The sequence below is a fragment of the Paenibacillus terrae genome (assembly GCF_005217525.1).
GTDB lineage: Bacteria > Bacillota > Bacilli > Paenibacillales > Paenibacillaceae > Paenibacillus > Paenibacillus terrae_C.
The window spans coordinates 577,907-635,577 of record NZ_PNXQ01000016.1; the positions used below are offsets into that span (position 1 = coordinate 577,907).

At 46.0% G+C, this 57,671-nt stretch carries 55 protein-coding genes and 3 pseudogenes (1 of these 58 cut by a window edge); 12 read left to right on the forward strand and 46 right to left on the reverse strand.

The features are described 5' to 3' along the window. Positions 1-396: 396 nt before the first annotated feature. The 10 genes and pseudogenes from C1I60_RS20195 to C1I60_RS20235 all read right to left on the reverse strand — a co-directional run bounded on the left by C1I60_RS20195 (position 397) and on the right by C1I60_RS20235 (position 5,283). Positions 397-792, reverse strand: coding sequence for a LytTR family transcriptional regulator DNA-binding domain-containing protein (locus C1I60_RS20195; RefSeq protein WP_137063323.1), 396 nt, complete (start codon positions 790-792; stop codon positions 397-399). 16 nt (positions 793-808) lie between these two features. Further along, positions 809-955 carry a cyclic lactone autoinducer peptide gene (locus tag C1I60_RS20200; RefSeq protein ID WP_137063324.1) on the reverse strand — a complete coding sequence of 49 codons (147 nt, stop codon included), beginning with the start codon at positions 953-955 and terminating at the stop codon, positions 809-811. Next, positions 952-1,488, reverse strand: a complete 537-nt coding sequence (locus C1I60_RS20205; RefSeq protein WP_137063325.1) for an accessory gene regulator B family protein — start codon at positions 1,486-1,488, stop codon at positions 952-954. Before C1I60_RS20205 ends, C1I60_RS20200 begins: the two co-directional genes overlap by 4 nt. After that, positions 1,466-2,098: a hypothetical protein gene (locus tag C1I60_RS20210; RefSeq protein WP_170970856.1), complete on the reverse strand. Its 633-nt coding sequence runs from the start codon at positions 2,096-2,098 to the stop codon at positions 1,466-1,468. Before C1I60_RS20210 ends, C1I60_RS20205 begins: the two co-directional genes overlap by 23 nt. Positions 2,099-2,266: 168 nt before the next feature. Then, positions 2,267-2,392 (reverse strand): annotated as a pseudogene (locus tag C1I60_RS25910) (group-specific protein); the annotation flags it as partial. 274 nt (positions 2,393-2,666) lie between these two features. Then, positions 2,667-3,113 carry an OsmC family protein gene (locus C1I60_RS20220; RefSeq protein WP_137063327.1) on the reverse strand — a complete coding sequence of 149 codons (447 nt, stop codon included), beginning with the start codon at positions 3,111-3,113 and terminating at the stop codon, positions 2,667-2,669. Positions 3,114-3,506: 393 nt separating this feature from the next. Then, complete coding sequence (locus C1I60_RS24585; protein ID WP_170970857.1) at positions 3,507-3,653, reverse strand: hypothetical protein; 147 nt, start codon at positions 3,651-3,653, stop codon at positions 3,507-3,509. Next, positions 3,626-4,174 carry an accessory gene regulator ArgB-like protein gene (locus C1I60_RS20225; RefSeq protein ID WP_137063328.1) on the reverse strand — a complete coding sequence of 183 codons (549 nt, stop codon included), beginning with the start codon at positions 4,172-4,174 and terminating at the stop codon, positions 3,626-3,628. Before C1I60_RS20225 ends, C1I60_RS24585 begins: the two co-directional genes overlap by 28 nt. Continuing rightward, positions 4,125-4,838 (reverse strand): hypothetical protein, encoded by a 714-nt coding sequence (locus C1I60_RS20230; RefSeq protein WP_137063329.1) that lies wholly within the window; start codon positions 4,836-4,838, stop codon positions 4,125-4,127. The genes C1I60_RS20225 and C1I60_RS20230 overlap by 50 nt, the downstream gene beginning before the upstream one ends. A gap of 94 nt (positions 4,839-4,932) precedes the next feature. Then, a complete protein-coding gene (locus C1I60_RS20235) occupies positions 4,933-5,283 on the reverse strand; it encodes a YolD-like family protein (protein ID WP_137063330.1) in 351 nt (116 codons plus the stop codon). Positions 5,284-5,441: 158 nt separating this feature from the next. Here C1I60_RS20235 and C1I60_RS20240 point away from each other — a divergent pair, with 158 nt between their 5' ends. Next, the gene (locus C1I60_RS20240) at positions 5,442-6,194 is read left to right on the forward strand and encodes a hypothetical protein (protein ID WP_137063331.1); all 753 of its coding nucleotides are present in this window, start codon (positions 5,442-5,444) and stop codon (positions 6,192-6,194) included. An 83-nt stretch (positions 6,195-6,277) separates the two neighbouring features. On the opposite strand, the gene C1I60_RS25915 is transcribed toward C1I60_RS20240, so the two are convergent. After that, complete coding sequence (locus C1I60_RS25915; protein WP_137063332.1) at positions 6,278-7,117, reverse strand: NucA/NucB deoxyribonuclease domain-containing protein; 840 nt, start codon at positions 7,115-7,117, stop codon at positions 6,278-6,280. A gap of 232 nt (positions 7,118-7,349) precedes the next feature. Here C1I60_RS25915 and C1I60_RS20250 point away from each other — a divergent pair, with 232 nt between their 5' ends. Then, positions 7,350-8,162: a hypothetical protein gene (locus C1I60_RS20250; RefSeq protein WP_137063333.1), complete on the forward strand. Its 813-nt coding sequence runs from the start codon at positions 7,350-7,352 to the stop codon at positions 8,160-8,162. A 149-nt stretch (positions 8,163-8,311) separates the two neighbouring features. Here the strand turns inward: C1I60_RS20250 and C1I60_RS24985 are convergent, their stop codons facing one another. Next, a complete protein-coding gene (locus C1I60_RS24985) occupies positions 8,312-8,554 on the reverse strand; it encodes a DUF2500 domain-containing protein (RefSeq protein WP_252361806.1) in 243 nt (80 codons plus the stop codon). A gap of 320 nt (positions 8,555-8,874) precedes the next feature. Between C1I60_RS24985 and abc-f the strand changes: the two are divergent. Next, positions 8,875-10,361 (forward strand): annotated as a pseudogene (gene abc-f, locus C1I60_RS20260) (ribosomal protection-like ABC-F family protein). Between the two features lie 776 nt (positions 10,362-11,137). After that, positions 11,138-11,323, forward strand: a complete 186-nt coding sequence (locus tag C1I60_RS20265) for a hypothetical protein (RefSeq protein WP_212734494.1) — start codon at positions 11,138-11,140, stop codon at positions 11,321-11,323. Between the two features lie 69 nt (positions 11,324-11,392). On the opposite strand, the gene glnA is transcribed toward C1I60_RS20265, so the two are convergent. The 16 genes from glnA to C1I60_RS20345 all read right to left on the reverse strand — a co-directional run bounded on the left by glnA (position 11,393) and on the right by C1I60_RS20345 (position 31,562). After that, on the reverse strand, positions 11,393-12,721 hold the full coding sequence (glnA, locus tag C1I60_RS20270; RefSeq protein WP_137063334.1) for a type I glutamate--ammonia ligase: 1,329 nt from the start codon (positions 12,719-12,721) through the stop codon (positions 11,393-11,395). Positions 12,722-12,837: 116 nt separating this feature from the next. Next, complete coding sequence (locus tag C1I60_RS20275; protein ID WP_007430683.1) at positions 12,838-13,251, reverse strand: MerR family transcriptional regulator; 414 nt, start codon at positions 13,249-13,251, stop codon at positions 12,838-12,840. Positions 13,252-13,334: 83 nt separating this feature from the next. Further along, complete coding sequence (locus tag C1I60_RS20280; RefSeq protein WP_137063335.1) at positions 13,335-14,588, reverse strand: methionine gamma-lyase family protein; 1,254 nt, start codon at positions 14,586-14,588, stop codon at positions 13,335-13,337. 113 nt (positions 14,589-14,701) lie between these two features. Beyond that, complete coding sequence (gene hflX / locus C1I60_RS20285; protein WP_137063336.1) at positions 14,702-15,988, reverse strand: GTPase HflX; 1,287 nt, start codon at positions 15,986-15,988, stop codon at positions 14,702-14,704. Between the two features lie 114 nt (positions 15,989-16,102). After that, complete coding sequence (locus C1I60_RS20290; protein WP_137063337.1) at positions 16,103-17,086, reverse strand: AAA family ATPase; 984 nt, start codon at positions 17,084-17,086, stop codon at positions 16,103-16,105. A 150-nt stretch (positions 17,087-17,236) separates the two neighbouring features. After that, positions 17,237-17,932 carry a YdcF family protein gene (locus C1I60_RS20295; protein ID WP_170970858.1) on the reverse strand — a complete coding sequence of 232 codons (696 nt, stop codon included), beginning with the start codon at positions 17,930-17,932 and terminating at the stop codon, positions 17,237-17,239. Further along, positions 17,929-18,486 (reverse strand): ribonuclease FAU-1 family protein, encoded by a 558-nt coding sequence (locus C1I60_RS20300; protein ID WP_137063338.1) that lies wholly within the window; start codon positions 18,484-18,486, stop codon positions 17,929-17,931. The genes C1I60_RS20295 and C1I60_RS20300 overlap by 4 nt, the downstream gene beginning before the upstream one ends. Before the next feature lie 166 nt (positions 18,487-18,652). Then, positions 18,653-21,313 carry a penicillin-binding protein 1A gene (locus C1I60_RS20305; protein ID WP_137063339.1) on the reverse strand — a complete coding sequence of 887 codons (2,661 nt, stop codon included), beginning with the start codon at positions 21,311-21,313 and terminating at the stop codon, positions 18,653-18,655. A gap of 187 nt (positions 21,314-21,500) precedes the next feature. Further along, entirely contained in the window at positions 21,501-21,746 is a 246-nt protein-coding gene (hfq, locus tag C1I60_RS20310) for an RNA chaperone Hfq (RefSeq protein WP_137063340.1), read from the reverse strand. Between the two features lie 20 nt (positions 21,747-21,766). Continuing rightward, positions 21,767-22,747: a tRNA (adenosine(37)-N6)-dimethylallyltransferase MiaA gene (miaA, locus tag C1I60_RS20315; RefSeq protein WP_137063341.1), complete on the reverse strand. Its 981-nt coding sequence runs from the start codon at positions 22,745-22,747 to the stop codon at positions 21,767-21,769. Beyond that, positions 22,731-23,582, reverse strand: coding sequence for a class I SAM-dependent methyltransferase (locus C1I60_RS20320; RefSeq protein ID WP_137063342.1), 852 nt, complete (start codon positions 23,580-23,582; stop codon positions 22,731-22,733). The genes miaA and C1I60_RS20320 overlap by 17 nt, the downstream gene beginning before the upstream one ends. A 12-nt stretch (positions 23,583-23,594) precedes the next feature. Next, positions 23,595-25,709, reverse strand: a complete 2,115-nt coding sequence (gene mutL / locus C1I60_RS20325) for a DNA mismatch repair endonuclease MutL (protein WP_137063343.1) — start codon at positions 25,707-25,709, stop codon at positions 23,595-23,597. Positions 25,710-25,769: 60 nt separating this feature from the next. Next, entirely contained in the window at positions 25,770-28,514 is a 2,745-nt protein-coding gene (gene mutS, locus C1I60_RS20330; protein WP_137063344.1) for a DNA mismatch repair protein MutS, read from the reverse strand. Positions 28,515-28,623: 109 nt separating this feature from the next. Next, complete coding sequence (locus tag C1I60_RS20335; RefSeq protein WP_137063345.1) at positions 28,624-29,856, reverse strand: putative amidoligase domain-containing protein; 1,233 nt, start codon at positions 29,854-29,856, stop codon at positions 28,624-28,626. A gap of 125 nt (positions 29,857-29,981) precedes the next feature. Then, positions 29,982-30,539: an outer spore coat protein CotE gene (locus tag C1I60_RS20340; protein ID WP_137063346.1), complete on the reverse strand. Its 558-nt coding sequence runs from the start codon at positions 30,537-30,539 to the stop codon at positions 29,982-29,984. 126 nt (positions 30,540-30,665) lie between these two features. Further along, on the reverse strand, positions 30,666-31,562 hold the full coding sequence (locus tag C1I60_RS20345) for a LysR family transcriptional regulator (protein WP_137063347.1): 897 nt from the start codon (positions 31,560-31,562) through the stop codon (positions 30,666-30,668). 115 nt (positions 31,563-31,677) lie between these two features. On the opposite strand from C1I60_RS20345, the gene C1I60_RS20350 reads away from it, so the two are divergent. Further along, positions 31,678-32,988: an amino acid permease gene (locus C1I60_RS20350; protein WP_137063348.1), complete on the forward strand. Its 1,311-nt coding sequence runs from the start codon at positions 31,678-31,680 to the stop codon at positions 32,986-32,988. A gap of 29 nt (positions 32,989-33,017) precedes the next feature. Here C1I60_RS20350 and C1I60_RS20355 read toward each other — a convergent pair whose 3' ends face one another. The 5 genes from C1I60_RS20355 to C1I60_RS20375 form a co-directional block, all read right to left on the reverse strand. Further along, on the reverse strand, positions 33,018-33,974 hold the full coding sequence (locus tag C1I60_RS20355; RefSeq protein ID WP_137063349.1) for an aromatic acid exporter family protein: 957 nt from the start codon (positions 33,972-33,974) through the stop codon (positions 33,018-33,020). A gap of 134 nt (positions 33,975-34,108) precedes the next feature. Then, positions 34,109-34,942 carry an ABC transporter permease gene (locus C1I60_RS20360; protein ID WP_137063867.1) on the reverse strand — a complete coding sequence of 278 codons (834 nt, stop codon included), beginning with the start codon at positions 34,940-34,942 and terminating at the stop codon, positions 34,109-34,111. Positions 34,943-34,950: 8 nt separating this feature from the next. Then, the gene (locus C1I60_RS20365) at positions 34,951-35,763 is read right to left on the reverse strand and encodes an ABC transporter ATP-binding protein (protein WP_137063350.1); all 813 of its coding nucleotides are present in this window, start codon (positions 35,761-35,763) and stop codon (positions 34,951-34,953) included. Continuing rightward, a complete protein-coding gene (locus C1I60_RS20370; RefSeq protein WP_137063351.1) occupies positions 35,760-36,848 on the reverse strand; it encodes an ABC transporter substrate-binding protein in 1,089 nt (362 codons plus the stop codon). The genes C1I60_RS20365 and C1I60_RS20370 overlap by 4 nt, the downstream gene beginning before the upstream one ends. Before the next feature lie 268 nt (positions 36,849-37,116). Further along, on the reverse strand, positions 37,117-38,634 hold the full coding sequence (locus C1I60_RS20375; protein ID WP_137063352.1) for a carboxypeptidase M32: 1,518 nt from the start codon (positions 38,632-38,634) through the stop codon (positions 37,117-37,119). 255 nt (positions 38,635-38,889) lie between these two features. On the opposite strand from C1I60_RS20375, the gene C1I60_RS20380 reads away from it, so the two are divergent. The 7 genes from C1I60_RS20380 (at position 38,890) to C1I60_RS26370 (ending at position 42,972) form a co-directional block, all read left to right on the forward strand. Further along, entirely contained in the window at positions 38,890-39,453 is a 564-nt protein-coding gene (locus tag C1I60_RS20380; protein WP_044647778.1) for a beta-class carbonic anhydrase, read from the forward strand. Positions 39,454-39,702: 249 nt separating this feature from the next. Next, entirely contained in the window at positions 39,703-40,269 is a 567-nt protein-coding gene (locus C1I60_RS20385; protein ID WP_044647777.1) for a PadR family transcriptional regulator, read from the forward strand. A gap of 156 nt (positions 40,270-40,425) precedes the next feature. Then, the gene (locus C1I60_RS20390; protein ID WP_137063353.1) at positions 40,426-40,881 is read left to right on the forward strand and encodes a hypothetical protein; all 456 of its coding nucleotides are present in this window, start codon (positions 40,426-40,428) and stop codon (positions 40,879-40,881) included. 3 nt (positions 40,882-40,884) lie between these two features. Then, positions 40,885-41,163 (forward strand): YxcD family protein, encoded by a 279-nt coding sequence (locus C1I60_RS20395; RefSeq protein WP_044647775.1) that lies wholly within the window; start codon positions 40,885-40,887, stop codon positions 41,161-41,163. Positions 41,164-41,437: 274 nt separating this feature from the next. Beyond that, on the forward strand, positions 41,438-42,067 hold the full coding sequence (locus C1I60_RS20400; RefSeq protein WP_170970859.1) for a TetR/AcrR family transcriptional regulator: 630 nt from the start codon (positions 41,438-41,440) through the stop codon (positions 42,065-42,067). A 45-nt stretch (positions 42,068-42,112) separates the two neighbouring features. Next, complete coding sequence (locus tag C1I60_RS20405; RefSeq protein ID WP_353505570.1) at positions 42,113-42,712, forward strand: MBL fold metallo-hydrolase; 600 nt, start codon at positions 42,113-42,115, stop codon at positions 42,710-42,712. 32 nt (positions 42,713-42,744) lie between these two features. Then, positions 42,745-42,972, forward strand: a complete 228-nt coding sequence (locus C1I60_RS26370) for a hypothetical protein (RefSeq protein ID WP_353505571.1) — start codon at positions 42,745-42,747, stop codon at positions 42,970-42,972. A 156-nt stretch (positions 42,973-43,128) separates the two neighbouring features. Here the strand turns inward: C1I60_RS26370 and C1I60_RS20410 are convergent, their stop codons facing one another. The 13 genes and pseudogenes from C1I60_RS20410 to C1I60_RS20470 all read right to left on the reverse strand — a co-directional run. Continuing rightward, entirely contained in the window at positions 43,129-43,983 is an 855-nt protein-coding gene (locus C1I60_RS20410) for an STM4011 family radical SAM protein (RefSeq protein WP_137063355.1), read from the reverse strand. After that, positions 43,980-45,404: an STM4012 family radical SAM protein gene (locus tag C1I60_RS20415; protein ID WP_137063356.1), complete on the reverse strand. Its 1,425-nt coding sequence runs from the start codon at positions 45,402-45,404 to the stop codon at positions 43,980-43,982. The genes C1I60_RS20410 and C1I60_RS20415 overlap by 4 nt, the downstream gene beginning before the upstream one ends. Positions 45,405-45,473: 69 nt before the next feature. Continuing rightward, the gene (locus C1I60_RS20420) at positions 45,474-46,256 is read right to left on the reverse strand and encodes an STM4013/SEN3800 family hydrolase (protein WP_137063357.1); all 783 of its coding nucleotides are present in this window, start codon (positions 46,254-46,256) and stop codon (positions 45,474-45,476) included. Then, positions 46,253-47,590: an STM4014 family protein gene (locus C1I60_RS20425; protein WP_137063358.1), complete on the reverse strand. Its 1,338-nt coding sequence runs from the start codon at positions 47,588-47,590 to the stop codon at positions 46,253-46,255. Before C1I60_RS20425 ends, C1I60_RS20420 begins: the two co-directional genes overlap by 4 nt. 19 nt (positions 47,591-47,609) lie before the next feature. Then, positions 47,610-48,452, reverse strand: a complete 843-nt coding sequence (locus C1I60_RS20430; RefSeq protein ID WP_137063359.1) for an STM4015 family protein — start codon at positions 48,450-48,452, stop codon at positions 47,610-47,612. Between the two features lie 249 nt (positions 48,453-48,701). Further along, the gene (locus C1I60_RS20435; RefSeq protein WP_137063360.1) at positions 48,702-50,168 is read right to left on the reverse strand and encodes an efflux RND transporter periplasmic adaptor subunit; all 1,467 of its coding nucleotides are present in this window, start codon (positions 50,166-50,168) and stop codon (positions 48,702-48,704) included. 65 nt (positions 50,169-50,233) lie between these two features. Next, complete coding sequence (locus tag C1I60_RS20440) at positions 50,234-51,754, reverse strand: DHA2 family efflux MFS transporter permease subunit (protein WP_137063361.1); 1,521 nt, start codon at positions 51,752-51,754, stop codon at positions 50,234-50,236. 15 nt (positions 51,755-51,769) lie between these two features. Continuing rightward, a complete protein-coding gene (locus C1I60_RS20445) occupies positions 51,770-52,423 on the reverse strand; it encodes an HlyD family secretion protein (RefSeq protein WP_137063362.1) in 654 nt (217 codons plus the stop codon). A 359-nt stretch (positions 52,424-52,782) separates the two neighbouring features. After that, on the reverse strand, positions 52,783-53,601 hold the full coding sequence (locus C1I60_RS20450) for a hypothetical protein (protein ID WP_137063363.1): 819 nt from the start codon (positions 53,599-53,601) through the stop codon (positions 52,783-52,785). A gap of 20 nt (positions 53,602-53,621) precedes the next feature. Continuing rightward, positions 53,622-54,080, reverse strand: coding sequence for a flavodoxin (locus C1I60_RS20455; RefSeq protein ID WP_137063364.1), 459 nt, complete (start codon positions 54,078-54,080; stop codon positions 53,622-53,624). A gap of 210 nt (positions 54,081-54,290) precedes the next feature. After that, positions 54,291-55,772, reverse strand: a complete 1,482-nt coding sequence (gene araA, locus C1I60_RS20460; protein WP_137063365.1) for an L-arabinose isomerase — start codon at positions 55,770-55,772, stop codon at positions 54,291-54,293. Positions 55,773-56,153: 381 nt separating this feature from the next. Next, entirely contained in the window at positions 56,154-57,419 is a 1,266-nt protein-coding gene (locus C1I60_RS20465) for an MFS transporter (RefSeq protein ID WP_137063366.1), read from the reverse strand. Positions 57,420-57,431: 12 nt separating this feature from the next. Beyond that, positions 57,432-57,671 (reverse strand): annotated as a pseudogene (locus C1I60_RS20470) (amino acid adenylation domain-containing protein) (its annotated part continues 11,997 nt past the right edge of the window); the annotation flags it as partial.

Genomic DNA, 57,671 nt, shown 5'->3' on the forward strand with positions numbered 1-57,671 from the left:
TCATAATACCCTCAGTAGCTTTAATCAAGAGTACATATAGATCAAAATGGTTTAGTTTGTTTATATGTAGTATACATTTCGTTGGCTTAATCATTTATGAAATGGATTCAATAAAAATTGATTTTTATGGTTATTATTCCCTATGAACTATTGTGTCTTTATCTTGACTGTATGATCATTATCCTAAATACTTTTAACGAAATGCTTTTCCTAGTGGAGATGCCTACTTCCCTACCTTTTGAAACAGAAAAGATAGACCCGAATGGAATATGTGCAAAGATCTTGCTAACCACAGCGCATTATTTCTCACTTCCGTAAAAACGAGCGAATGAGTGCTGAATGTCTCTTATGTTTTAACAATATAAGACGAGTATTTTTGACAAAAAAAAAGAGCCGCTATCTAGTAGCAACTCCAGTGAAGATTATGTTCGAATTAATGAAACCCATTTCCTCTATAACCTCTCCAAATCGGTGATAAGAGATTGGACACCTCTTCGACGTTTTTGTTATCTCACATTCAAAGTAAGCGTCTTTGAAAATGCCATTAACAATTTTCACCTTCTCCACATTCAGAGTATTGCTTCTGTCCACATTCAAGAAACGGAACCCATTATTATTTAGGAAGCTTTCCCAATGCTTTAAGGTGCCGATCATGTAATATGTTTTTTCGAATGTGTGAACTAGAATCTGATCCCTCTTATGTCCTTTAGATATGAAAAGAACCTTGTCCACGGGTATGTTTTCACCCTTGTTAATACCTCCAGGAACAGCTGATACGGTTAGGTTTAGCATTTCACATATCTCCACTTTATTTCAACAGTTCTTCAGGTGGTTCGGGACTGTGAATCCAAGACAAACTCGCTGTACTCACTGATGCAACTGCAAGTGAAGTCAGTAATATGGCGGCATTGTAGTACATGCCAATTTTAAATTTACTAAATATAGGACTTTTCATTTTTCGCACCTCCCTCCTATTAATGTTAAGCTCTGAACAAAAAAACTAGCAGCTACCACCGAAATAGCCAGCCACAAATTAAGTGTTATTATGAAGACTCCGAAAATCTTCAACAATGGGTAGTGCCGTTTAGGTATACGAGTCTTCCCGTCTATTCTAGACGGGGCGTAAACTAAGACAAGTATTATACTTAATACCGACGTAATAACTATCCAATTATAGTTTAAATTCACAAAGGACAAGGCAGTAAGTAAAGCTGTAGATACAACAATACATACTATATTGCTCCTTAAATGTATTCCTCCTACAACTTGACGCAGTATAGAAAAAGATATCATCGCCAGTATGGTTTCCTCCACCTTACCCGTAATAAATGAAAGACCGATAGTTAACACAATAATTGAAACTGTATTAATCACAACGGCTATTCCATGTTTTAAAACCGCAATAGAAGCTGGATGATCCGGTACAACTGTTTTGATATGAGTTGCAATATCAAGAGCGATAGTATCAAGATTTTTTATAATAATCACGCTCCGTCTTTAGCGCATAGTACAAGAACATTCCAGATGCCAAAGCTATAAACAAAATACTCAGAGGAAAATTATTGACGTAGAACATAAATGTACTAGCGGCTAGTACCCCAATTATTAAAATAACAACAAGTACATGTTCCCACCTAAAACGCAAGCTTTCATAATCTGCTGTAAAGCCTATTTTGAATTTATATAGCAACCATGATATAGCTAATACCCATGCACTGGTTACCGCTTGAGCTAACGATCCCTCTGGAGAGGTCTCCATGTCTGATGTCAATGTACCAAAGATCATTACTATAATTATTGCTTGGAACAGCGTATACAAAAACGTACCTGTAATGGATATAATAGCTGACCAAATAATAGGCATCCTTACAACAGTAGTTATCAATAATGTGAATAATATAATGTTTATAGTCGGAGCAAAAAAAGACAACGACGTTTCTTCTCTTAACATCAGACTTTGCAAATTCATGATCAGGCCGATAAACAATGCAGGCCAGACAAAATCTAAAGCTCGGATTCTGAAAATAGTAAGCATTAAAACAAACGCCGCAAATGTTTCAACATTAGAAAATAGCAAGAACCGTATAGGCTCCCACATAACACATATCCCCTTCACTCCATTGTAACCAATACTATAATTCTATATTTGCTATAACAGTATAGCAATACAATTACCTGTTTATTTGGAATATTTTATGTATTATGTTAGGTAAATATTTTTCACTCGTTTCCTTACAATGTGTGTATTGCTCTAAGAGCTAGATTTTCAAAAAACTCTTGTTTCACGAACTGGAAAATACCACTTTCCTCCCATTTTTCGTTTGATAAGTCGCGGATCATGGAAAAATGCATCGAGAATTGCATTCCAACTCATACAAGTCCTCTTCTTTAATTATTTAGGATGATACAAACAATCAAAAAGATCATAAAATACAATCAACTAAAATGATTTGTCTTTTCCCTTTAACAGCAACTAAGTAACATCATAATTATCATAACCTTTATTTTTTCTTATAGCTATCCCGATGTTCTTGCTTACGGGCCACATTGGGTTAGACCCTTGAACCAGTGATCATAAAATATCAAATGCGTAACAAAAAAGGGCTGCAAAGTTGTTTTCATGCAAACCTGCAGCCCTCTCTGTAATCTGTTAAGGGGTCAGCGTCTCAATTTTCAATAACGACGCGATTCAGCTTGAGATTTACCGGGTTGGCAATCGTGTCGCCCACAGGACATTTGCTCTCCAGAAATTGCACGAATTGTTCGACCTTCTCGGCAGACGAATTAGTCTTGATGTAGAACGTGTATCGTATATCGGAGTAACCGGAGCGGACATCGGATCTGTTAAAAAATCCGTCGAGATCCAGGTCACCTTCAATATCTACCCTAAAGTCTTCAAGCTCTACATTGAATTTGGAGGCATATACCCGGGCCACAATGGATTGACATGCGCCCAGGGAAGCAAGCAAAGCTTCAACAGGATTCATTCCCGTGTCAGTACCGCCAAGGTTTTTAGGCTCGTCGATGACCAGTTCAAATTGTCTAACATTGGTAACGACTTTAACTCCATCCTTTAAATGGGCAGTTGCTTTGAATGTTTGAACATTTGGCATACATTTACCCTCCTTTTTCTGTACAATCCAAGTGTAGTTGGGTCTACTCGTTTAATTATAAAAACAGCGGCAGTCAAAGAATAAAAGCCTCTCCTATACTGGAGAAGCTTTTCTGTATCTATATTACATTTGTATTTGATCCATTCACATTCCACATTTGGTGAAATGTCAGATATTGATCACGTTCCCATTGATGCACTTGGGTCCGATACAAAACCACTGTTTTCACGGTCATCTTTTTAAAATATCCTTTTGCATGGATGGTGGCACATTTATAATGTGTATGTTGTCAACGAGACAAATTGGAAGCGTTTATAATTTTCTTTATCATTCCCCTAATGCGCTGTCTCTCAACAATTTGGTAGCAGGAATTTGCTTTCCATCTCCCATATATTAATTCGTTTCTTTACTCTTCTGATCTTTTTTCTTCAGCTCTTCTGGTATTGGTTTAGCACCAAATACTGTTTTTTCATTTTTAGTAGATTCGCCAGCGTATTTCCCCAGTTTTACATTTAAAGCTCTCGCCAATCTCTTATCCATTTTCGTTCCCCTCCTCTCCATATAGGAATTATACTGAAAGCTTGTACCGCTAAAGATAAACATATTATCGTTGATTGTGTGAAAAAATTCAACATGCAAATGGAAATGCATATGATTTTAAAATACTTATGGTTTGCAGACTTTTCAATATAGATAAAATGATTAGGAGCATAAACGAAAAACACTAATAATGAGCAAACGCTAATAATTAAAAATGTCGATATTCCCATAGAGAAAAAAGGTATAGTAACACATACTGCTGTTGTGAAAAATAAACAGAATGTAAGACTAGAGAAGTGTGCACCTCCTGAAAATTTTCTTATTAACATAAGACTGCCAAGCGCTAATAACGACCCAAAGAAATGACCTGTTAACCAGCCTGTAAGTGAGACAAAAAATATAGTCGAAAATTCAGTAAGCCTTATCCCGAGTGCATATTCCATCACTTCTATACTTGTAGGTCCATCAGGATCAGCTTTTTTTATCTCTGTTGCGATGTGCCTGGATAACGCTTCTAGCATCCTCGTAATCCCCCCGCTCTGAAAAAAAATAGGACAATCCGAAAGTAAACAATGAAATGGAAAGTAATCCTATTGTGCTAGAGTTATAAAGCATATATAAAGTAATAAAGATAGTAATCGTTGATATTAGCGAACCTAAAATTAACATCTTATTTAGGGATGAGAAATAATTTTCACCTCTTAAAAAATCGTGTGGAGGCTGAATTATAAACGAGAACCCAAAGTTATATTTCCCCATAACAAAAGAAATCAAGTATGCAATAATGATAGAAGATAACTGAATAAAGTAAATAGAAAACCCAAAAAAATAATTGATAGCACCCGGCTGTGCTACTCCGAAGAAATTCGCAAATAGATATACAAATAGCTGTAGGTTAATGTAGGCTGTTAGACCAGAACCTGCAGAAAAAGCCGCAAGATGTGTTTTGATCCCTAAACCGAATCTAAAAAAGATAACCATAAACAAATACTGAAACGGCAAATCTAATTTAGGAACACCTATAACTACCCTCATAAGAAAAGAAAACAAAGCTATGCCAATTGCGTAGAAAAGTATTTTTCTACGATATTCCCAAACGGGAAGCATATAAAGCTTTAAGACCAAAGTCACAACGGCCAAAGCATCGAATACCCCAAGTAAAATATACAAAAAAGCAGATAACACAGATACACCATCCTCCTATTTAGCCTGCTGTAATTGTATATTTTACTGGGATTAGTAGCAATGCAATAACCTATTAAACTGGTAATTTTTGTCCTCATGTAAGATAATTATTTTTACTGGTCGAAACAATATCCTCCAACTTCACCCAACTAAAATCATCCTCGTCTTTGGACAGCTTTACTTCCCTCCTGCTGGTGCTAATGGATGTTACTACACCAGTCATCACCGTGTCGTCGAACGGGCTAAATACTACCCGTGAGACGGTCGCGCGTGAGTTGTAGGAATCTATTAGTGCCTGCTCAATTAATTGGACCTCTTGATCGTCGAGTTCTGGCTTGCCCCGGTGCTGACGATCCTTCATAAGCTTTAAGTAAGCTTCTTTATGTTCTGGTATGATGATCCGCGCACTCTCGAATATTCCATTGCCTTCAAGTTTCTTTCCCATGTATGTCGCCTCCTGATGTTTATGTAGAAATTATATAGCGAACATTTGTTCTGTATCAAGTGCAATACGAATACAATGTCTGATAAAATACTTAATACTTCGGTGTACAATCCTCTTTTACACATTTCAATATCTCACTCAGAAGGAGTTTGATATCATTGTTCCCATTATCAAATGGCATTGAGTTGAACTTTAAAGATGATTGGAAAGAGGCTTTAATTGCTGAAATGGAGGCAAGCGGTTACGTAATAGACCCAAATAAATCCGTTCAAGATATTAGTAGCATATATTTCAATTGGAAACGTAGGATAGTCGCTCCTAAGAAAAGAAAAGTTCATATTTCAAAAGAAATGAAATTTAATCCCAAATACAGAAAGTCATTTAGAAAAATAATCAAACACATTGAAATGGGCGCTGATATAACCCCCTTTTTAAGCAAAACCACAACTAGAACTGAATACAACGATCTACTGCTGAATGATTGGAAAATACATCATCTTCATTTAGGTAAAAAACATGAGGATAATGGGATTTTTATAGAAAGAACAAAAGATGTCCTATTTATTCGATTCGAAGAAAAAGATGCTTACTTCATACAAGTGCTCGACCACAAATCCTTTTCGGCACAGGAAATGGTCAGAATCATTGATAAGAATTGGCCTAAGTTGATTGAAACTTATCAAATGCCAGTGGATTCAACTTCTTCATCTATCATTTCCGACGAAGAAAAGCATCAATTTCGGAAAAATGGCATAAATTCTGCTGTTTCGGTGGGAAATGAAACAACTTATATGCCGATTGGTCTTGGTATAACAGGTGCGAAAACAAGCACTGAAGCTGAAATTACTTCTGATAAGTATTTGAACAGTTTATCTTTAATTACTATAAAAACGTCCAATTTATTGTTCTGAGGGTTTTATTGTCTACTTCTATTGCATGCTATTCCAAAACAACAAATCCCCGCCGACCAATTAAGGTTAGCGAGGATTTCATTTCATTTTGAGTATTCACTTACTTCAAACGTTAGGGTACGATCATATAGCATATAACCTTTACGGCTGCTGAATGGACCTTTATTGTTATCGTGCTTATTGATGGCATATGAAGCTGATCCGGAATCAGCCTGTTTGCCTTCATACCAGGCAATGAAGTCATTGACCTCTTTCATGCTCAAATCGAATTCTTTCTCCAATCCTGTTGTCATGGTGACTACCAGAATCTCACGGTTGCCTATTGGTTGCTCAGGGTCAGTCTGACCGCCTCCACCTTGTGGAGTTGCAGATGCTTCATTAGAGTATTCAGAATCCGAACCATTGGCCTTGGCACTTACAACAAAGTAGTACTTCGTTCCGTTGGTTAGGCTGGGAATAACAAAGTTTCCATAGGCATCCTTTGTAGCTGTTACAGTTTCAGTATATTTACCTGACTCCGTTCCATCAGCATATTTATCTAACTGATGACTTACCCATGAACCTGCTCCCCAGTTATCACTAGGGGCTATGTATCGGATATCAGCACCTGCGCCACCTTCAGCACACATTGTCATTGGCCACTCGTCGCGGTTGTATCCTTTTTTAGTTGGATAGCCCTTAAGCGATTCCTTGCGATTTTCCTCAGCCCCATCTTTATCAATTGTACATACCGCAGAATGTCCGGCTTCAATGGCATCCCTAATGTGTGCTCCAGTTTCAGGGTAACGTGAGCGTGGAAACTCCAACGTATACCCAGTTGCTGCTTGTACACTTCTTGAAACAGGTTCTGCATAAACACCTTGTACGAAAAAGATAGCTGCCAGTAAGAATACGATGAATCCTTTTGCGATTCCTTTTATCATCTGGCACCTCCATAGTATTTAAATCTTCTCTATACTAATGGAGAGTCATGTCGAAGTATCGCATAGCTTGTCGCAAAAAAAGACCTTTCAATTATAGCGAACTAGAGAGAGTGAGAAAATTAAAATCCATTATTAAGCTTTATTTTGAATTTATAGTCATAAATGTTTAGACAAGGGATTCTTTTTTGTATATTATTATTGTTGAATTTATAACCAATGAGGAGTGCTAAATATGAAAAAGGTATTGGTCAAAATTTTGCTTTCACTAAGCATAGGTCTTGCAGCTCTATCAACTTCAAATGCTCACGCCGCAGGTTTAGAATCAATAAATCTTGTGCCAAAAATGACAAGTAATACAGCACCTAGTGGTGAGGCTTTTGCAAGTTCAAGTATTGGTGGACAAGCATATATGCTTTTTGATCAAGTTAATACTAGTTATGATTATGATTGGGCAACCACTGCTCAACTTCCAGCCTATGTCGGATATGACTTTAAGGAGAACGCGGTAGTTACAAAATATACTTTAAGTCCTACTGATTCAGATACATATGTAAACGGCATACCTAAAACTTGGACTTTTCAAGGTTGGGATGGGACTCAATGGATAGATTTAGATAAACAGCAAGATCAAATAAACTGGAAAAGAGGAGAAAATAGAGAGTTTGCTATCATAAATAGCAAAAGCTATTCAAAATATCGTTTATATATAACAGCGGATAATGGCAGAACTGGTGGGTATACTTGTATTGGTGAACTGCAGTTATTCGGTTATAAAGAACCAATTACTCCGGATATACCCGAAATGGGGAATCGTGCAATACTTACAGTGACCATGATTACTGGTCTTGAAAAAGAATTCGATCTCTCAATGGATGAAGTATTAGCATTTATCAACTGGTATGATGCTAAGGATGCTGGTTCTGGGCCATCCAAGTATGCCATTGATAAGCACAATAACAACAAAGGACCATTCAGTAATCGCAAGGACTATGTAATATTCAATAAAATTCTTACTTTTGAAGTAAGCGAGTATTCAACTAAATAAACAACAAAGGACTCCACGCTGGTTACATAGCAACGGAGTCCTTTATCATGTCTACTCTAAATTCAAACTGATCCCTCATGAAATACTTTCCGTTAATCTTGATCGACTCAAGCGAAAATTTTTCTACTGGACCACGTAATCCTCAAACGTCACCCGTATAACACCATATTCTGACTCGGATACTTTTTTTCTTCTCGACTTCCGTCTTGAAATTCACATGTAAAATAATAATACCGAGCTGAACTATCTTCTAACCAATTCATTCTTTTATCAACCACTTTTGCAACTCGTTCAATTTTTGGTTGTTTTAAATTTCTCGCATGTTCTCGGTTTGAGGATATTATAATAGGCACAAAAACAACTAATAGTAAACCGATAACTGCATGTAACATTTGAGGCTTCAGCCTAAACGGGACTACGCAGGTTGTAGTTAAATTACCATTGTGATAAACTGAATGTAATTTGATGATGGGAGTTGAACGGATATATGTAGAACTTTCTTGCTTCGAGATCACGAAAAGAACGGACTCAGCGATCGGCTGTGGTCGTTTTATTTCATCTCTGCAAGAAAGCTCTGCGTTTCGTTTGCGCTCCCTCTCCGGACAGTCATACGGCCCCTTGAAATTGGGCCGTATTTCCTCGTATGGATTAGAGCCGCAAGATAGCACCTTTCTTGCGGCTCTTTTTATTTCCAAACGAAAGGATGATTGCCATGCCCGCCATTCAGGTGACCAATCTTACTTTTGCCTATCCAGGCAGCTATGACCCCATATTCGAAAATGTTCATTTTCAAATTGATACAGACTGGAAGTTGGGCTTTACGGGGCGAAACGGTCGGGGGAAAACGACGTTCTTAAACCTGCTTCAGGGGAAATACGAATACAGCGGTACGATTTCCACACCAGTCGCCTTTGATTATTTTCCGTTTCCCGTCGAACACCCGGAGTATTTGACCTTAGACGTCGTCGAAGAGATCGTGCCAAACTATGAGAACTGGAAGTTGATGCGTGAACTGAACTTGCTTAAGGTTTCAGAAGACGTGTTGTACCGGCCATTCGAATCGCTGTCCCAAGGAGAACAGACGAAGGTATTGGTGGCCGTGCTATTCATCCAAGACAATCGATTTCTGCTCATCGACGAGCCGACCAATCATCTCGACTTGCACGCACGCAAGCTTGTCGCCGATTATCTGAATACGAAGCGCGGTTTTATTCTTGTTTCACACGACCGGGCTTTTCTCGACCGCTGTGTGGATCATATTCTATCGATCAACAAAACGAATATCGAAATCCAAAAAGGCAACTTCTCCAGCTGGTGGACGAACAAAACTCGCCAGGACACGTTCGAAATGGCACAAAACGAAAAGCTGTACAAAGACATACAACGTTTATCTACTTCTGCTAAACGTACTAGCGGCTGGTCTTTCGAGACCGAAAAATCGAAAAACGGCACACGAAATCCGGTTCCAAGCTTGACAAGGGTTACGTCGGGCATAAGGCAGCAAAAATGATGAAACGCTCGAAATCCATCGAACAGCGGCAACACGCCGCTTTAGAGGAAAAATCGAAACTGCTCCGAAATATCGAACAGTCAGAAAGCCTTGCAATCTCTCAGCTCGTGTATCCCAAATCGGAATTGGCGATGCTGGATCACGTCACGATTTACTATGGGGAAAGAGCGGTTTGCAAGAACGTTTGTCTGACGATCGAACCAGGAGATCGGATTGCAATTTCAGGTCCAAATGGATCAGGTAAGTCTAGCTTGCTCCGTCTACTCAACGATGAGGCGCTACACTATACAGGAACGTTTCAGCGGGAGCCGCAGCTTCGCGTTTCCTATGTATCCCAGAATACTTCTTATCTGCGAGGAACGCTTTCCGATTATGCAGCAGAGCACAGAATTGACGAAAGCTTATTTAAGGCAGTGTTGCGTAAGCTAGATTTCGCCCGCATCCAGTTTGAGAAGGATATATCGGCGTTTAGCGGCGGTCAGAAGAAGAAGGTTCTGATCGCGAGAAGCCTATGTGAGGAGGCTCATCTGCATATTTGGGACGAACCACTCAACTTTGTCGACGTGATTTCCCGGATGCAAATTGAGGAGCTGCTGCTTGAGTACACGCCGACCATTGTATTCGTGGAGCATGATCGGGAATTTCATGACCGTGTCGCCACGAAAACGGTTGAACTCGGTGGGGATTAGAATTTTACAAAGTGACTTGGAGTAAGACATGATTTCAACGGCAGAAAACTTTGCACAACTCTTTTATGAAAAGGGAAGAGATTGAACTAAAGGGACATGATAGTTCAATAGAACAACGGCAGTCTAGGATTTTATTTTCTCGGCCTTGACTGCCGTTGTTTCTATTATTGAGTGCAGTCTAATACTATTTCACGAATTCTAAGGGATTTATAATTCTTCTATAGCAGTTTTTGTTTCCATAAAATCATTCTATCTTTATAAAAGAGTAAAAAATCTCTCCGAACGTAGAGAGGTTTTTCTATATCTCTATTTTATTTACGTATAATGCTGTGACACTACGGATTTTATTTAAGTGAAGCTATAGCCCTATTATTTCTTCTAATTCAGTCTTCAATCCTCTTTATCTTTGCCTTGAAGGAATTATCTCGTAACTTGCAGTATCATTCTTATTTGAATAAATGGATGTTAGTAATGTAACATCTCCCTGTCTCAGGAAAGCATGAAAATTCCGGTAAGCATCTTCCCTATTCATACCTACATCAATAGAGAAATACAAGAAATTTTCATTTATATTATCGCATCTTGCATCACTGACCAAAGGTATGTCCATCTTTTGTGAGTCCTTATATGCTCTTCTTATGATTTGATATGAAATATACTAACGGTGGGCTTTTTTTCATTTCCAGCAAATTGTTTTCATAAACTTTGATTATCCGGCTAGATTCCTCTTGAAACATATCACTACGATCACTCTCTAACCCTTTGGTTATAGCTAATTGAATTTGTTCGTCCGTGAAATCGTAGTACAGCTTGGTCACGGCAGCGTTCAAATTACATCCGATGTGTATGCGCACATCTCTAAAAAGTTGGAAAAACGCAGTATGGATAAATATGAGCAATACACAGCTTCTATTCTCGGTTCAGAGTTGGGGGATAAAAAAGGGACACCACAGAAGAAATAACGATTTCCTCCAAGGCGTCCCCCAAACTAAAAATCCCTCAACGCTTAGAGCGCCAAGGGATTCCACATTTTAGTAAAGCGTCAGATATTGATCACGTTCCCATTGATGCACCTGGGTCCGATACATATCCCATTCAATTTCCTTAAGTTCGTAGAAGTAAGCCAGCGCATGGTCACCCAGAGCGTCAGAGATAACTTCGCTCCGAATAAGCTCGGACAAAGCTTCTTTCAAGTCTGCAGGCAGGCTTGGAATCCCTTCTTCAATCCGCTCTTCCTCAGACATAACATAGATGTTACGATCAATCGGTGCTGGCAGAGCCATTTGGCGTTTGATACCATCCAAACCCGCTCTCAGCATCACAGCAAGTGCCAAATAAGGATTCGCAGCCGGGTCAGGATTACGAACTTCGACGCGGGTACTCAAACCACGAGATGCGGGAATCCGAATCATCGGGCTACGGTTACTGGCAGACCAGGCAACATAACAAGGAGCTTCATAACCCGGTACAAGACGTTTGTACGAATTCACCGTTGGATTCGTGATTGCTGCCATTGCACGTGCATGCTTGAGAATACCAGCCATATAATGGCGGGCCGTCTGGCTCAATCCGAGTTCGTCTGATTCATCATAAAATACATTTTCATTGTTCTTAAATAACGATTGGTTACAGTGCATACCGGAGCCATTCACGCCAAACAAAGGTTTTGGCATAAAGGTGGCGTGCAGACCATGCTGACGTGCAATCGTCTTAACAACGAGCTTGAACGTTTGGATCTGATCGGCAGCTTTGACTGCATCCGCATATTTAAAGTCAATCTCATGCTGGCCAGGTGCAACTTCATGATGGGACGCTTCAATTTCAAAGCCCATCTCTTCAAGCTTAAGAACAATTTCCCGACGGCAGTTTTCACCCAGATCCATCGGTGCCAAGTCAAAATACCCACCTTGGTCATTCAGTTCTGTAGTCGGTTCACCTTTTTCATCGGTTTTGAACAGAAAGAATTCAGGCTCCGGTCCGACATTCATCGAAGTATAACCCATTTCTTCTGCTTCCTTAAGTACACGTTTCAAGATACCGCGCGGGTCGCCAGCAAAGGGAACTCCGTCCGGCTTATAAATATCGCAAATCATACGAGCTACACGATCCGAGGTTACCCATGGAAATACTACCCATGTATCCAGATCCGGGTATAAGTACATGTCAGATTCTTCAATGCGTACATAACCTTCAATGGAAGAACCGTCAAACATCATTTTGTTATCCAGCGCTTTTGGCAGTTGACTAACCGGAATTTCTACGTTCTTAATCGTACCAAGCAAATCTGTAAACTGCAAACGAATAAAACGAACATTTTCTTCTTCGGCAATCCGAAGAATATCTTCTCTGGTATAACTCACACTAACCTCTCCCTTTCTGTAACGACTATATAAAAATCAGCTGTTCCATAATCCTTTTAAATAATAAGGCCTGGTCTGCAAGTAAAGCGGTTGTAAGCCAAAATGCAGGCTCTACATTATCTCTTATTAAAAAAACGTGATAATTCACCTTGGATCAGGGATACCTGTCCTGGTCTTTTACCTGCCACAAGCTGTTGTTTCAGCAAGCGGTGAAGCTGGGTATCGGACATCTCACGACGTTTGACTTCTGTATCTGCAGTAATAACAGTAGCTTCTTCCGATTCCTTGGTGACCGGATTCATGACTTGTTTAATTCCCGCAATGTTAACACCCTTCTCAATCAACGCCTTGATTTCAAGCAAACGCTCTACATCGTTAAAAGAAAAAAGACGTTGGTTACCCGACGTACGGGCAGGAACTATCAAGTTATGCTGTTCATAATAACGAATCTGACGTGCTGACAAGTCCGTTAGCTTCATGACAATACCTATTGGAAATAAGGCCATGTTTCTGCGAATTTCGTCGCCCATTTGTCATCAACCTTCCAGTGATCTATTATTCACCTTATTGTACATTTAGCTGATGCAAAGTGTCAATGATATGTTAGAAAAACTCACAATAATTTACGTTCTTTCATCGTTTGCAGGGCCATCAGCACTCCATATTTCACATGAGAGTAGGTTAAGCCCCCTTGCATGTAACCAATATAGGGTTCACGAATCGGAGCATCTGCAGATAATTCCAGACTCCCTCCTTGTATAAAAGTGCCTGCAGCCATAATAACCGGATGCTCGTAGCCCGGCATATCCCATGGCTCCGGTACCACATGGCTATCTACAGCGGCAGCACGCTGAATCCCTTGGACAAAAGCAATTAAATGCTCAGGTCCGCTAAAAGAAATGGCCTGAATCAAATCGGTGCGTTCCTCATGCCAGGCAGGTTTTGTTTCAAATCCCATGTCTTCAAAGACCGCCGCTGCGAATGTACTTCCTTTAACCGCTTGCCCAACCAGTGTTGGAGCAAGAAATAAGCCCTGAAAGATACCTCTTGTGGTACCTAACATGGCCCCTACTTCACCACCGATTCCAGGCGCAGTTAAGCGGTATGCTGCCAGTTCCACATACTCCTGTTTACCGCAAATATATCCTCCCGTTTCGGCAATACCGCCGCCAGGATTTTTAATCAGTGAACCTGCCATCAAATCGACACCTACCTGAGTAGGCTCCAGCTTTTCGGTAAATTCACCATAACAATTGTCCACAAAGACAATAACGTCAGGTTTAATCGCCTTTACACGGGCTGTCATTTCCTCGATATCTGCCACACTAAAAGAAGCTCTCCAATCATAGCCGCGTGAACGCTGGATGCCGATCACCTTCGTATTGGCATGGATTGCAGCCTCCACTGCTTTCCAATCTACTTTATCTTCTGCTGTCAGCGCCGTTTCTCCATAAGTAATGCCAAAATCCTGCAATGACCCGGTCCCATCGCCGGGCTTGCCGATCACTTTGTGAAGCGTATCATACGGTTGCCCCGTAATATACAACAGCTCATCACCTGGACGCAGAACGCCGAATAAAGCAGTGGCAATCGTATGCGTTCCCGAAGCAAAGTGCGGGCGAACCAGCGCCGCCTCCGCACCGAACACATCAGCATAAACCTCCTCCAGTACCTCACGTCCCCGGTCATTGTACGCATATCCCGTAGAGCCGGCAAAATGGAAATCGCTCACTTGCTTCCGCTGAAATGCCTGAATAACCTTCCACTGATTTGCATCTACAATATGATCTATGCGCTGTAGCCGTTCCTGTATTTTGCGTTCTGCTGTTTCCTGAATTTGTTGGATTTCCGGACTAAAAACTACCATCTTACCTTCATGACCCTCTCTCTTTACGCAGACTTAGGCTATTGTATTTATAATATCGTTCGCTTGGAATGATATGCATTATCATTGAATTGACCTAAAAACATCATCAGATGTTAACCTTCTGTGAAGTCCCTGAGGGCATGACCATATTTTTCATATTCGCCTCGCTGAACTTCTACCTCATAAATGACATCATTCCCATCATATTCGGTCAGAAGTACGTCCCCGATCCGGTAAAGCACCGATGTCAGGTCCCCACGTTCTGCCGGAATACGGAATCTCAGCGTATCTCCGCTCAAATGCTCCTGAATCAGCTCACGAAGACGTAGCAGATCACTTTCATCGAAGGAACTGATTTTCAAATAGCCCTCGCCGGAAGGAAGCATTTCCAGTTGCTCAGGAGTACAAGCGTCTTTTTTATTAAACAATACGATCTGTGGCTTGTCCGCTGCTCCCAATTGCTCCAAAATCGTTTCCACGACCTTCATCTGTTCGTCACGCATATCCGAAGAAGCATCTACCACATGCAAAATAAGGTGAGCCTCATTCGCTTCCTCCAAAGTAGCGCGGAAAGAAGCAACCAAATCATGAGGAAGATTTTGAATGAAACCAACGGTATCTGTAAGAATAATCTCTTTGCCGCTCGGCAGCTCCATCGTTCTGGAGGTAGGGTCCAGCGTCGCAAACAGTTGGTTCTCAATATACACATCAGCCGCCGTCAGCTGCTTTAACAGCGTTGATTTACCCGCATTGGTGTAGCCGACAAGCGCTACCTGCACAATACCGCTCTTTTGCCTGCGCTCTCTATGTAAATACCGATGACGGGTGACCTCCTCCAACTGACGTTTCAAATCACTGATGCGATCACGAATGTGACGACGATCTGTCTCCAGCTTGCTTTCACCTGGACCACGTGTTCCGATTCCACCACCGAGTCGTGACAGATTTTTCCCATGTCCAGACAAACGGGGCAACAAATAGGACAGCTGCGCCAGTTCAACCTGAATAATACCTTCTCGTGTTTTCGCTCGCTGGGCAAAGATGTCCAGAATAAGCTGCGTTCGGTCGATAATTTTGAGATCCAGACTTTCTTCCAGATTTCGCACCTGAGCCCCCGACAGCTCCTGATCAAAAATAGCCGTATTCGCACCCAATTCCTCGGCAGCTGCGCGCAGTTCCTCTACCTTACCTTTGCCGATAAACCATTTGGAATCCTTTGCTTCCTTGTTCTGGGTCAAAACGCTAAGCACTTCAACACCAGCCGTCTCGGCCAGCTTCACGAGTTCATTCAGAGAGTATTCTGTATTGATGCCAGAACGCTTGACTTCATCCGTAATCAGACTGACCAGTACCGCCTTATCCTGCATTTCGGTTTGTGTATCATAAGTGGAGTTCGCCATATTGTTTGCTCCTTTATTTTCCATATTAACTCTCGCACAGAGACCGACCTGATATTCAGGCCGGCCCCCGTTCGACGTTATACAATTCGATGTGATTCAGATTTCTATTATCGCCTATCTTTTGTCCATTTTCAAATCCTCTGGACGCAGCGTCATCAGTTCCTGCTTTCCCGGCTGCCCGCTTCTGTACTGATTGAGCAGCCTGACAGCCTGATGCCGAATCGCTTTTTCGATCACATTGCGGACATAACGCGCGTTGCTAAATGCATGAAGACTGTCGTTGCGTTCATTCAACAGATGCTCTTTCATTTTGAGTATGGACTGAGGCATGAGAATATAATCCCGTTCTTTGGCCATCATTTCGGAAATTTGGATAAGCTGATCCACGGTATAGTCCGGAAAATCCAGCTGGATGGGAAAACGGGAAGGCAAGCCAGGATTCGTACGCAAAAAGAAGTCCATCTCTCCCGAGTATCCGGCAAGGATCAAAATAAATTGGTTTTTCTGATCCTCCATGGATTTTACTAAGGTATCAATAGCTTCCTTTCCAAAATCCTTTTCCCCTCCCCGCGCCAAACTATACGCCTCATCAATAAACAGCACCCCACCCAAAGACTTTTTCACCAGATCCCGCGTTTTTTGCGCTGTATGTCCGATATACTCTCCTACCAAATCAGCCCTCTCCACCTCAATCAGATGGCCTTTGCTCAGTACTCCCATTTTTTGCAGCATTTTAGCGATAATGCGGGCCACCGTCGTTTTCCCTGTACCCGGGTTTCCTTTGAAAATCATGTGATATACGTGCGCGTTACTCAACAGCCCCGCATCAGTACGCATATGGGCAATTTGCAAAAAAGCATATACTTCAAATACCAGATCTTTGATGTTATCCAAGCCAACGAGATGATCGAGTTCCTTCTGAATTTCCTGATAGAGACTAAGATACTGCGGTAACGCCTGCGACTTGGTCGAAGTTGCTGCATCCGTCTCATCAACATTTACCGAAGCTATCGGCTCCGGGCTACGCAGCACGACATTGATTTGTCTGGAAGGTCTCTCCTCCGTCCGCTTGCCCGCGGCGATTCCCCGTCCGTTCATGCATCCATCACCTCAACATTTCTTCAGGCACAGCTTACCCTATTAATGTATTCGGCCCGGCATGTCCTTATTAGCATAAAAGCAACAGGAGCTTGTGCAAAGCATTTTGTTTATAAGAGAAGCTGCCTTTATGAGAAACCGTTATACGTTTCAGGACACCCAGGTTTGGGCACTGAGCCACCACTTTTGCAGCGTCCATTTGGCGTAAGCCAGTACCTCTCTCGATTGATGAAGCGGCATATTCAGTACTTTAGATTCCGCCAGAGCCATCTGAGGACGTTCCAAATTCAAAAATCGGGCTATTTCCAGCGCCCGTGGACCATGATAACTGTGGGTGATAATCACAGTCGAGCTCCAACCATACTCCTGCATGATACGCTGGCTATATAGTAGATTTTCGTAGGTGCTGGTCGCATGGTTTTCCAACACAATATGCTGCGCTGGAATACCTCTGTCAACCAAATAGCGTTGCATCCCCTCAGCCTCAGTATACGGGTAAGTTGGTTTGTCCAGCCCTCCGCTTACAATCAGACGCTTTACTGTACCGTTGCGGTATAGCTGCAGGGCCTCGTTCAGCCTCTCCTTTAGCCCCGGACTTGGCTCTGCTCCCCACATGGAAGCCCCAAGTACAATTCCTACCTGTGCTTGCTGAAGCGGAGTGGTAGAGGCAGCGTTATTCATATCCCAAAATCGAATACCTCCCCATACCAAAGCGATCACAATGATAACCAGCAGACAAAGCATAAGACGTTTGGCTGCTGAAAACTTTTTTTCTAGGCGGCTCAGCCTGTTTTTTGATTCAGAATTTTTTGGCCCAGTGCTTCTAATCCTCTGCAAAACCTTCACCGTTCCCTTTTAAAATCACCGTTGTGAAACCATTCTGCCCGGTGTTTCAACGACATTTTAAAATATGGGAATATATGGGTATTTATCCGTCGTAAAACCTCAGCCGCAGTACGATTAGCCAGTTCTGCCTCCTGTGTCGAGATATGCCCGCGCTGTAACGCATCCTCCAGCTCATCCTCATCCACTAAAAAGATTTCGCCATTTTTAAGTACAACAACATCCAAATACAAATCGTCAAACCAGGGCACTCCCTGATCAGTCACTCCCTGATTTCGGCAGGTATCAATATACCATTCCACAATCTGCTCCCGATTGTCGAACATAGCAGTTACTACATAATGCGCACCCTTCGGATAATATTGCAACCAGGAATACCCTTTATCCGCTATGCAAAATGTATGACCGCCGTAGCTTTTCCATAACGGCTCCTTGAGACTCAAAATGGTATACAAGGTCACATATCCTGTAAACACGTCACTTTCCACATACCGGCAAGCAAACTTGCGGTTCGTTATTCTGCGCCAGTTGGCCCGGTCTCCGAATTTGCGCTTCATAAATGATGTTCCTCTCCAACATTGGTAAAACCAGCTTACCATATTTAAACTGTACACTCAAAAATAACACCCTTTACCACAACAAAAAAGGTATTCCCAGACCATAATATGGTCCGAAAATACCTTTAGTATAAAACAAATACATATCACACACAGCATACGTCTTCTAATCTCGGTTGCGAAGTCCACGATTGGAGCTCGACTGACCGTTGGAGTTGGTTTCCTGACTGCCATCCGATGTGGTTCCTGTGGTAGATGGATCCGTGGTAACTGGATTTACCGTGGAATCACTATTGAAGGTACCTGCATCTGGTATTGTTGTCTGACCATTCCCCTGGTTCGTGTCACTACCGATGCCGGAGCCGCCACTATGATTGCCTGTACTGCCAGTGCCATTTCCGCCAGTGTCTCCAGGAATCGTCGGAACCTGTCCCGGGCTGGTGCTATTATCGGTACCTCCAGGAACTGTATTCCCCTGATCGGTGCCGTTCTGACCGTCTGTAGTCCCGCTGTTATCCGGTAATGTTCCATCCTGATTCGGATCGGTTCCCTGCTGCGGATCTACCGGAGTGGTCTCTGCCGGAATTTCCACACGGATTGTATTGGATGGAGCAGATTCCTTACCATCCGCTCCATAAGCCGTTACATAATATTCATACGACGCTCCGGCTAATGGAGACGTATCTTCTCCACTTGTGCCTTTCATTGCCTCCATAATCACCGTAAAGCCCCCTTCGGAAGCCTCTTTGCGATACACGCGGTATTGCACATTGTCTCCCGCTGCCGCAGTCCAGGACAACGATACAATTTGTGTATCCTGACTATAAGACCCGCTCAGTCCGCTTGGAGCAGTAGCCTGAACTGGCACGTCTGGCTTCTGCTCAACTGGTGGTTCATATCCTTTTGGCTGGCTGAATTGCGTAACCGGGTGCCCCTTGAGGGCTTCACCCATGACCCTTCCGAAAAAGGCTGCCGACTGCCCACTGTAGTTTCTCAGCATATGTTTGCTGTCCGGCTTGTCATAGCCCATCCATACCGCACCAGTATATTCCGGCGTATAACCGACAAACCAGATATCACGGTTGCCACTATTCCCGCTAATTCCACTCTGGGTTGTACCGGTTTTACCCGCTACAGGCCAATCAATACGGGCTTTGCGGCCCGTACCGCTATTGACTACGTTTTGCATCATCTGCGTCATTTCATAAGCTGTTTTCTCGCTCATTACGGTTTTAAATTCTTCTTTGTGAGTGTAAACCGTTTTGTCATCACTATCGTTAATTTGCTTGATGGAGTAAGCTTTTTGGAACTGTCCATTATTGGCAAAAGCACTGTATGCCTGTGCCATTTCAAGCGTGTTCGTTCCTTTACTTAATCCACCCAATGCGATAGCGAGCGAGTGATCATTTTTGTCCATCGGGATGCCTACGCTTTCCGCGAATTGGACCCCTCTTTCCACACCGATCTGATTGAGCAACCATACTGGCGGGATATTTTCAGACTTTGTAATCGCATCGGTCATACTGATGGTCGAAGAGTAACCGTGCAAGTTTTTCGGGCTATACCCGTTAAAGCTCTGTCGCTCATTACTCAAAGGTGTATCCATTGTAAATTTGCCGGATTCGAGAGCCGGCGCATACGCCGCAATAGGTTTAAAGGCCGAGCCTGGCTGTCTGCGGCTTTGCGTAGCGCGGTTAAAGGTTCCCTTTTTGTAATCCCGTCCGGGTGCCATTGCGGCAATTCCGCCCGTCTGGTTGTTAATGATGACCATGGAGCCCTGAACAGGCTGATCGTCCGGACTTTTTTCGAACATACTATCATCTGCCATCGCCTGATCCAGCGCATTTTGGGCCTGAGCATCCATCGTCGTATGAATTTTGTAGCCGCCAACGATCAGATCGTTTCCGCTGACTCCCGGCAAAGCATCCTCCGCCTCATTCATCACATACTCCATAAAATTTTGATACTTTTGAACTTTTTCCGGCTGCTTGTAATCATAATCTACAGCCTTGGCCTCTTCCATTTCCTGCTTGCCAATCATTCCCTGCTCAAACATTAGCTGAAGAACCACAGCACGTCGTTCCTTTGAGTTTTCCGGATTACTGATTGGATTATATTTGGAAGGCCCTTTTGGAATAGCTGCCAATGTGGCGATCTGCCATAGCTTTAATTCTTTTAAGTTCGATTGCCCAAAGTACCCCACCGAAGCTGCCTTGATTCCTGAATAGGAGCGTCCAAACCAAATTCTGTTCAAATACAACGTAATAATTTCATCTTTAGTCAAATTCCGTTCTAGCGCCATTGCAATGGATACCTCGGTCGCTTTACGGAAAAAGGTCTTATCACGCGACAAAAAAAGGTTTTTGGCCAACTGCTGGGTCAGCGTACTGCCACCCTCCACTGCCGAACGGGCTACGATATCTTTTACGGCCGCCCGGCCGATAGACCAAATATCAACCCCCTGGTGCTCCATAAATCGCTTATCCTCAGTTGCTATAAAAGCTTTTTTGAGCAATGGTGGAATTTCTTCACTTTTGACAGGATCGCTTTTTTGTACGGACAGCTCGCCCATAAGCACACCATTACGATCGTAAACCTTTGATGTCTCGTTCACTGTAATTTTATCCTTATTGGCTTTGTAAATTTGTTCGCCATTTACCATGACAAACAAATATCCACCCAGCGCGCAAAATATAGCTAACGCCGCCGTAATAAACAGGGTCCATCCAACTTGCTTAGCTGTAATCTTCTTTTTCTTGCCCTTCGGCTTCTCTTTAGGTGTGTTTCTATTGCGATTGCCGGATCTGGACAATGAATCATTTGGCATTCCCCTGACTCCCTTTCGCGAATAATCATATGTTGCCGATCGTATGCATAGCTTGCTGTCGACAGCATGAAAGCAAACGGAATGAAAAGAACAACCTGTTGAGGTTGCTCCCGGTCACATTCCTATACGGTTAGACGAGACGGTCGTTTAAAAAGTTTCATCAACCCAGGCGACCGTCAAGCCGTAATCAGTTATCGCTGGCGTTATCCTGTTGCTGTACAAGCGACACATTGCGTTGCGGTGAAAAGGTGGAAATAGCATGCTTGTAGATCAGCTGTTGCTTTCCATCCGAGTCGATAACAATTGTGAAGTTGTCAAATGCTTTAATCGTTCCCCGCACCTGAAATCCGTTGATCAGGTACACCGTTACTGGTATAGAATCCTTGCGCAATTGATTCAGAAACGTATCTTGGATATTAATGGACTTGTTCATTTTAGCCGTACCCCCAATAATCATTTGGATTGTTTTGAAGTATATTCAAGGTCTGTCCGGAACTTTCCTGCTATAATTTCGTGTATTCGGGCTGCATGAGCAGAAAAATTTCCGAAATCGGTGACATCTACCCACTGGATATCCTTCATATGGCGAAACCACGAGAGCTGCCGCTTCGCAAAATGACGCGTATCCCGTTTCAGCCAAGTCACCGCCTCTTCCAAAGACACCTCTCCTCGCAGGTAGGAGGATATCTCTTTATAGCCTAGACCTTGCATGGAGATGGCATCGCTTCGCACTCCCCGTTCCATTAAGGAAGTTACCTCAGCAACAAGCCCTTGATCGAGCATCCCGTCAATTCGGTCTTCAATACGTTTATATAGCATTTGCCTATCCATTGTCAAACCTACGATGCAGAGCTGATAGGGAGATTCCTTTTTTTGACTGGCCAATTGTGAGCTAAGCGTCGTTCCGCTAACATGATAAATTTCCAACGCTCGAACGACTCGGCGGCGGTCATTGGGATGAAGACGACGTGCACTTTCGGGATCAACCGCCTGTAGTCGGGCATGAAGCGCCTCGGCCCCAAATTGATCGGCATAATCAAGCTGTTCCTGACGAAAAGCTTCATCAGCTCCCACCTCGGAAAACTGGTATTCATAGCAGACAGACTCCACATATAAACCTGTCCCGCCTACGATAAACGGCAGTTTCCCTCTGGCATGAATATCCGGTATGAGGCGACGGCAATCTTCCTGAAAAGCAGCTACCGAATATGGGTATTCCGGCTCATGAATATCAATCAAATGGTGCTTGATTCCTTCCATTTCCTGTTCGGAAATTTTGGCAGTTCCAATATCCATATGACGGTACACCTGCATGGAATCTCCGGAAATAATCTCCCCGCCAAATTGCCGTGCCATCTCGATGCTTAATTTCGTCTTGCCGACTGCAGTCGGGCCGACAAGAACAAGTAGTTTAGGCTTAGATGCCGCTATCAATATCAATCACTCCGTACACTGTTTTCGTTGTGCCCCGTTGCTCCACACGGAAGCCGAGGCGGGCAAATTCCCCACTGCCCCGTTTTTCCTTCAATACAATTGTTTTCCTTGCAATCCGTTTTGCCTGAACAATACTTTCCTCATCCAGCGCATCCGGGTTAGCCAACCCTCTCAATGGACTGATTGCACTAGAATCAAGCAACGGATCACGGAACATCGGGTCAAAATAGATAATATCCATACTGCGATCTGGCAAGCTCCTCAAATAGTCCAGATGATGACCAAAACGAACTTCAATGCCGGAAAATGCCTCATCTACCGCAGCGTTACCGGAACGGTAATGCCTCATTCCATCCTTGATTAAAGCATAGACAGGAAAAGAACTTTCCACAGCAGTTACTTGTCCAGAGCTTCCCGTTCCAATTGCAAACAGGAGGGAATCCGTTCCGAGTCCTGCGGTGCAATCTAGCACGGTATCCCCCGGAACGAGCCGAGCGGCGGTCAACATCGGATCAGGCTCGCCCTTCAGCACCCGCTTGGCTCGGATGAAGCCCATGCTCGGGTGAAAAGTCATCGCCGGTTGTTCCGAGCTAATCAGCCTCACCCCATCCTGTACGAGCACCAGCACTTGACGAACTCTATGAGCAGCAGTCAGCCTTGCTACCGATATACCACGACGGGGTGCATACAGCACTCCCAGCTCAGCTGCAAGCAGTTCCGCCCGCTGCACGACCTCAGCCGAGGGAGAATCCCCCGTAGTTACCAATAAATGGGATTTTTCTTCCTGGAGCCTCGCCTGCTTTTCTTCTTCGCGGTTTTCCCGATCCTGTAACATATACAAACTCCCCTACATTACTCTCTTAAACAGCTTCTCCAAATCATATGTGGAAAAGGATACAACGATAGGCCGCCCATGCGGGCAGGTGTACGGCTGTCTGCACGCCGCCAAACGCTCCAGCAGTACGACAGCCTGTCGGTCGGTCAGCTTTTGGTTTGCTTTGATCGACGCCCGGCAGGAGCACATGATCGAGGCTGCCTCCCGTAGCTTAGCCAGATCTATTGCTTTTTCATCCAGCACCCATCCTGCCATTTCCTCAATAACATCCGCTTCTTCTCCTTGAGGAAGCCAGTAAGGATAGGAGCTAACACGGAAGGTTTGACCTCCAAAATGCTCCAAATACACTCCCGCCTGCTCAAACCAGTGCAGCCTTGTTTTCAGCTTTTCCGTCTCCGAAGGCGTAAATTCTAATGTAATCGGCAGCAGTAGCTCCTGCGATACCGCCTCGGGATTGCCGAATTTTTCATAATAGAATTCGTAGTTAACCCGTTCATGCGCAGCATGCTGGTCAATTAAATACAGCCCCTGATCGTTCTGCGCAATCAAATAGGTTCCATGGTGCTGACCAATCAAATTTAGCTCAGGAAAAGCGGGCAACTCGGGAGCCTCACCCGATACCACTGCCAACTGCTCTGCATTCAGCCGTGACTGACGTGTCTTCTGATCCGTGAAATAACGGGAATCCTCGGCGTTTCCTCCACCCGGTGAAGCAGAAGACCGATAAGCTACAGAAGCAGCCGCTTCCTGTACTCTGCCGCTGTACAAGGGGGATGAGCTCGATCCGGCTTTATTCCCATCGTTTCCATCCACAAAATCTGCATCCAGTTCCTCGTCACTGACACGTTGCCCAGAAGACGGGTTCCCCCGACCAGAGGCAGGGAGCCTTTCCCTAGCTTGAAGTTGCTCACGCTCCGTGCCAAGCCTGTGGTTTTCCTCATTCTGGTCCAAGCGAATGGATTGGCGCGGGTCACGACCCTCCGGGTAAGATCCGGAAAGCGACTGTGCCTCCCTCCGGCTCTCGCCAGCAGAAGAATTTCCTTCCGTATCGTTTCCCTTCGAGAAATGAAACTGCTCCTGGACGAACGAGCCGCTATCCTTACCGCCAATTTCGCGCTTGACCGCCTTCGGAATCAGTACCTGTTGTCCTAAAACAGCCTTTACCGAATCCTCAACCAGTTGAAACAGCTCGGCTTCCTTGCTGAACCGCACCTCCAGCTTGGCGGGATGAACGTTAACATCTACTAGTGAAGGATGCATTTCCAACTGGATCACAGCCAGTGGAAAACGATTGATCGGCAGCAAGGTATGATACGCTTTGAGCAGCGCCTGATTCAATCCATAGCTGCGCACAAAGCGTCCGTTCACCACCGTTGAGATGGCATTCCGATTCGATCTGGTCCACTCCGGGCGACTGACATAGCCGCTAATGCGGTAATCCAGACTCTCTCCTTCCAGCAGCAGCATGGATTTCGCAGCCGAAGTTCCATAAACCGCAGCAATCACCTGAAGCAAGTCACCATTGCCCAGCGTTTGAAGCAGTGTATTCCCATTATGCCTTAAGGTGAAGGCAACTTCCGAATGCGAGAGCGCCATTCGGTACAACACATCCGAAATGTGCCCCAGTTCTGTCTGGATCGTTTTCATATATTTCAGCCTTGCAGGCGTGTTATAAAACAGCTCCCGGACGGTAAAATCCGTCCCCTGTCGGGCCGCTGCATCCTCATGGAGCATCAGCTTGCCGCCCTCAATAACCAATTTGCGGGCACGTCCGTCATCTCCGGCTGCTGTGAGCAGCTCCAGTTTCGATACAGCCGCAATACTCGGAAGTGCTTCTCCCCGGAAGCCCAGGCTCGTGATCTGGAACAGATCGCGTCCGTGTCCGATTTTGCTGGTCGCATGCCGATAGAACGCCGTTTCCACATCTTCAGGCTCGATGCCACTACCGTTATCCGTCACCCGGATGCTTTGCAGTCCGCCTTCCTCTACCCATACGTCGATACGGGTACCGCCCGCATCAATCGCATTTTCCACCAGTTCCTTCACGACGGAGGCTGGACGCTCCACAACCTCACCGGCAGCAATCTGGTTGGCAATATGCTCATCCAGTACCCGAATTTTAGACATCCTTTTAACCTCCCCCTGACTTCAAAGTGTGATGAAAAACTAGAAATATAATATTGTTACCTACAGGCCGTTGGCCTTGTTCTTCAGTTCGTTTAATAGCTGCATCGCCTGCAAAGGTGTCATGTTCATGACATCGGCGTTTTTCACCTTGCGTAAAATCTGGCGCACAATCGGATTAACCTCGGCCGTCTCCGGCTGCGGCTTGGCAGGAGCAAGCTCTTGCTCTCCGAAAATGGACAGCTGTACGACTCCGGTAGCCGTATGGTCCAGCACACTGTAGTCTTCCACAGCCTGCTGAGTGTTTTCTTTTACAACGGTGGCTTGCTGTGACACAAGTGGAGCCTGCAATGCAGCTTCTCTTACAACGTTTTCCCTTGCTGCTGCAACAACCTCGGTGCCTGCCGTCACTTGGGCAGCCGCGTGCTCAAAGCCGTGTAACAGCCCATTCGCGCGTTCAATGATATCATCCGGCAAACCCGCAAGACGGGCACAATAGATACCGTAACTGCTGCTGGCCGCGCCCGGTATGAGCTTACGCAGGAAATTCACCTTGTCGCCGCTTTCCTGTACCGCCATGGAATAGTTTCGCAGCGAGGACAGGCTTTGCTCCAAATGGGCCAGCTCATGAAAATGCGTAGACACCAGCGCCTTACAGCCGATCGTGTCATGGACAAATTCAATCACAGCTTGAGCAATCGCCATTCCCTCACTGGTGGACGTACCTCGTCCCAACTCGTCAATAATGATCAGGCTTCGCGGAGTCGCTTTGTCTGTCATGACCTGAATATCAGCCATTTCCACCATGAACGTACTCTGGCCGCCGATCAGATCATCCGCCGCACCGATGCGCGTAAAAATGCGATCCAGCATCGGCACTTTGGCATGTGCAGCCGGAACGAAGCAGCCGATCTGCGCCATGATTGCGATCAGCGCGACCTGACGCATATACGTACTTTTCCCAGCCATATTCGGTCCGGTGATTAGCAAAATATGCGCATCTGCTTCCTCCAGCGCCGTACCATTGGCGATAAAGCTGCCATCCTTCATCACAGCTTCCACAACGGGATGTCGCCCTTGCTCCACCACGAAATCATAGCCCGTGGTCAGCTCAGGCTTCACGAAGCCACGCTCTGCACTGACCGATGCCAGCGACTGGTATACATCAATTTCTGCCACTCGCTCTGCCAGCTTTTGCAAACGCGGAATTTCAGTATTTAGTTTACTGCGAAGCTCAGAGAAAAGAGAGTACTCCAGATCCACCATCTTATCCTCGGCTTCCAAAATCAGTGATTCCTTTTCCTTCAGCTCCGGTGTAATATATCGTTCCGCATTCGCCAGCGTTTGCTTGCGTTCATATCGTCCTTCTGGCAATGAAGCCAGGTTGGATTTGGTTACCTCGATATAATAGCCAAATACTTTGTTATATCCAATTTTGAGCGACCGAATGCCCGTTGCTACACGTTCCTTCGCCTCCAGCTCGGCGATCCAGCGCTTGCCGTTCACGCTCGCTTCACGCAGTTCGTCCAGACGCTGATGGTAACCTTCCTTAATGAGGCCCCCGTCCCTTACGGAAATAGGCGGCTCGTCCGCTACGGCTTCCTCAATCAACGCGCACAAGTCTGTACAGCTATCCAGCGTTTGGGCAATTCGGCGCAGTGTCTCCGATTCCGATCCTGCACAGAGCTCACGCAAAGCCGGAATCCGGGTCAATGACAGCTTGAGCGCAATCAGATCGCGTGCATTGGCGCTACCAAAGGCAATTCGCCCAACCAAACGCTCCAGATCGTAAATTTCTTTAAGCTGTGCACGCACATCCTCACGAAAAATAAACTGGTGGTACAGCTTGTCAACCGCCTCCAGCCGTTCCTCGATCAGATGGCTGCTAAGCAGCGGCTTGTCGATCCAGCGTCGCAGCAACCGCGCTCCCATCGACGTCTCCGTCCGATCCAGCAGCCATAGCAGCGAGCCTTTCTTGGAGCGCTCACGAACCGTCTCCACCAGTTCCAGATTGCGGCGGGTAAATGGATCAAGAACCATAAAATGGTTCGGATCATAAACAGAAATCTGGGTCAACTGGCCTAACGATCTTTTTTGTGTTTCATTCAAATAAGCAATCAAACGCGATACACACTGCCTGCGTTCCTCGTTGAGCCTTGCCCACGTTGCTTCACCAAATTGACCACGCACAAGTTCATCCTTAGACTTGTCCCAGGCTGTGTATACAACACGACGACCAACGGGTGACATTCGGGAGGTTACGAAATCTAGCAGATGACCATCGCCCACCATTTCTGACGGTTCATAAATATTAATTTCATCCAATAGCCATTCTTTCGAATCCGGTACAGAGGTCACATACAGCTCACCTGTTGACAAATCGCAGGCTGCCAGTGCCAGCATCCCGTCCGTCTCGGTGACACATACCATGTAGTTGTTGGATTTGTCACCCAGCACCTTACCTTCCATCACCGTACCCGGAGTAACGACACGGACAATATCTCGCCGTACCATTCCCTTTGTAGCCGAGGCTTCCTCCATCTGTTCGCAGATGGCAACCTTATAGCCCTTTTCAATAAGGCGCTGTATGTAATTTTCCGCCGAATGATAAGGCACGCCGCACATTGGAATTTTTTCCGTGCCGCCACCATCGCGTCCGGTAAGTGTAATCTCCAACTCCCTGGATGCAAGAATCGCATCATCAAAAAACATCTCATAAAAATCCCCCAGGCGGAAAAACAAAAACGCATCCTGGGCCTGGTCTTTTATGGATAAATATTGCTCAATCATCGGTGTATATTTGGCCATACCGTCTACTAACCCCCACACATTGTTCCGTTTAAACTTACATTACCTTTCATTATAGCAAAAATGACAGTCGATAACATGAAAGCAATCGCAGACAACATCTCTCATTTTACGAAAGCCTCCAAAACGGACGCAAATCCCGAGATTCATCCCATTGCTTTCCTTGGCGCAGACTGTCCAGCAAAGGCCCGACATATGCTTTATACTGCGGATATACATCCAGTAAAACGATATCCAAAATAAGAGGTTCCATATACCCTCCCAGCACAATCCGATTTCCTTCATAAAAAGCTCTATGGGCCTCTTCCTCATCTAGTGGCCTACGCTGCAAGCGCGGATATTGAGACGCGATGAGAAATGCCATTCCAATCACGCCTTTCGCGAGCTGCGGCGAAACGAGAAAGCTGGGTAGCGTACGGTATTCAAAACCGCCGTACGGTTGGCGGCGAAAATCGCCCAAATTGCCGTAATGTGGTCTGCGCCGGGCTGCGCGTTTGTCTTCTAACAACGCCAAAGGCAGCGCCAAATAATTATCTAGCGCACGTAGCAGGGACCCGTTCAGCGAAATTCCGCTAAAATGCAGATGCCCTCCCAGCGGAAAACCCGACTGCGGCATCCCGCCTGCTTGCCAAATTAGCGTACGATCGGCAATGCGCCGGGCTGCTGCCGCAAAGGCATGGCGTAGATGGGTCAGCAAAAGAACTGGATCGTCACTTGGTGCGGGTCGAAGCTCAGCGACCGGGTACAACGTCCGCCCCCGGCGCGTAACCGCATCGCATCCTGCCACGCCGAGGCGACCCAAATATCGTGAAGCCGGTACGACACGTCCTTCCGGCATGCGGACCAGCACAAATTCAGGGTCCATCCCGATTAGCAGCTGTTTATCCCCTTGTGCCGCTGGAAGATCCTCTCCCTGAACATCATCTTCGCGAGCGGCGGCTTCATATAGCATGTCTAGGCGTCTATCATTTAGCCATGGCTGAGCCACGACTTCACGTACCTGACAACTGCGCTCGCCCAGCAGTGTCAACGTCACCTCGCCACTGTCGAGGCCGAGTGTGTACAAAGTACGTACAGCCAGACGCTCCATTCGGACGGACAGCTGAGAGCTGCTATCCAACGCAGACGGATTATAAGCGCGGACTTTGGAGTGTCCTTCAATCGTGCGTCTTCGAATTTCCAGCATTCGTAGCTGATGGATCTGCACTGCATAGCCTACCGCAAAATCTGCTGCGTTGTCGTCAATCCAGCGAACCGATATGCCGGAGCGTTCCAGCCGGCGCTGCTTTTCATCATCCGACATCTGTCTAAAGCGTTTAAGCGCCTGTCCCGCCTGCTGCATTATCTTCCCCCCTACCAGATTACGGACGAATTCCCTTCCCTACAACAAAAAAAGGAGGGCCTTTCCCCCTGCGCAGCTTCAGCCGGCGCAAAAGAGTAAAGCGGCCCTCTTTTTGATTACTTCCGTCAGAGCTCGTCGTCAATGAGGTCGGGGTCGAGCTCCTCATAGTCCCCTTCTTCCGCTCCAAAATCATAGTCCTTGTCAAAATCGTCACTGCTGCCATTCGGGAATACTTCTACAACAATTTTCGTTTCTGCCACCAGTTCCACCGCAAATTCCCGCTCGACCCGGATAATTACGCTGCCGCCCCCTGAAGACACACTGGCCTCAACGCAGCTTGGCTCCTGTGTCGCCTCGGCGGATACTTCCACTGTAGACGCCCGGTGCTTAGGATCAAGATACGAGAGCGGTACATTTTCTACGTACGACACCGTTTCCTTTGCCACATCGGTCTGCGAGTTTTTATCGTATGAGTACCAGATATTGATATCATACGTCCCCACGACCTCAATGCCGTCTCCAGCCGCCACAGACTCATACTGGTGGTTAATAATCCATGCCCCCAAAATGCTGGTCGGATTATTAGGCGGAGTTACGGTATGGGTTACGGTAGAGAATTTGCGACCTTTACCACAGATCGCTTTTGTAATAATCTCTCTACGATTTTTATGACTCAATGCCATTCTTGAACCTCCTCCATACAATCAATCATTCCATACATATGTATGCAGGAAGTAGGCGAATGTTGAGTGAATAGGCGAAAAGGAAAAAATATTATTTGTATAAGCTTATGCTCTAACGGCTTGAACTCATGCACGCCAATGTGTTACATGCTGCTCGACAATCCGTAAAAATTCGCTGAGCGCCGGGGATTTCCACTTTTTCGTATGATAGGCGACCTGGGTAGCCACCTGCTGTTCGCTGTCATCCCAGCTTAAACGCGCCATCTTCCCTTCACGCAGCTCATTTTGCACCGTAACCAGCGGAAGCAGCGCAACGCCCAATCCGGCCATGACACATTGCTTGATCGCTTCAATACTCCAAAACTCCAAACTAGGGTCTGCAAAAATACCGTGTCTGTTCAAATATTGCTCAAAAAGGATTCGATAGGTGCAGCCCGTCTCTGTGTGCAAAATGGTTTCGTCCTTCAAGTCAGCTGGCTCTACTTTACTATAGGAAGCCAGTGGATGGCCTAATGGTGCAACCAATGCCATCGGCTCGTGTATGAGCGTAGTAACATGCAGTTCTCTATCCTCCGTCTCCGGCTGAAGCAAAAAAGCCAAATCCAGCTCACCTGAGCGGGTCAAATCGCGCAATTCCCAGCATTCACCGGGTTTAAGCACGATTTTCACCTTGGGATAACGCTCTCTGTACTCACGGATCAGGCTCGGCAGGCGGAAAGCCGCCAGCGACTCTGGCGCTCCAATTTTGAGCGTGCCCGTCAGCACTGTTTCTGAGCGTAACGCATCCTTGGCAAGGGCATGCATCTTGGAAATCTCCTGCGCATAGGGCAGCAGACGTCGTCCGGCATCAGTGAGCATGATTTTCTTACCTATGCGGTCAAAAAGAGGTGTGCCCAGTTCTGTCTCCAGCGTCTGAATTTGAGCAGTTATACTCGATTGTGCATAATCCAGTATACGCGCAGCCCGCGTAAAACTGCCTGCCTCAACCACATTTAAAAACGTAAATAAATGCCGTGATTCCATAAGTTGCTCCTTCAATCGTTTTTTTCGATGAAAGCCATCGTTATATTCCGTTTTTCCGATAGATTGATTATCTGATAAGCTGAAGGAAATGACAAGAGAAAGAAGGCTTACCTGCATGACAAATGAACATAAATTACAATCCACCATTGGTCTTCCACAGGCCATTGCGCTATATATCGGGGCGGTGCTGGGTTCGGGGATACTGATTGTACCCGGTCTTGCCGCCGAAATGGCGGGTCCGGCATCCCTATTGGCATGGGGCTTTATGACCCTGCTCATCTTGCCCATGGCCTTGTCCATGGGACTGCTGTCCGCCAAATTCCCGAGCGCTGGAGGGGTATCGCATTTTGTTACGCTGGCTTTTTCACCGCGTGCAGGCTCTTATATCGGGTGGTTTTTTCTGATGTCAGTTCCGATTGGGGCGCCTGTTGCCGCACTCACGGGAGCTGGCTATATGACCGCCGCCATGGGCTGGGGAGAGGAAAGCCGCATTCTGCTGGCCGCAGCCATGCTGGCGGTTGGACTGATCATTAACTGGGTCGGGATGAAGGTTGCGGGACGTATTCAGATTGCGGTTGTTATTGCTATTGTTGCTGTCCTGATCTTCGCCATTGCCGCAGCAATACCACAAATGAAACCGGTACACTTCACACCGTTTGCTCCGCACGGCTGGCTTCCTGTCGGTCAGGCGGCCGCGATTCTGTTCTGGTGCTTCATCGGCTGGGAGGCCGTCTCCCATTTGTCAGAAGAATTCACCAATCCTCAGCGGGCGGCTGTTAAGGGTGTCACCGTTGCAGCCATCATCGTTGGCCTGCTTTATTTTCTTACTGCACTGGTTACAGTCGGGACACAAAGTTACCTTGCAGGCGGATCAGACGCTTCGCTCGTATGGGTGATTAGCCGGGCCATTGGTCCGTGGGGCGCAGTGATCGCTGGCCTGACGGGCATCTTTATTTGTACAGCTACGATTATCGCTTATGTAGGTGCTGCTTCACGCGTCGCGTATGCCTTATCCCGGCAAGGCCACGCCTTCCGCTGGATGGGTATCTTGTCCCGACGTTTTCAAACGCCAATTGGGGGTATCGCGTTTCTCTTCCTTTGTTTCGTCGTCATTATGTCTCTTTACGGTAGCGGTACTGTTTCACTTACCAACCTGATCCAGTTCCCCAACGCCACCTTTATCCTGACCTATCTGGGCGGGTGTGCTGCGGGCATCAAGCTGCTACGGGGTAATCGCTGGGGCGTAGCCATTAGTTGGGTGTCATTCATCTCGACGGCGGTGGTGTTCCCCTTTGTCGGCTGGGCCATGCTTTATCCTTGCCTGATCACCGTTGCCTTATGGATCGCAGGTCGGATTCAGCACAAACGAACCCTGCCTGCGCCGTCCGTCATCACTGAAAAAGAAAAAGCTACTGTTCATCATTAGACAGTAGCCGTTTAGATTGGGCCTCGATTCTAAGCTTTGACTGGAGTGGGGGCCTTGTCCTTTTTAGCAATTTTTAAATACTGATGTAATTCATGTGTAAGCTGCAACAGTGTCGAACGAATTTCGAACTCCTCCCGGGTTGCGGGAAGCTCCATTTTTTTAAATTCCTCACGCACCTGCTCCAACAGCTTCTCCGTCTTCCCCGTATAATGTCCAGCCAGAACGTCATTGCTGAGCTGATCGAATAGCTCGGCCAAAAGTTTAGCCTGCGGCATATGCTGGTACATCTGCGAGATTAGCTGCATCATATTTTGAATCGAATCCAGTTGTTCCCTGCGCATATAAAAATACACATTCCAGCCCTCTTGCGGACGAAGCATCTGATTTTCCAATGAACGCCCCGCCTCGGTCACTCCTTTGGCGATGACATTGCTCGCTTCTATAACTTCCTTGCCATCCCATATGTATGCCGGACTGCGTAATGTATTGGCCATATTTCTGAATATAATGGAAAACGTCCGGTCCACCTCCTGCCGGATTTGCTGCATCGTGTTATCAGAGCGCGGCATGTAGGCCAGATTGACAACCATCGCAGACCCTAGTCCGATGACCAGCAGATACAATTGAGTCATTAGCACCTGCATATCAATCTCACCGCCGCTAAATACACGGAACACAACGACTGAACCCGTGACGATTCCTTCTTTAAAGCCTACCCGTACAATGACCGGAAACGCCGTTAAAATATATAATGCCAGTACCCAATCATGGAATCCGAATACAACAAACAAAACACAAGCAAAAAGAAGCCCCACGACGGATGCAAAAAATCTCGCCGAAATGGTACGGAGACTTCTCTTGCGAGTGACATCCACCCCCAAAATAGCCAAAAGCCCTGCCGAGGTGGCTCCATGAATGCCAAAACCATCCGCAATGAGTACGGCCATTAATGCGGCAATAGCCGTTTTAATCGTACGAAAGCCCATGAAAAAATTCTGTCCTCTCTGGATGAAATCTGTTTTCGTAAAACTTTGAATCATTTTCATTTTCATGGTACTTTATTTTCACGTTTTACACAAATGAGGTCTGCTAAATCCTGAAATGTATAGAAGTTTGATTCTTATCGCTGAGGACGATCAGACAGCAACAGTCGCTCCACATACACGACCGCCTGATACATCAATGTCGCTACGACCGCAATGATAAGTAAACTGGACATCACCAGCGTGAAATTGAACACCTGGAAGCCGTAGATGATCAAATAGCCCAACCCGTTTTTAGCTACCAGAAATTCACCGACGATCACGCCAACCCAGGCCATGCCGACATTCACCTTTAGTGTAGAGACGATAGCTGGAAAGGATGCAGGCAAAATCACCTTGCTAAACGTATCGCGTCGCGATCCACCAAATGTGCGAACCACCTTGATCAGATTCGAATCTACTTCCTGAAAGCTGTTATACACGACTAACGTCGTAATAATGACCGTAATCGAGAGGGTCGTCATTAGAATAGCGGTAAATCCGGCTCCGAACATGACGATAAAAATCGGCCCCAACGCCACCTTGGGCATACTGTTGAAGACAACCATATAGGGGTCCAGTACCTTTGACAGAAACGGCGACCACCAGATCAGCACAGCCAGCAGTGTTCCCAGCAGCGTCCCCAGTAAAAAACCCGCTAACGTTTCTCCAACCGTGACACCGACATGCCCCCACAGCTCGCCACTGACCGCATCCTTGCCTATTTGGGTAAATATTTTGCTTGGATAGCTAAACAGCAGTACATCAATCCATTTCATCCGACCCGCAATTTCCCACAACACAAATAAAAATACTACAATAGCTGTCTGTACACCCGTTACCAACCGTCGCTCCGAGCGCCTGCTGCGCTGATACTCCTGATGCAGCCCTTGAATCCATCGCTGTTCGAGCCGATCCGCTTCGTCCTTCACTTTTCTACTCACTCCTTTGCTCCCGAAGCCTCCAGTTCACCCCATATTTCATGAAAAAGCTCATTAAAGCCCGGCTGCTCGCGCGCATAAAAAGGCTGAGCTTCGCGGATGGAATCCGGAATTTCAAAGGTACGCCGGATGTGACCCGGATTTCGGCCCAGCACAATAATCCGGTCGCTAACCGCAATCGCCTCCGCCAAGTCGTGTGTGACCAAAATAGCTGTTTTCCTCCGCTCACGCAAGGTTTCGGCAATCAGGTCTTCCAACTGGAGCTTGGTCTGATAATCCAGCGCAGAGAACGGTTCATCCAGCAGCAGAAGTCCTGGATTGGTCGCCAGCGTCCGTACCAGCGCCACACGCTGGCGCATCCCCCCGGATAACTGGGACGGATGCAGATGCTCCTTCCCTTCCAGCCCCATGCCCTCCAGCAGCAGTCGGGTCCGTTCACGCGAGTCCTCATCTACCCGGTTGCCCAGCTCCAGACCCAGCAGCGCATTATCCATGATCGTACGCCACGGAAACAGGTAATCCTGCTGCAACATGTAGCCGACCTCCGGACTCGGACCATTTACAGGCTGACCTTGCAGCAGCACCTGACCCGCCGCCGGGCGCAATAACCCAGCGATCATGGACAGGATTGTCGTTTTGCCGCAGCCGCTTGGGCCAACCAAACTGATAAACTCTCCTGTCCCTACAGCGAAGTTGATATCCTCAACCGCCAGCGAGGCCTCCCGGTCTGTTACATACACATGCGTTACTTGCTTCAGCTCCACCACCGGGACCGTTGCATCCGAAATAAGACAACTCCGTTCTTCTGTCATGGCGAGCCTCCGGCGTCTACGCCTGTATCAGCGGCTCCATTTGTTCCCGCTTTTGCAAGCTGGTCGGCGTTCCCCGATGAGCCTGCTGCAATCACCTTCTCTGCAAAGCTTCGGTTCACCAGTTGATCCAGCGCAACCGGGCTTTTCAATTCACCCGCCGAAGCCATGACATCCTGCAAATTTTTCCATTCATTTTCATCAATTATTGGGTTCACAGCATAGGTGCCTTGTTCCTTGTAACGCTTGACACTACTGGTCAGAACCGCCAGATCTGTGTCCTTGAAATAGGGCATAATGGCTTCGGCAATCTGCTCAGGTGAATGCGTGGCAATCCACTTCTGTGCCTGGTATACAGCCTTCGTAAATTTTTGTACGATCTCGCCATTCTCGTTCAGATAGCTTTGTTTCGCCATATATACGGTATAGGGTAGCTCGCCGCTCTCCACACCAATGGAGGCCACTACCCGTCCCCGGCCTTCTTTTTCGAAAATAGACGCCTGTGGCTCGAATAACTGCACATAATCCCCTGTACCGGAACCGAAAGCAGAGGCAACATTGGCAAAATCAATATTTTGAATCAGCTTCAAATCCTTGTGTGGGTCAATGCCGTGTTTGCGCAGTGCAAATTCCAACGACATTTGTGGCATTCCGCCCTTTCTTTGACCAAGAAAATTTTGTCCCTTCAGCTTTTCCCAATCAAAGCTAGCCTGCGTTTGCCGGGCAAACAGAAAGGTTCCGTCCGTCTGCGTCAATTGGGCAAAATTAATGATGGGGTCCTCTGCCCCTTGCTGATACACATAAATAGATGTTTCCGCACCGATAAGTGCGATATCCGCCTGATTGGACAGCAACGCCGTCATCGTCTTGTCGCCACCGGGAATCGTCGCCAGTTGGACATTCAGCCCCTCCTGAGCAAACATCCCCTGGCTCAAGGCTACATACTGTGGCGCATAAAAGACCGTTCGGGCTACTTCGCCCAGTCTAATCTCAATCGTCTGCTCCCCTTTGGGTGCGCACCCGCCGAGCAGCAGCAACCCGAGCACTGCCGCAGCCGCCACAGCTTTGAAACGAGCGCCGATATTCATCCCTGTTCCCTCCCCACCTTTTTTGCATTATAGACTGAATCAATTTCATAATACCCTCAGTAGCTTTAATCAAGAGTACATATAGATCAAAATGGTTTAGTTTGTCTATATGTAGTATACATTTCGTTGGCTTAATCATTTATGAAATGGATTCAACTTCATATATTGTTATGCGGCTGCCTACTCAATGGTTAATCGCACACAAAAACCCCACGTTCGCCCAGGAACGCGGGGTAGATGCACAAATGATGATGTTATAGCTTGTAAATCACAGCTTGTATATGGAGGTATATTTTTCTTCCAGATAATCAGCCAGATAATCCGGGTTTAGATCCTCGCCCGTAATGGCTACAATCAGCTCGGACGGCGTCCGGCTCTTGCCGTAACGGTAGATCCGTTCGATCAGCCATTGCTTGATCGGCTCCAACTCTCCAGCAGCAATCAGCTCATCCAGATTTGGCAGCTCCTTGCGCAGTGTCGCCAAAATTTGCGCTGCATACATATTGCCAAGCGAGTAAGAGGCAAAATAACCAAAATCACCACCGGACCAGTGAACGTCTTGAAGAACGCCAAGCCCGTCATTCGGCGGAAGAAGTCCCAGATATTCCTTATATTTTGCATTCCATACTTCTGGAAGGCGCTTCACATCCAGCTTTTCATTAAACAGCATTTTTTCAATTTCGTAGCGGATAATGATATGTAAATTATATGTCAGCTCATCCGCTTCAATACGAATCAGTGAATTTTCCACACGATTAACGGCCAGGTAGAACTGTTCTGCTGTGACCTTTGCCAGACGGTCTGGAAAATGCTTTTGCAAGTCAGCATAATATCGATCCCAAAAAGCATGGCTGCGTCCAATCATATTTTCCCACAAGCGAGACTGGGATTCATGTATCCCCATGGAGGTTCCTTCAGAAAGCAGCGATCCTGCCAGCTCAGGCGCAATATTTTGCTCATACAGCGCATGACCGCCTTCATGCAATGAGCTGAAAATCGCGCTAGTCACATCATCTTGCAAATAATGTGTGGTTATGCGCACATCGCCCGGATTTAATCCTGTCGCAAAAGGATGCACGCTCTCATCCAAACGACCTGCGTCGAAGTCATAACCCATCTGTTTCAAAATGAACAGGCCGAACTTCTCTTGCTGCTTCACATCAAACACACCGTCCAGAAAGCTCTTATCGGGCTGATTGGGTGAAGCCTGAATTTTAGACAACAGCGGCACAAGACGCTTTTTGAGACGATCAAACACAGCATCCAGCTTTTCAACCGTCATCCCCGGCTCATATTGATCCAAAAGCGTGTCGTATTCCGTATCCTTGACTCCCCAATAACCGATAAACTCACGTTTCATCTCTACGATTTTAGACAAATAAGGCTCGAATTCGGCAAAATTGCTATGTTCCTTGGCATCCTCCCACTTGCTCTCCGCCTGAGCTGCGAGTACGCTGTATTCCCGATAACGGTCAGCCGGAACCGAGCGGTTCAGCTCATAATTTTTGCGGCATTCCTCCACCAATCTGCGATCATTGTCCTCCAATTGCTCCAGTTTGTCTTCTGCGGTAAAAAATTGCAGCAATTGTCCCATTTCACCCGAAATAATCAGCTTGAACATCTCAGTGGACAACATACCCAACGTTTCCGAACGAATATCAACGCCCTTGCGCGGAGCACCTGTTCGTAAGTCCCAGTGCATCAAGCCCACGGCCTCGCCATAACTTTTGATTTTGTGTGCTAGTTCTTTTAAAGCTGCCAATTGGTCCAACGTCTGTTGCGCCATAATCGAGGTCACCTCTTTATCTAAAATGGATAAAACTTTATACTTCTTATACTTGATGATACTTATATTAAAAAGTATAATCAACACACAACATTTGCGACAGCTCCTGAAGGCTTTGAAAAACTGTCAGATAGTACATATTTGTCAAGGGGTAAAACCTGATTTCTGGCCTGCTAAAACCTGGATTAGGCTTTTTCCATACTGGTCTGCTGCAAAAAATAGTTCAACATTAAATAGCATACGGAGGGAACAATCGTGGATCACATCAAAGAGATTTTGGAATACAACCGCGTTTTCGTGGAAAACAAAGAATACGAAGCCTATCGTACAGGCAAGTTCCCCAATAAAAGGATGGTCATCATTACCTGTATGGATACGCGTCTGACTGAACTGCTGCCCAAAGCCATGAATCTGCGCAACGGCGATGTCAAAATTATTAAAAATGCGGGTGCGATTATCTCCCAGCCTTTTGGAAGCGTTATGCGTAGTGTGCTCGTTGCCCTGTATGAGCTGGAAGCGGATGAAGTGCTCGTCATAGGCCATTACGAATGCGGTATGGCCGCGCTGAATGCCGACCACATGGTCAATGAAATGCTGGAGCGCGGGATTTCACAAGAGGTACTGAGCACTCTGGAAAATTCAGGGATTAAACTAAACAAATGGCTGAAAGGTTTTGACAACATTGAGGAAGGGGTTAGAAGTACCGTAAAGCTTATTAAGAATCACCCCTTGCTCCCGCCTAATGCGCCTGTTCACGGTATGGTCATCCATCCGGACACCGGGGAGCTAACGCTGGTTGTTGATGGAAATAAGCAGTGAAAATCCTATAATTAACATTAAAAAGGGTATTTTTAGGACGTACTTTACGACCTAAAAATACCCTCTTTTTTATGAAAATAAGCACATATGAGTGTATGATGATCCGAGTTAATTTTGGCTAACCTGTGAACGACCTATCTGAAAGTTGTCAAACCATACAGTTTCAGTGTACACTTTTCATGAAGCGGCAGAACACCTGCCGTAGAGCCGTTATAACCGTTACTAAGATGGATGAAGGAGATAAAATCTATGAATTTACTATCGTATGGTCTGTTGGGCCTTCTCGCCAGAGAAGAATCCTCCGGCTATGATCTGATGCTGCGTATCCAGCCTTTTTGGCAGGCTAAGCACAGTCAGATCTATCCACTGCTAGCGCGTATGGAAAGCAAGGAATTGCTTGCTTCCCGCTGGATTCAGCAGTCCGACAAACCTGATAAAAAAATGTATACCATTACAGACAAGGGAATTCATATGCTTCAGCAATGGTCCCAGGAATCACTGGCCGCTCCGGTCACACGGGACGAATTAAGCCTGCGGCTGTTCTGTCTCTGGCTGACGGACAAAAGCAGTGCCAACCGTATGCTGGAGGAACGCAAACGTCATTTCATCCAGCGAATACGGCACCTTGAGGATATTCTGAACGACATTCCCGACGAGGATCTGCATTTTGGCAGCAAAAACTTCGGCGATTACATTCTCGTGCAAAAAGGGCTTATGAATGCCAAAGCGGGTCTGGAGTGGTGCCAAATGGTACTCCGTATGTTGCTTGCCGGAGATGTAAGAGCGGACACTAATCCATTTTCACTTAAACCATAAGACTGAATGCTTTAGTCCAATCATGCATAGGCTTTATATATCAATAAAATTTGAATGTTTTAAATTTTTTGAAACCCTTTTCTATCCGTTTCGTATTACTGGTAAGCGGCTGTTTGACCTATATCAAACCAACATACCAAGGGGGATTATATTTACATGAAAAAAACATTTACTTTGAAAAATATGATGATGCTGATGATGGCCTTTACCCTGCTGATTGTTATGGTCGCACCATCTACAGCCGACGCGAGGCGAGGCGGCGGATTTAAATCCGGGCCAAAAACGTACCAATCTACACCGAGCAAGGCCACTAACAACAACGGAGTCAATAAGTCTGATAGCGGAACCAAATCCAGTGCAACTGCCGGTAATGCAAGCAGAACGGGTGGATTTCTTGGCGGTGGCGGCGGATTCCTGAAAGGCATGATGCTGGGTGGTTTGGCAGGTATGCTCTTCGGCGGACTGTTTGGCAACATGGGCGCACTGGGCAGCTTGCTTGGCCTTGCGGTCAACATTCTCGCTATATACGTCCTGATCATGGTCGGAGTAGGTATCTACCGTGCTATTAAAAATCGTCGCAGACCTGATGATTCCCGTGGAGGACGTTACTAAGTTATGATTTTAAGTATGGATGAAATTGTAAACGCCATCTGTCTGCATATGGCTGAACGCAAAGGCGTCCAGCCCACTGATGTGACAGTAGAATTAAGCTGGGAAGAGGATACAGGATACTCAGCAGAAGTCCATGTACAGGGTCGCAGCCAGTATCTGGTGGAAGCCAACATGATCGAGGCCATCTTGAGATACCTGCATTCCGAGTACAATATCCGTGCCTATCGCGAGCAGGTCAGACTGGATCTGGACGAAGAAATTACAGCCATTGTCCAGAACTAACTCTGCATTTCGCATAGATTAGTCGTGCTAAGCACGCTATACAACATCAGAACCGACCTTTGCTTGATGCAAGGGTCGGTTCTTTTTTTGACACCGTTTTTTGTTATAGCTTCTTCGAAATGTGGAAATATAGTGTGAAGTACGTAGCTCCAGTAAGGCCCAGCCACATCCTTATTTATTGATCAGGCACTTAATGCGGTTGACACTTTAATTTAATTATTATATATTTCATTCAACGGACGGTTAATGAATATGAAAGAAGATGATGTATGTAGTGCATACTCCAAAAAACTCTCGACAGATCCAAGCTGCAGAAACACGTCGAAAAATTCTGCAACAAGCTAAAATACTGTTTTTTAGGGAAGGCTATCATAAAACTACAGTAAGAAGCATTCATAGAGCATTAAATATGGCAGATGGCATTTTGTATCATTATTTTCCTGGTGGGAAAAGAGAATTGCTGACTGTTCTTATTCAAGAAGGATTCGAAGAACAACTAGGAAAACTTAATTCATCTAATTCAGATTTAGAATCCCTTCCATTAAAGGAAGCATTGAAAAAGATATATGAATTGGGAAATGAATTGTTTACGGGGGACATAGAACTCATGCGTATTTTGTTCAGAGAAAGTGATGTGATGGAGCTTTCTGAAACCATTCACCTTTCAAATTTACTTCATGAGCGGCTCCAATGGTTCGCAGGCTTTTTGCAGAGAAGATATGAAAAAGGCGAAGTACGTAAAATGAACTTTGAAATTGCAGCTAAACAGTTCATGTCTATGAGTATACAGGATATTGTAAGCAAATTGATCAATATTGAATTATTAAGCGACCTTTCCAGAGATATTACCAGGGAACAAATTATTGATCATATGCTCGATTTATGGAACCCCTTGACATCATAATCGTGTCAAGGGATTTAATAGGAAATTAAATTCAACAACCGGTTAATGAAATTTAAATTGCTGACGAAAGCTGAGGTTATTATAATGTCTGAAACGATTAAAATTCATGTACTGCACTGCGGCCAAGTTCAAACCGACATGGCTCTGCCATTTAACCAAAACACACTCAACCCTATTGCTTTTACAGGGATTTTCAGGTCAAAAAAATATCAGAATAAGCTGCCTGTTTCCGCTTATTTAATCGAACATCCTAAGGGCCTCGTATTAATTGATACCGGTTGGCACACCGATGTACGTAAAGATCAGCGCAAATACATGGGTAGAATTCACTACCAAATTAATAAAGCTATTCTTCCAGAAGGTCAGGCAATTGATGAACAACTTCAGAATTTGGGTGTGAAAATAAAGAATTTAGATTATGTCATTTTAAGCCATCTCGATATTGATCATGCGAGCGGTATTAAACTGGTAAGCAAAGCTAAGAATATTTTGACTAGTGACATTGAATGGGAAGCCGCGCCCAAAAGCAAACATCGCTACTTACAACATATGTGGGAAGGAGTCCCGATCAGGACCTTCTCTTTTAAACCATCAGAATATGGTCCACAACAATGTCATTTGACTTATTTGGTGATGAATCTTTAATTTTTGTGCACACTCCTGGTCATTCCCATGGTTTGTCAGCTACTATTGTAAAAAATAACGGGAAATTTGTTCTCTTAACTAGCGATACAGGATATGCAAAAAAGTCTTGGGAGGAAATGATTCTTCAGGGTGTACTTGTTAATAAACAACAGGCCATTGAATCGTTGAAGTGGGTCAAACATATGAGTAATGAACCTAACTGTATAGAAGTGATCGCTAATCATGACCCAGACATTAAGCCGCATACGATTGTGTTATGATGAGTCATATCTTTGGGGGGCGTTAAGCAAAAGCCCATCCCGATGCCAATTGGAAATAAATCAACTGCCAAGCAATCGGTGATGGGCTCATTTGCATTAGTCAAATCGGTATACCACACTACAGTATTTTAGCTACCATTAGAAGTTTGAATTCATCTACCTTTGCGGCACCCTTTCGAGCAAGCCGCGACCGTACATTTCCCGAAACGGTTGCTCCTCCATATGAATGTACCCGATATAACAGCCGCATTCCTTCATACGGCACGGCCGCTTGGCACTTAGTCCTTCAAGGCCATCTCTGTACAAGTGACCAAGTACTCGTCGATCCTGGTAGCAATGTTTTACACGTCCGTCACCCTGTATGTAAAATACATCCTCTCCAGCGCGACACGCCCGCCCCTGACTACTGTAATCCTGCAAATTCCATTGGAAATAGGGATCTATAGACGTTAATTCAGCAATCTCGGCATCGGTATAATAATGTGGTCGATCCTTGTAAGCGTTGACCCACAAATAAACATCCTTCGGAAGCTGTGATCGCAAGGAATGAATAGCGGGAAAAGCCTGTCTCAGTCCCACGGTGCCGACACTGTAGGAAATACCAAGTTCATATAGCTTCATACCTTGAGATATAAAAGCCGTCTCCTTCGTCTCTCCCGGATGATACGTCGCCCACAGCGCAGCCGTCCTCGGATTCAGTTCCCTGGCCCAATCCAGCTTAGCGGACAGGTTCGTCTGTACAGCCACTTTATCCACATGCGCCATATGGGAAAACTCAATCATGGTCTTGCGGTACCAGGAATGAATGAGAGCTTCTCCATACGGATTGAAAAATATGGATAGTCGATGCCCCAAAGTTCCCTGTTCCCGTACCCAATCGGCAAAACGCTCCAGTTGCGCCCGATCCTTGTTCAATGTTTCACGGCTATCCACGTTTTTGCTGAACGGGCAGTAAGGGCAAGCATAGTTGCACGAAGTCAACGAGCCACGATAATATAGGGTTGCTCTCATGCGCCTACGTAGCCTTCCATCCGCTCCCGTACTGCCGTGGATATCATCCAGTCGCCAATCGCATCGGAATAAGCCATTCCTTCCTCGGTCAGTCGCAGTGTGTCGTCCACAACCACCGCCATACCAGATTCCAATAACAAGGACATTCCTGCAAAATCATCCGCCAGAGACGCATCGAAGCGCGCGGCGTAAGCAGATAGCTCCAGACCTTCACGATGGAGAAGTGCCTTCAGAATAAAACGCCGCTTGCTCTCCTCCACATTTAAAATAAAACCGTAGTCAGCCAGATCATGGCGCTCGGCGGCGACATAATCAGCAATAATACCGCGCGTTGCGGCTGTACTAACACCGTATCGGCTAGCATAGTGAACATTACGCGTATAGGAGCGCGCACCGCAGCCCAGACCGGCCATGCCTTCCTCCTGACAGCTGTATGGCAGCAGCTCCTTGCCGAGTGCATCATCATTTTTGGCAAAACGGCGCATGGAATATTGTACATATCCCGCCTGTTTGAGTCTTTCACGTGCTACTTCGTACAAGCTGAGACGAATATCATGATCCAGCCCGGTATAGCCCGGCTTTAAAATCGTATTTTCCCGAATGTATAATGGGTAAATAAAAATTTCACCCGGTGCGTAAGATAATGCCTCTTCCAGAGAGTACAGCCACGTTTCCACCGTTTGACCGGGGAGACCATAGATCAGATCCACGTTCAACAGCGGAAAATCGTACTCCACCAGCCGCGCAAGCGCTTCTCGTACAAGCTTGGGCTTCTGAGGGCGGTATATGGCCGCACTCTCCGACTCCACAAAGCTCTGGATCCCCATGCTGACACGGTCCGTTCGGCGGCGCTTGAGCACCTCCAGCCGATCTTCGGTTACCGTATCCGGCGACGTTTCCACCGAAATGGAAGCATGTTCCGGGTCTAAACCCATTATATTTTCCGCAATGTCAAACAATCGTTCGACCAAAGGAGCCTCCAGCAAGGTTGGCGTACCGCCGCCGATCGCAAAGCGTGAAAACGGCCGACCACCCATGATTGGCGCCCATTGTCGGGCTTGTCTTTCAAGCGCATTCACATACTCCTTATGCACATCCAGCCGCTTGTCAGGCAAAGTGAACAGGTTACAGAATCCACAACGAGCCGCGCAAAACGGAATATGCATATACAAAAAATAGCTCTCCAGCTCCTCCTTCTCCCACAACTCTTGCAGTGAGAGCGGTGTATCAAACGGCCGATAGGCCGTTTTATGCGGATAAGAGTACAAATAGGAGCGGTAGGGAGCTTCACGGATCGTACGTGCCCATTGGGCAGGGTTCTCAGGCCATGGAGACCCTGATGCTGAGCCTGCGTCCAGCCCCGCAGAGGGATTGCCTTCTGCTCCCGTTAGAAGCGAGTGATTCAAATTCATGGCTTTCATTTCTGCTCCCTCCTCGCGCTGGATTGATTTCTTTACATTTTACCAGTGCAATCTAAAATTTCTTGTACCTTACAACACAAATTCGCGGTAAGGCACATTCCATACTACCTCATGAGCTAGACGATGCCCTTCGTAGCCGTCTTCCCCATAAGCCGTACCATGATCGGAAAAGGCCATGCAAAACGTCTTTCCCCGTTCTCGTAAAGCATCAAACAAACGCCCAAGCTGCCCATCCACATAACGCAAGGCTACACGTTGGGACTCCACCGAATCCTTAGCTGAGCACTCCAGAAAATAGTGATTAGGGCCATGAATAGCTGATACATTCAGGAACAAAAACAGCCGCTGCGCCGGGTCCGCCTTCTCCAGCAGCTTAAGGGCATGATTCACCTGATGCTCGGTTGAACGGGGATTCGTAACGCCGAAGGTCATACGCCAGTAGCTTTCCTGAAAATACCCCGGCAGCACCTTGGCAAGCTTGTTTTTTTTCGTAAAAAAAATAACGCCGCCGATGCAGATTGTTCGATACCCCTCACCCGCCAGCCCGGATACAATATCCGGTGCATCAAACAGCCACGTATGCGGATGCGTCCGCAGTCCCGTATCCTTTGTATGAAACAGCCGTATGTGGGAGGCCTTATCCGTATTAGCCGGTGTAGGCAAAAATCCGCCAAAAAACGCATGATGTGCAGCATAGGTAAAGCTGCCCGGCGTATGGCGTTTTTCCCATGGTCCAGACTCGCATAGATTCGGACAGTTCTCCTCCTCCAGCTTGGCTACATCGTAACGCAGCGTGTCGAGCGTAATCATGACAATATCATGAGAACCGACAATCTGATTCATATCGGTCATAACGAGTCTTTCCTTTCCAAAGTTGCAGTCCCATTGGCGAGATGCAGCATTTCCCATTCATATGGATTCCATCCCTGATGCTTTACACGATATAGCAGGTCACCGAACGGATTAACATCCAGCACGTATGGACGACCGCCATGCGCCGGAACCAGCACATCCAGCCCAGCGACCATAGAGGCTGGAAATGCGCTCATCGCGGCTTCCGCAGTCTGCTGCACCGATTCTACCGTATCCTGCGGCAACCCAGCGCCCTCCAGCAAGAGCCGTTCATTGCGCAAATGCAGATTCGTAATCGGACTCCGACTCAAACGCAAAACGGCATGACAAGCCTCTGCTCCACAAACGAGCTGGCGTACATCGTAAACACGTCCGTTCAGACTCGCTTTAGGTATCCAGCGCTCCACATGCACCCCTTCCGAGCATAGCCAGCCCAGGGTAGCATGAATGTCCTGCTTGTCCGTATAACGGCGCAAGCGTCCGGCATTGTAATACACGCGCTGTCCGTGTACGATTTCCGTTCCGATGGTGGTTACCGCCAGTTCTGCCCGTGTCCGCGGATGCACCTGATAGGCTATTACACCCGAAGCACCGGACCCGCAAAATATTTTCACAAACAGGCGGTAAACCCCGCTCTCCTTCATCGCTGCGTGCAGATCAGCAACATCACGAAAGGTACCGTCTAATGGTGCAAGCACAGGCGGAACCCTTATGCCCGCCTTGTCCAATACGGTGCTGCAACGCCGTTTGTCGAACATCACAGCCACTTCCGTCGGATCATTCATCCAGCGCGACGAGGGCCACAGCTGGGCCGCTTCTTGCCGCAGCCATGCCAGCAGACGGCAATATCCCCGGAACCATTGTGCCGGGTGCCAAATGCGACCGTGCTGCTCCAGTAGGCCTCGTGCTTCTGCCGCCAATATGCCTGGGCCATATGCTAATTCCGCACACGGCAACAAAGAATCGTCTCCCTCCGCATCCGGGGCTCCCAAAGCAATCAGTTCACGCTCTATCTCAAAGTTTTCGCCTGGTGCATCCAGACGAAGCAGCGGACTAATGTCCGCCGCCCCCGTCTTTAACTGACAGATGCTCTCTTGCATATATACACTAGCATTTACACTGTCTGACGCAGACTGTATAGCTATTCGGGCCATCAGTTCACCCAAGCTTTGTTTTTCACGGATGGCTTCCAGCACATTTTTATAGGAAATCTCAACAGCTGGCGGCAGCTTCAATCTGCTTCGCGCCTCTTGTAGTCCTGTGGTCCGCCGATTCCCCGAATTGCCAAACAAAATAAACCGCTCGTTGACATTTCTGTCTGATATCCCAACCATAAAAGCCGCCTCACCTCACTTACTCAGTCAACGATGGATAGCGCCAATCATCTTCCTCGTCCGCTTGCTGCTGATCTTCCACATTCACAGACAGTCCTGTGCTTTTCCAACGTCTCATCATTTCATCAGACATATAGTGATAGCTCAAATCCAGATGCTTCAGCCCTTTGATGCTTTCGCTAGCCAGTAGTGCCTCTGCCCCTTTATCGGACAACGTGCCTTGAGACAGATCAAGTACCTCCAGTTGTCCAATCGCAGTTGCGTTTGCCGCAGCAATCGCAATTTCATCCTGTATTTCACTATCCTTCAGCCCCAAATAGGTCAGCTTGGGAAAAAGATTGTCGTTCAGGAACGGTAATACGTCCTCCAGACCACCGTCAAAACCGTATTGATCCACGCCCAAGTACAGCTCCAGCTTACGCAGCTCTGGCAGCTCGGCATTACGAATCTCCTGAAGAACACTCGCTGGCAAACCTCCGCAAATAATAACCAATTCCTGAAGGTGGCTATGCCGCAATGGTTCCAGGCTCAGGTCCTGACTTCCTTTAACATAAAAGGATTCCAATGCTGGAAACGCCTCCAACAGCGGAGACAGATTCGTCTGATTAATCCACGAAACCTCACACTCGTCATATTCCATATCCCCGATAAACAGCTTACGCAGCTTCGGAAATTGATCTTTGTGCTTTACCAGCACCGGAATAAAATCCTCCGGCGATTGTTCATAGGCTCCGCCCCAATCTCCAATAATCAAATCCGTTATTTCTGCGCTCTCTGGCTTGACTGCCAGTTCTTCAATAAAATTGGCCATCGTTTGACCCTTCTCATAAGCTTCATAATCCACAACCAGCTTTACTTCCATCTCGTAATACCTCCGATCACTGATCTGAAAATGTAATAAATCCCTATCTCATAAACTATCTATTTCCAGTTTAGTCTATCCTATCATACCAATGTTCGTCAAAAATAGACCCCTACCGACATCAATCCTATGTAAAATGTGCGCAATGAAATCAAAACAGGGCAGCCCGGTAAAATTACTCCAGTCTGCCCTGCGCCTATACTCCCTAATAAATCTCTACTATATAATACATTAGATTTTGAAGCCGAATTATTGGCTAATGGTGATTGGTGAGTTATCCGACAGCAACGCTAGATTATTCACGATTACATTCTCTTCGTTGCTCAAGCCACTGGTAACCAGTGTTTGTGAGCCTGTCGTCTGAACCGTCTTCACTTCCTTGCGTTTCGCATGGTCACCATTCACAACGTATACATATTGCTTGCCCTGATCCTTTTGAATCGCTGCGGTAGGAACGACAATACCTTCTTGTGCATTCGCAGCGACAAAGCTGATATCAGCCAGCATACCGGATTTCAGTTTCACATCCGGATTTGCCACCGAAATTTTCACAGGATATCCTTTTCCACTTGCATCCAACGGGCTTACATTTTTCACTGTACCTGTTGTCACAATATTGGAAGCTGCTACACGAACCTGTACCTTGTCGCCTGCTTTTACATTGTTGATCTGCTCAGCAGGTACATAGATCAGTGTATTAACTGTACTCAGGTTAGCAATGACCAGCGCAGGAGCCTGAGCGGATACCATTTCGCCTACTTCTGCATTTTTCGTACCAACAATACCGTTTATCGGTGATGTAATCACAGTATCGTCAAGTGCGTCCTGAGCGATACTCACATTTAGCTGTGCCTGCTTGAGAGACTGTTGGCTGGACTCGATAACCGCTGTATTTTGAGATACCTTCAGTTGATTTTGTGCATTGCTGTAGCCGCTGTTAGCATTACTGTAGCTGTTTTTTGCAGAATCGTAGCTGTTACGGGCCGTAGTGAGCGCCTTCTGAGCAGCCACCAGTTGGTCCTGGGCATTAGCCTGGGCATTTTGCGCATTGTTGTATGCCGCTACTGCGTTCACAACGGCTGTTTTTGCTTGTTCCAATTGTGCTTGAGTACTCGCACCTGCATCAAACAGGCTTTGAGTGCGCGTTACATTTTTCTGAGCATCCACCAGCGCTTGCTGCGTTTGCTTCACCGTATTGGCCGCCGAGGAAACGCCGTGTGTTGCCTGTTCTACGGCTGTAGTAGCCTGATTAATGGCTCCCTGCGCCTGATTGATTGCGCTTTGGGACTGAATCACGCCACTTTTGGATTGTACTACGCCCGAGTTGGCTTGAACCATTGTTGATTCATGGGATGCCTGAGCAGAACTCACTCCTGCTGCTGCCGCAGCTGCTGCGGCACGGGCTTTCGCCACATTATTCCGCATGTCCTTGTCATCAAGCTTGAACAGCACTTGACCTTTTTTGACCTCTGAGCCAATATCCACAGGCAGTTCAACTACTTTACCGCCCACTTTTGGAACGATATTCACCGTCTCCGAAGGTGTTACCGTTCCTGTATAAATGTTCCCTTGCCCAATGATACCCTGCTGCGCTTGGCTGATCTTGACAGGAACGACCATATCCTGCGCCGCCCCGCTATTACTGGAGCAGCCTGCCAGCACTGCGCCGCCGAGCACTAAGGCCGCTAATGTACTTTCTACTCTCAATATTTTCATGATAATTTCCTTTCTTTCTGTCCGTGGAAATAATGTAAGCCATCCAGTCGATATTTTGTAGTTCTTTATAAAGCTTCCGGCTGTGTCTTTGCTTTCTTCCTCTGAATAAACAAAAAGATTAGTGGAATCGTGCAAAACAGCGGTATGGATGAAATGAGGAATGTATCCCCAATTCCTCTTGATGTGGCATCCAGTGTGATTAAGCTACTTATGGATGACATCCATGAGCTGCCCAACGACGCTTGCAGCGCATGAGCCGCGTCCGGTGTAACAGTCTCTGAAATTTGTTGGGCATGAGCCGCCGAACGACTTTGCATAATCGCTGTCAGCACTGCAATAGCCATAGAAGCTGCAACGGTACGTACCAGATTGGATGCTGTAGACGCATTCGCTACTTTACTTGGATGAACAGCGTTCATACCGACCGTAGACAATGGCATCATACAAATGCCGATTCCCAGACCCCGAAATGCCATTACCGTTTCTAGCCAAATATGCGGTGTGTCTGGCGTAAGTTGATGCAAATGATATGTCATGAAGCTGGTCAACGTCAGGCCAACAAGTCCCAGGGGCACAATGCCGAACTTATCAAATAACCGCCCGGCAATCGGCATCATAGCCGCCATTGCAATCGCCTGTGGAATGAGGATGATTCCGGTATCAATCGGTGACACATGCTGAATATTTTGCAAAAACAACGGTGTCAAAAACGTTCCTCCGTACATTCCCATCATGACCAGACTGGAGGCAATGACACTAATCGTATATTTTGAATTTTTAAATAATGAAATTTCAATTACAGCATTGTCTTTTCCGCTTTCCACATAAATAAGAAAGACAAGCGCCCAGAAGGCGACGAACAGTAGAGATACAATTTTAAAAGAGGTCCAGCCATCATGCTGCCCGTTAGTCAGTGCGTACAAGAGCGTCCCTGCACAAGTTGCGGCCAACAAAAAGCCCGGCAAATCAAACGGCTTTGGTGTTGCTTTAGGCGGCTCTTTGATTAGTAGAATGACCATTAAAATTGCAAATAAAGCTACAGGCAGACTGACAATAAACAGAAAACGCCAGTTAAACCATTCAATTAAGTATCCACTCAGCGTAGGTCCTACAGCTGGCGCTGCCATTGCGGCGATCCCCCAGATACCAAGGGACATACCAATTTGTTCACGTGGCATGATTTTGTAAATAATCGTCATGCTTAGCGGCATAATGACACCGCCTCCCAATCCAGCCAGTACCCGTGCTGCGATCAGAGAAGAATCACTCCATGCAAAAATACATATTCCCGTTCCCAGCGAGAACACGCTGAGGGCAAGTATTAAAAACTTTTTGTATCCGATACGCTGCTCCATATATCCGGTAATCGGGACGATTACACCAGATGCAAGCGTGTAACCTGTAATAACCCACTGAATACGTGTCGTCGTTGACCCTAAGTCCGTCGTCAATCGAGGAATGGCGACATTGATCAGACTGTTGTTCAGAATGGCGACAAAGGCGCCTAAAACGATGGCAAAAAAAGCAAGCCAGCGTTCTTTGGAAGAATCAGTCGAAGGAGCAGCAGCAGTTTCATTGGCAGCCACATGGACCCCTCCTTTTTAAGGTGTATGGATTTTAACTTCCACGTTCGTTCCTGGAATGAGCTTCATATCCTTCGGCTTGTTAACAGCTATTTCTACAGGCACACGCTGGGTCACCTTGTTAAAGTTACCGCTTGTGTTTACGGCAGGAATGAGCGAGAACACCGCATTTGAGGCTTCGCCCACTTTGCGAACTTTGCCTTGAATCGTCTTGTCGCCTGCTGCATCAAGCGTAATGTCAACAAGCTGTCCCGGTTTAATGCGGTCAATATCGGTTTCTTCAATATTCGTGGAGACATACAGACTGTTCATATCAACCATGGTCGCAACAGCACTGCCCGGAGAACCGATTTCATGCTCCTTCGAATAAATCTTAATAACGGTACCGTTGATCGGCGCACGCAGAACGGACTTGCTAATCATGCTGGAATCCAGCCCCGATACATCCTGCTCCGCAATCGGTTCATTGCGCTGAAGAACATCGCCTTCCTCCACATCAATGTGTGTAATCTCTCCTGAAATTTGCGGCATTACCTTATATTGATCCGCTTGAATACGCGCATCGTCACTCTTAACAAAGTGTGTTGCCTGATACCAATAATAGTAGCCAATGACTCCGCCGCTCAGAATGAGCAGTACGATGAGAATTGGCAGTACAGTTTTCTTACTCACTTCTTCCACCCCTGTTGTCCAAAAAATTTTATTATTCAACACTAATATTTTAATTTTGAAATATTAGGGCATCAAACCAAACCGTAAACGTAAAATAAACACATGGCAGCATACCATGAAAAAGAATGAACATTATTTATGTACGTAGGCAATCCTTGTCTATGCTCACACACACCGTCTCCTTTATATTTAAATATTTTCATATAAATATCGTACATTGAAGTATTATAGTTATATTTATCTATTCAGGCAATATAAATTTTCAGTTTTTCAAAAAAAATTCATAAAAAAGAGCCTTGCTTTCCAAGGCTCCTTCAACGAAGAGGTGTTATTCATATTTAAAGGGGTTTAAAAATGTACTAAGAGAAAAGCAAAGTCCCCAATAATCGTTCTTTACAGTTTTTGGCCTCCTGCTGCTCTTTTGGGTTTTTATCCATCCTGTTGCTATTGCCCTGTGATCGTTGTCCCCCTATGCAGGCTCCACAGTGACATCGTTCTGTTGTCGCGTGTACATCCTCTCTGGAGTCCCGTAATAACCGAACGTAATCCAGAGATTGCTGTAAAGAAGCAGGACCCGGGATAAATCGGACTTTTTTTCCTTCCAGCAGACAGGAGACCTCAATGAGCTGAGGAAGAGCACCAAATGCATAATAACAAAAAACATTCGTCAAATGTTGAAATGTATGAATAACGTTGAGATTATAATCCACGATGTACTTCTGAATCAGTAAGGAATCGGCTCCAGCTGACAGTTGCCAGGCCGCCTGCACAATAATCGAAATGTCAACCTCAAGCTCAGGGACCGACGTGCAAAATTGCTCGTACAACATCACTGGCACTGACAAGTCCCTATTTAACGCACAAATTTTAGACAGCTCGCCTGACACTTTATTTTTGACGTCCCAGTAATGGAACAACGATTCGAAGCCGGTTGGCTGTGTGGGCCACCATTTCTCCAGCACGTACTGGACGGGGATTTCCCGCCGCACCTCTACTTCCATTCCGAAGTATTCATTTAGCGCATGCCCTACCGCATATTGAACCCGTTGCCTCCAATTCCAGCCTTCACGCCCGCGCTTTCCCTGCGATTGACGGGTAGACTGAGGAGTTCTCCACATCTCCTCAAGCTGATAGTCGTGCAGAAGAGGAAAGCCGCTTAAGCTATCGCTGTTGCGCATACCTATCCCTCGCTCTCTTCTCAGGACACCCCAATACCAGCCTGTGCAAATTGTCTTCCGTAAGCCCTGCAATTTTCCTTCTCATCATCCAGTGGGTTGAATTCGATCTTCAAGCTCTCCTGAACAACAGCTGCACCACGTTCTTTGACTTTTTCCTCTACCAGGTCAACCGCACCGCAGAATTGCGTATAGGATGTATCTCCGCTGCCAAATACAGCGGTCTTTTTACCGGACAAATCAAGCTCATCCAGTTCCTCGTAAAAATCTAAAAATTCATCAGGAAGCTCACCATCTCCCCATGTATATACACCCAACAGGAACCCGTCATAGCCGAGCAGTTCCTGCGCGCTGCAATCATACGAAGCCTTCAACTCCGCCTCATGTCCTGCCTGGCGGACGCCTTCGGCGATCAATTCTGCGATTTCCTCTGTATTACCAGTCATACTGGCATAAGCAATCATGATTTTACCCAAGTTCATCCCTCACTTTTGTTAGACATATGGAATGCATTCATTCCCTATTACTTAAATAATATTTGATAATGATTCTCATTGTCAAATATTAATTTCAAATAAGTGTTTTACACATGGTGCAACATACGCAAAACAGCCGCATAGCATGCGGCTGTTCGCTGATAAACCCTATGAGTAGGCTGCTTCAACAAGCAGCTTGTTTATTTATTGCATCCATTATTTATTACGCCAGTACAGTTCATTCCATTGCAGCTCCTGACGGAACTGACGGATGTTCGTGTTGTTGTCAATGACGACGGCTTCTATGCCTGTCAGCTCTGCGTAATCCAGCAATTGCTCCGTGGTTACAGCATAGGACAACACCGTATGATGCGCTCCACCCGCATGAATCCATGCTTCTGCGGACACTTCCAGAGAAGGCTCAGGTTTCCATAAAACGCTGGCTACAGGCAGCTTCGGCATTTGGTTTTTATTTTCCACAGCATGGATTTGGTTAATAATCAGACGGTAACGTCCTCCCAATTCAATGATGGATGCTACAAGCGCCTTACCCGGTTTGCCTTCAAAAATAAGACGAGCCGGATCGGCTTTGCCGCCAATACCCAACGGTTGAACATCAATACGCGGTTTGTTTACAGCAATCGTCGGACATACCTCCAGCATATGAGAACCCAAATTCAGTTCATTGCCCGGCTCCAAATGATAGGTGTAATCTTCCATAAAGGAAGTATCCACATTATTCGCCATCAGCTTCATCAGGCGCGTCAACGCTGCCGTTTTCCAGTCACCCTCGCCGCCGAATCCGTAACCTTGGGCCATCAAACGCTGAACCGCCAAACCAGGCAGTTGTTTCAGACCATGCAGGTCTTCAAACGTTGTCGTAAAGGCTCCAAATTCTCCGTCCTGCAAAAACTTTTTCAAGCCCAGCTCAATACGAGCCTGCTCCAAAATAGAATCACGTACTGCTCCCGGTTGCTTGGCTTCTGCGGATAGCTCATACAGGTCATGGTATTCCTCGAACAGGGAGTTAATATCCCCCTCTGACACGTTATTAACGACCTCAACCAGATCACCCACACCATAGCCATTGATTGACCAGCCCAACTGGGCCTGAGCAGATACTTTGTTGCCGTCGGTTACAGCTACTTCACGCATATTGTCACCAAAACGGGCTACTTTGAGATTTTGGCTTTCGCTATAAGCAGCAGCCGTGGACATCCAGCCGCCGATGCGTTTCTGAACGCCTTCTTCCTCCCAATAGCCAACAACGACTTTGCGAGTTACACCCAGACGGGCACCGATAAAGCCAAATTCACGGTCACCATGCGCGGATTGGTTCAGGTTCATAAAGTCCATATCAATACTATCCCAAGGGATATCACGGTTAAATTGAGTATGCAGGTGCAACAATGGCTTTGCCAAACGCGTCAAGCCAGCAATCCACATTTTCGCTGGAGAAAATGTATGCATCCAGGTAATAATCCCTGCACACAGGTCATCTCCGTTCGCATCAATAATAAGACGGCGAATCGCGTCAGAATTCGTCAGAACCGGCTTTAATACCACTTCAAATGGTAAATGACCACTTCGGTTCAATCCCTCAACAATTTGACGAGAATGCTCTTGTACCTGATCGAGCGTCTCGGGTCCATACAAATGCTGACTTCCTGTAGCAAACCAAAATTTAAACGGTTTCATAATTAAAAATTCCTCCTGTCAGGAAATAAGTATAGTTGCAGCTGTATTCATAGATAAACTATTATGTACGTACAATCTAATATTTTTCTCAATATTATGATGAAAAATGATTAGTTGTACGTACAAGTAGGATTGACTTCATTTTAATATGGAAGCGCTCTAATTACAAGTGTATTCGGCAAAAAAATATTTTTTATCTGGAAACTGAGCACTTCTCCTAGGTTAATGTCCTAAGCATCTTAGTAAACAAGCACGTAAGCCCTAATAGTCATGACATATCAAACAATGCCAAGCCCTATAATTAGGACTTGGCATTGTTGTGAGGAAATTCCCACACAAAGTTGATCATCTATTTTACATGAAAAACAGACATTAAAACTTTTAACTTACTTCATTTGTTGCATGAGGATGCCCCAACCCACCTGCCTTCTCTAATGGAATTTCAAACTGACGAACTGTCTTGATAAAGAACATGATTAGTCCAGACAATACGGTAATTAGGGCGCTGAAAAACAAGACCTCAGGCAGTGAGAATCGCAAAGCTAACGCGCCGCCAATCAGAGCTCCCAGCGGAAGGGCCGCATTCGAGAGGGTATTCGTAAAGGCGATCACACGTCCTAACAGCGGTAAGGGAGTAATAATTTGGATCAAAGACATTTGCAATACATTAATTATACCTGTAAAAGCACCTATTAGGAGAGCCGCCAGTAGTTTCATCCACATCTGGGGCATCACAGAAAACAGGAAAATGGCAAGTCCTGTAGCTACCCATGCAGCTGCAATGGTAAGACCGTTCCTTTTAAGCACATTTACCAGAAAAGAACCTACAAAAATGCCGATGAAATAAGAAATATACAGCAAACTGTAATAGATTGGCGAACCGTAATCGACAGCAATGGAGGGCATAGTAATAATCAGAAAAGCCATTGAAAAGTTGGCAAGAGCAAAGAATGGCAACATAATTCGCAAAAAGGTGTGGCGTTTTACAAAGGTATATCCTTCTTTCAGTTCTCTCCAATAGTGCCCTAATGTTAGCGAGCCCTCGCTATGTGTCCCTTCCGTTGAATGAGTGTCAAGCTGTTTGCTGAGTCTAATATATACGACACCTGCAAGGAACAGCATACCGCTGGCCAATAAAAAGGTGTTTTGCATACCCATAGCGATAATGAGCGAAGCTCCAGCCAGATAACCAGCGATATTAATGATCTGGTCCGACGATGAAATCATAGAGTTCGCCCTAATAATTAAATCTGGTACACGAACAAGTTGAGGCAGCATTTTACTGTTAGCAGGATAGAACAGCATGGAGAAGCAAGACGCTATAAAAACGATCGCGAGGATAATTATCAAATTGGTCATCCCGTCTCGAATAAGAAACGGGACAATCGAAATTAGAATCGCCTGCGCAAACAAAGCAATGCTGGCCAAGCGTGCGGGTGAATAGCGATCTACGAGTGGGCCAACAAAAAAGCTGAAAATAGATGCTGTAGATACCGCCGCATACGTGAAGCTGGTAAATGCCACTGACTGCGTCGATTGCTGAACAAAATATAACAACACAATGGAATAAATGCTATCCGCTATATTTGCCACGGTACGTGAAGCAAAAAAGCGGACAAACCGATTGTCTTTGAATAAATGATTCACGTTTTCAGCTCCCTACTGCCGTATGGCTAGGTCAGAAATAATCTTATCGTTAGCAGCTTGCAATATTCGATAGATATCCTCATGTTTCTCTTCATATGGTAGGCGCAGGAATATTTGAAGTACTGCTCCAGTATGGGCAGCTTCAAAGAAAATCACTTCTTCTCCGTCAACTAAGGTTGTACTTCTGTTTAAGGTGCTCAACATCTTCGAGGCCTCTTGCATTTCTCCCAGGTAATTGAACACGATTGGTAA

What these genes read in the sequence shown, in the direction of transcription:
- C1I60_RS20370 (WP_137063351.1), bottom strand. Translation starts at nt 36,848, where the DNA reads ATGAATATCGGCGCTCGTTTCAAAGCTGTGGCGGCTGCGGCAGTGCTC.
- C1I60_RS20210 (WP_170970856.1), bottom strand. Translation starts at nt 2,098, where the DNA reads ATGTGGGAGCCTATACGGTTCTTGCTATTTTCTAATGTTGAAACATTT.
- C1I60_RS20405 (WP_353505570.1), top strand. Translation starts at nt 42,113, where the DNA reads ATGAAATTTAAATTGCTGACGAAAGCTGAGGTTATTATAATGTCTGAA.
- C1I60_RS24585 (WP_170970857.1), bottom strand. Translation starts at nt 3,653, where the DNA reads ATGGATAAGAGATTGGCGAGAGCTTTAAATGTAAAACTGGGGAAATAC.
- C1I60_RS20345 (WP_137063347.1), bottom strand. Translation starts at nt 31,562, where the DNA reads ATGGAATCACGGCATTTATTTACGTTTTTAAATGTGGTTGAGGCAGGC.
- C1I60_RS20375 (WP_137063352.1), bottom strand. Translation starts at nt 38,634, where the DNA reads ATGGCGCAACAGACGTTGGACCAATTGGCAGCTTTAAAAGAACTAGCA.
- C1I60_RS20235 (WP_137063330.1), bottom strand. Translation starts at nt 5,283, where the DNA reads ATGGGAAAGAAACTTGAAGGCAATGGAATATTCGAGAGTGCGCGGATC.
- C1I60_RS20305 (WP_137063339.1), bottom strand. Translation starts at nt 21,313, where the DNA reads ATGCCAAATGATTCATTGTCCAGATCCGGCAATCGCAATAGAAACACA.
- C1I60_RS20435 (WP_137063360.1), bottom strand. Translation starts at nt 50,168, where the DNA reads ATGAAAATATTGAGAGTAGAAAGTACATTAGCGGCCTTAGTGCTCGGC.
- C1I60_RS20200 (WP_137063324.1), bottom strand. Translation starts at nt 955, where the DNA reads ATGAAAAGTCCTATATTTAGTAAATTTAAAATTGGCATGTACTACAAT.
- C1I60_RS20300 (WP_137063338.1), bottom strand. Translation starts at nt 18,486, where the DNA reads ATGAAGCGCAAATTCGGAGACCGGGCCAACTGGCGCAGAATAACGAAC.
- C1I60_RS20225 (WP_137063328.1), bottom strand. Translation starts at nt 4,174, where the DNA reads ATGCTAGAAGCGTTATCCAGGCACATCGCAACAGAGATAAAAAAAGCT.
- C1I60_RS20350 (WP_137063348.1), top strand. Translation starts at nt 31,678, where the DNA reads ATGACAAATGAACATAAATTACAATCCACCATTGGTCTTCCACAGGCC.
- C1I60_RS20425 (WP_137063358.1), bottom strand. Translation starts at nt 47,590, where the DNA reads ATGGTTGGGATATCAGACAGAAATGTCAACGAGCGGTTTATTTTGTTT.
- C1I60_RS20195 (WP_137063323.1), bottom strand. Translation starts at nt 792, where the DNA reads ATGCTAAACCTAACCGTATCAGCTGTTCCTGGAGGTATTAACAAGGGT.
- araA (WP_137063365.1), bottom strand. Translation starts at nt 55,772, where the DNA reads ATGAAACCGTTTAAATTTTGGTTTGCTACAGGAAGTCAGCATTTGTAT.
- C1I60_RS25915 (WP_137063332.1), bottom strand. Translation starts at nt 7,117, where the DNA reads ATGATAAAAGGAATCGCAAAAGGATTCATCGTATTCTTACTGGCAGCT.
- C1I60_RS20280 (WP_137063335.1), bottom strand. Translation starts at nt 14,588, where the DNA reads ATGGTAGTTTTTAGTCCGGAAATCCAACAAATTCAGGAAACAGCAGAA.
- C1I60_RS20415 (WP_137063356.1), bottom strand. Translation starts at nt 45,404, where the DNA reads ATGAAAGCCATGAATTTGAATCACTCGCTTCTAACGGGAGCAGAAGGC.
- C1I60_RS20355 (WP_137063349.1), bottom strand. Translation starts at nt 33,974, where the DNA reads ATGGGCTTTCGTACGATTAAAACGGCTATTGCCGCATTAATGGCCGTA.
- C1I60_RS20450 (WP_137063363.1), bottom strand. Translation starts at nt 53,601, where the DNA reads ATGCGCAACAGCGATAGCTTAAGCGGCTTTCCTCTTCTGCACGACTAT.
- C1I60_RS20420 (WP_137063357.1), bottom strand. Translation starts at nt 46,256, where the DNA reads ATGACCGATATGAATCAGATTGTCGGTTCTCATGATATTGTCATGATT.
- C1I60_RS20335 (WP_137063345.1), bottom strand. Translation starts at nt 29,856, where the DNA reads ATGCAGCAGGCGGGACAGGCGCTTAAACGCTTTAGACAGATGTCGGAT.
- C1I60_RS24985 (WP_252361806.1), bottom strand. Translation starts at nt 8,554, where the DNA reads ATGTTACATGCAGTTATCGGTTTACTATTAGTTGTTTTTGTGCCTATT.
- C1I60_RS20410 (WP_137063355.1), bottom strand. Translation starts at nt 43,983, where the DNA reads ATGAGAGCAACCCTATATTATCGTGGCTCGTTGACTTCGTGCAACTAT.
- C1I60_RS20340 (WP_137063346.1), bottom strand. Translation starts at nt 30,539, where the DNA reads ATGGCATTGAGTCATAAAAATCGTAGAGAGATTATTACAAAAGCGATC.
- C1I60_RS20320 (WP_137063342.1), bottom strand. Translation starts at nt 23,582, where the DNA reads ATGTTACAGGATCGGGAAAACCGCGAAGAAGAAAAGCAGGCGAGGCTC.
- C1I60_RS20430 (WP_137063359.1), bottom strand. Translation starts at nt 48,452, where the DNA reads ATGGAAGTAAAGCTGGTTGTGGATTATGAAGCTTATGAGAAGGGTCAA.
- C1I60_RS20385 (WP_044647777.1), top strand. Translation starts at nt 39,703, where the DNA reads ATGAATTTACTATCGTATGGTCTGTTGGGCCTTCTCGCCAGAGAAGAA.
- mutL (WP_137063343.1), bottom strand. Translation starts at nt 25,709, where the DNA reads ATGTCTAAAATTCGGGTACTGGATGAGCATATTGCCAACCAGATTGCT.
- C1I60_RS20455 (WP_137063364.1), bottom strand. Translation starts at nt 54,080, where the DNA reads ATGAACTTGGGTAAAATCATGATTGCTTATGCCAGTATGACTGGTAAT.
- C1I60_RS20275 (WP_007430683.1), bottom strand. Translation starts at nt 13,251, where the DNA reads ATGGGCGACGAAATTCGCAGAAACATGGCCTTATTTCCAATAGGTATT.
- C1I60_RS20220 (WP_137063327.1), bottom strand. Translation starts at nt 3,113, where the DNA reads ATGCCAAATGTTCAAACATTCAAAGCAACTGCCCATTTAAAGGATGGA.
- hflX (WP_137063336.1), bottom strand. Translation starts at nt 15,988, where the DNA reads ATGGCGAACTCCACTTATGATACACAAACCGAAATGCAGGATAAGGCG.
- C1I60_RS20395 (WP_044647775.1), top strand. Translation starts at nt 40,885, where the DNA reads ATGATTTTAAGTATGGATGAAATTGTAAACGCCATCTGTCTGCATATG.
- mutS (WP_137063344.1), bottom strand. Translation starts at nt 28,514, where the DNA reads ATGGCCAAATATACACCGATGATTGAGCAATATTTATCCATAAAAGAC.
- C1I60_RS20250 (WP_137063333.1), top strand. Translation starts at nt 7,350, where the DNA reads ATGAAAAAGGTATTGGTCAAAATTTTGCTTTCACTAAGCATAGGTCTT.
- C1I60_RS20390 (WP_137063353.1), top strand. Translation starts at nt 40,426, where the DNA reads ATGAAAAAAACATTTACTTTGAAAAATATGATGATGCTGATGATGGCC.
- hfq (WP_137063340.1), bottom strand. Translation starts at nt 21,746, where the DNA reads ATGAACAAGTCCATTAATATCCAAGATACGTTTCTGAATCAATTGCGC.
- C1I60_RS20290 (WP_137063337.1), bottom strand. Translation starts at nt 17,086, where the DNA reads ATGAACGGACGGGGAATCGCCGCGGGCAAGCGGACGGAGGAGAGACCT.
- C1I60_RS20365 (WP_137063350.1), bottom strand. Translation starts at nt 35,763, where the DNA reads ATGACAGAAGAACGGAGTTGTCTTATTTCGGATGCAACGGTCCCGGTG.